50 protein-coding genes, 3 tRNA genes, 1 rRNA gene and 1 pseudogene (1 of these 55 running past the window's edge) are annotated in these 57,671 nt (G+C 54.0%); 35 read left to right on the forward strand and 20 right to left on the reverse strand.

All coding sequences use genetic code 11. The annotated features are described in order from the left end of the window. Window positions 1–3: 3 nt before the first annotated feature. The 3 genes from rrf (at window position 4) to dkgB (ending at window position 1,216) form a co-directional block, all read left to right on the forward strand. A 5S ribosomal RNA gene (gene rrf / locus F3J31_RS17210) occupies window positions 4–119 on the forward strand. Between the two features lie 56 nt (window positions 120–175). Then, window positions 176–252 (forward strand) — tRNA-Asp (locus F3J31_RS17215). A gap of 160 nt (window positions 253–412) precedes the next feature. Further along, window positions 413–1,216 (forward strand): 2,5-didehydrogluconate reductase DkgB, encoded by an 804-nt coding sequence (gene dkgB / locus F3J31_RS17220; RefSeq protein ID WP_024909445.1) that lies wholly within the window; start codon window positions 413–415, stop codon window positions 1,214–1,216. A gap of 29 nt (window positions 1,217–1,245) precedes the next feature. Here the strand turns inward: dkgB and yafC are convergent, their stop codons facing one another. Beyond that, a complete protein-coding gene (gene yafC / locus F3J31_RS17225) occupies window positions 1,246–2,151 on the reverse strand; it encodes a DNA-binding transcriptional regulator YafC (RefSeq protein ID WP_045909864.1) in 906 nt (301 codons plus the stop codon). A gap of 104 nt (window positions 2,152–2,255) precedes the next feature. Here yafC and F3J31_RS17230 point away from each other — a divergent pair, with 104 nt between their 5' ends. The 3 genes from F3J31_RS17230 to F3J31_RS17240 all read left to right on the forward strand — a co-directional run bounded on the left by F3J31_RS17230 (window position 2,256) and on the right by F3J31_RS17240 (window position 5,218). Beyond that, a complete protein-coding gene (locus F3J31_RS17230) occupies window positions 2,256–3,431 on the forward strand; it encodes an MFS transporter (RefSeq protein WP_063620856.1) in 1,176 nt (391 codons plus the stop codon). A gap of 136 nt (window positions 3,432–3,567) precedes the next feature. After that, a complete protein-coding gene (locus F3J31_RS17235; protein WP_025912579.1) occupies window positions 3,568–4,368 on the forward strand; it encodes an endonuclease/exonuclease/phosphatase family protein in 801 nt (266 codons plus the stop codon). Window positions 4,369–4,444: 76 nt separating this feature from the next. Next, the gene (locus tag F3J31_RS17240) at window positions 4,445–5,218 is read left to right on the forward strand and encodes a class I SAM-dependent methyltransferase (RefSeq protein WP_167214358.1); all 774 of its coding nucleotides are present in this window, start codon (window positions 4,445–4,447) and stop codon (window positions 5,216–5,218) included. A gap of 52 nt (window positions 5,219–5,270) precedes the next feature. On the opposite strand, the gene mltD is transcribed toward F3J31_RS17240, so the two are convergent. Beyond that, window positions 5,271–6,635 carry a murein transglycosylase D gene (gene mltD / locus F3J31_RS17245; RefSeq protein ID WP_045909861.1) on the reverse strand — a complete coding sequence of 455 codons (1,365 nt, stop codon included), beginning with the start codon at window positions 6,633–6,635 and terminating at the stop codon, window positions 5,271–5,273. A gap of 68 nt (window positions 6,636–6,703) precedes the next feature. Beyond that, window positions 6,704–7,462, reverse strand: a complete 759-nt coding sequence (gene gloB / locus F3J31_RS17250; RefSeq protein ID WP_167214361.1) for a hydroxyacylglutathione hydrolase — start codon at window positions 7,460–7,462, stop codon at window positions 6,704–6,706. A 32-nt stretch (window positions 7,463–7,494) separates the two neighbouring features. Here gloB and F3J31_RS17255 point away from each other — a divergent pair, with 32 nt between their 5' ends. Continuing rightward, window positions 7,495–8,211, forward strand: coding sequence for a class I SAM-dependent methyltransferase (locus F3J31_RS17255; RefSeq protein WP_045909859.1), 717 nt, complete (start codon window positions 7,495–7,497; stop codon window positions 8,209–8,211). Here the strand turns inward: F3J31_RS17255 and rnhA are convergent, their stop codons facing one another. Continuing rightward, window positions 8,212–8,712 carry a ribonuclease HI gene (rnhA, locus tag F3J31_RS17260; RefSeq protein ID WP_223540539.1) on the reverse strand — a complete coding sequence of 167 codons (501 nt, stop codon included), beginning with the start codon at window positions 8,710–8,712 and terminating at the stop codon, window positions 8,212–8,214. A gap of 31 nt (window positions 8,713–8,743) precedes the next feature. Here rnhA and dnaQ point away from each other — a divergent pair, with 31 nt between their 5' ends. The 9 genes from dnaQ (at window position 8,744) to F3J31_RS17305 (ending at window position 17,838) form a co-directional block, all read left to right on the forward strand. After that, window positions 8,744–9,475: a DNA polymerase III subunit epsilon gene (gene dnaQ / locus F3J31_RS17265; protein WP_048029949.1), complete on the forward strand. Its 732-nt coding sequence runs from the start codon at window positions 8,744–8,746 to the stop codon at window positions 9,473–9,475. Between the two features lie 132 nt (window positions 9,476–9,607). Continuing rightward, window positions 9,608–9,684: transfer RNA gene (locus F3J31_RS17270), tRNA-Asp, on the forward strand. A 379-nt stretch (window positions 9,685–10,063) separates the two neighbouring features. Then, window positions 10,064–10,783, forward strand: a complete 720-nt coding sequence (locus tag F3J31_RS17275; RefSeq protein ID WP_045909857.1) for an FCD domain-containing protein — start codon at window positions 10,064–10,066, stop codon at window positions 10,781–10,783. Next, on the forward strand, window positions 10,780–11,793 hold the full coding sequence (locus tag F3J31_RS17280; protein WP_167214363.1) for an ABC transporter ATP-binding protein: 1,014 nt from the start codon (window positions 10,780–10,782) through the stop codon (window positions 11,791–11,793). The genes F3J31_RS17275 and F3J31_RS17280 overlap by 4 nt, the downstream gene beginning before the upstream one ends. After that, window positions 11,790–12,872 carry an oligopeptide/dipeptide ABC transporter ATP-binding protein gene (locus F3J31_RS17285; RefSeq protein ID WP_167214366.1) on the forward strand — a complete coding sequence of 361 codons (1,083 nt, stop codon included), beginning with the start codon at window positions 11,790–11,792 and terminating at the stop codon, window positions 12,870–12,872. The genes F3J31_RS17280 and F3J31_RS17285 overlap by 4 nt, the downstream gene beginning before the upstream one ends. Window positions 12,873–12,874: 2 nt before the next feature. Then, window positions 12,875–14,389, forward strand: a complete 1,515-nt coding sequence (locus F3J31_RS17290) for an ABC transporter substrate-binding protein (protein WP_205246286.1) — start codon at window positions 12,875–12,877, stop codon at window positions 14,387–14,389. Window positions 14,390–14,407: 18 nt separating this feature from the next. Next, the gene (locus F3J31_RS17295; protein WP_008500268.1) at window positions 14,408–15,349 is read left to right on the forward strand and encodes an ABC transporter permease; all 942 of its coding nucleotides are present in this window, start codon (window positions 14,408–14,410) and stop codon (window positions 15,347–15,349) included. Window positions 15,350–15,351: 2 nt separating this feature from the next. Further along, window positions 15,352–16,227, forward strand: coding sequence for an ABC transporter permease (locus tag F3J31_RS17300; RefSeq protein ID WP_167214369.1), 876 nt, complete (start codon window positions 15,352–15,354; stop codon window positions 16,225–16,227). A gap of 9 nt (window positions 16,228–16,236) precedes the next feature. Then, window positions 16,237–17,838 carry a gamma-glutamyltransferase family protein gene (locus F3J31_RS17305; protein WP_167214612.1) on the forward strand — a complete coding sequence of 534 codons (1,602 nt, stop codon included), beginning with the start codon at window positions 16,237–16,239 and terminating at the stop codon, window positions 17,836–17,838. A gap of 57 nt (window positions 17,839–17,895) precedes the next feature. Here F3J31_RS17305 and F3J31_RS17310 read toward each other — a convergent pair whose 3' ends face one another. Both F3J31_RS17310 and fadE read right to left on the reverse strand, forming a co-directional pair. Next, the gene (locus F3J31_RS17310) at window positions 17,896–18,666 is read right to left on the reverse strand and encodes an amidohydrolase (RefSeq protein WP_045909852.1); all 771 of its coding nucleotides are present in this window, start codon (window positions 18,664–18,666) and stop codon (window positions 17,896–17,898) included. A gap of 108 nt (window positions 18,667–18,774) precedes the next feature. Next, complete coding sequence (fadE, locus tag F3J31_RS17315; RefSeq protein ID WP_167214371.1) at window positions 18,775–21,219, reverse strand: acyl-CoA dehydrogenase FadE; 2,445 nt, start codon at window positions 21,217–21,219, stop codon at window positions 18,775–18,777. Window positions 21,220–21,458: 239 nt separating this feature from the next. Here fadE and lpcA point away from each other — a divergent pair, with 239 nt between their 5' ends. Continuing rightward, complete coding sequence (gene lpcA / locus F3J31_RS17320; RefSeq protein ID WP_010427884.1) at window positions 21,459–22,037, forward strand: D-sedoheptulose 7-phosphate isomerase; 579 nt, start codon at window positions 21,459–21,461, stop codon at window positions 22,035–22,037. Window positions 22,038–22,094: 57 nt separating this feature from the next. Continuing rightward, on the forward strand, window positions 22,095–22,862 hold the full coding sequence (locus F3J31_RS17325) for a class II glutamine amidotransferase (RefSeq protein WP_008500262.1): 768 nt from the start codon (window positions 22,095–22,097) through the stop codon (window positions 22,860–22,862). On the opposite strand, the gene dpaA is transcribed toward F3J31_RS17325, so the two are convergent. Continuing rightward, a complete protein-coding gene (gene dpaA / locus F3J31_RS17330) occupies window positions 22,833–23,573 on the reverse strand; it encodes a peptidoglycan meso-diaminopimelic acid protein amidase (protein WP_167214374.1) in 741 nt (246 codons plus the stop codon). The two genes, F3J31_RS17325 and dpaA, sit on opposite strands and share 30 nt — an antisense overlap. 298 nt (window positions 23,574–23,871) lie before the next feature. Here dpaA and F3J31_RS17335 point away from each other — a divergent pair, with 298 nt between their 5' ends. From F3J31_RS17335 to dinB, 8 genes are all read left to right on the forward strand, one after another. Beyond that, window positions 23,872–25,215 (forward strand): Na(+)-translocating NADH-quinone reductase subunit A, encoded by a 1,344-nt coding sequence (locus F3J31_RS17335; RefSeq protein ID WP_167214377.1) that lies wholly within the window; start codon window positions 23,872–23,874, stop codon window positions 25,213–25,215. 3 nt (window positions 25,216–25,218) lie between these two features. Then, window positions 25,219–26,454 carry an NADH:ubiquinone reductase (Na(+)-transporting) subunit B gene (locus tag F3J31_RS17340; protein ID WP_167214380.1) on the forward strand — a complete coding sequence of 412 codons (1,236 nt, stop codon included), beginning with the start codon at window positions 25,219–25,221 and terminating at the stop codon, window positions 26,452–26,454. Then, window positions 26,447–27,241, forward strand: a complete 795-nt coding sequence (locus F3J31_RS17345; RefSeq protein ID WP_167214382.1) for a Na(+)-translocating NADH-quinone reductase subunit C — start codon at window positions 26,447–26,449, stop codon at window positions 27,239–27,241. Before F3J31_RS17340 ends, F3J31_RS17345 begins: the two co-directional genes overlap by 8 nt. Next, the gene (locus F3J31_RS17350) at window positions 27,234–27,872 is read left to right on the forward strand and encodes an NADH:ubiquinone reductase (Na(+)-transporting) subunit D (RefSeq protein ID WP_045330387.1); all 639 of its coding nucleotides are present in this window, start codon (window positions 27,234–27,236) and stop codon (window positions 27,870–27,872) included. The genes F3J31_RS17345 and F3J31_RS17350 overlap by 8 nt, the downstream gene beginning before the upstream one ends. A 6-nt stretch (window positions 27,873–27,878) precedes the next feature. Next, window positions 27,879–28,475 (forward strand): NADH:ubiquinone reductase (Na(+)-transporting) subunit E, encoded by a 597-nt coding sequence (gene nqrE, locus F3J31_RS17355; protein WP_008500255.1) that lies wholly within the window; start codon window positions 27,879–27,881, stop codon window positions 28,473–28,475. Between the two features lie 10 nt (window positions 28,476–28,485). After that, on the forward strand, window positions 28,486–29,709 hold the full coding sequence (nqrF, locus tag F3J31_RS17360; RefSeq protein WP_032646969.1) for an NADH:ubiquinone reductase (Na(+)-transporting) subunit F: 1,224 nt from the start codon (window positions 28,486–28,488) through the stop codon (window positions 29,707–29,709). Further along, window positions 29,709–29,912, forward strand: coding sequence for a (Na+)-NQR maturation NqrM (gene nqrM / locus F3J31_RS17365; RefSeq protein WP_023615899.1), 204 nt, complete (start codon window positions 29,709–29,711; stop codon window positions 29,910–29,912). Before nqrF ends, nqrM begins: the two co-directional genes overlap by 1 nt. A 108-nt stretch (window positions 29,913–30,020) precedes the next feature. Then, window positions 30,021–31,079 (forward strand): DNA polymerase IV, encoded by a 1,059-nt coding sequence (gene dinB / locus F3J31_RS17370; protein ID WP_167214385.1) that lies wholly within the window; start codon window positions 30,021–30,023, stop codon window positions 31,077–31,079. Between the two features lie 76 nt (window positions 31,080–31,155). Here the strand turns inward: dinB and pepD are convergent, their stop codons facing one another. Beyond that, the gene (pepD, locus tag F3J31_RS17375) at window positions 31,156–32,613 is read right to left on the reverse strand and encodes a cytosol nonspecific dipeptidase (RefSeq protein ID WP_167214388.1); all 1,458 of its coding nucleotides are present in this window, start codon (window positions 32,611–32,613) and stop codon (window positions 31,156–31,158) included. A 260-nt stretch (window positions 32,614–32,873) separates the two neighbouring features. On the opposite strand from pepD, the gene gpt reads away from it, so the two are divergent. The 3 genes from gpt (at window position 32,874) to crl (ending at window position 35,140) form a co-directional block, all read left to right on the forward strand. Then, window positions 32,874–33,332, forward strand: a complete 459-nt coding sequence (gpt, locus tag F3J31_RS17380) for a xanthine phosphoribosyltransferase (protein WP_003863205.1) — start codon at window positions 32,874–32,876, stop codon at window positions 33,330–33,332. Between the two features lie 104 nt (window positions 33,333–33,436). Next, window positions 33,437–34,681, forward strand: a complete 1,245-nt coding sequence (frsA, locus tag F3J31_RS17385; protein WP_167214390.1) for an esterase FrsA — start codon at window positions 33,437–33,439, stop codon at window positions 34,679–34,681. A gap of 57 nt (window positions 34,682–34,738) precedes the next feature. Then, window positions 34,739–35,140, forward strand: coding sequence for a sigma factor-binding protein Crl (gene crl / locus F3J31_RS17390; RefSeq protein WP_023310506.1), 402 nt, complete (start codon window positions 34,739–34,741; stop codon window positions 35,138–35,140). Window positions 35,141–35,276: 136 nt separating this feature from the next. Here the strand turns inward: crl and phoE are convergent, their stop codons facing one another. Then, window positions 35,277–36,329, reverse strand: coding sequence for a phosphoporin PhoE (gene phoE / locus F3J31_RS17395; RefSeq protein ID WP_167214393.1), 1,053 nt, complete (start codon window positions 36,327–36,329; stop codon window positions 35,277–35,279). A gap of 304 nt (window positions 36,330–36,633) precedes the next feature. On the opposite strand from phoE, the gene proB reads away from it, so the two are divergent. From proB to F3J31_RS17410, 3 genes are all read left to right on the forward strand, one after another. Next, window positions 36,634–37,737, forward strand: a complete 1,104-nt coding sequence (gene proB / locus F3J31_RS17400) for a glutamate 5-kinase (RefSeq protein WP_008501877.1) — start codon at window positions 36,634–36,636, stop codon at window positions 37,735–37,737. Between the two features lie 11 nt (window positions 37,738–37,748). Then, window positions 37,749–39,002, forward strand: coding sequence for a glutamate-5-semialdehyde dehydrogenase (gene proA / locus F3J31_RS17405; RefSeq protein WP_032646979.1), 1,254 nt, complete (start codon window positions 37,749–37,751; stop codon window positions 39,000–39,002). A 111-nt stretch (window positions 39,003–39,113) separates the two neighbouring features. Next, window positions 39,114–39,186: transfer RNA gene (locus F3J31_RS17410), tRNA-Thr, on the forward strand. 584 nt (window positions 39,187–39,770) lie between these two features. On the opposite strand, the gene F3J31_RS17415 is transcribed toward F3J31_RS17410, so the two are convergent. The 3 genes from F3J31_RS17415 to rdrA all read right to left on the reverse strand — a co-directional run bounded on the left by F3J31_RS17415 (window position 39,771) and on the right by rdrA (window position 47,622). After that, window positions 39,771–40,685 carry a hypothetical protein gene (locus F3J31_RS17415; protein ID WP_046092646.1) on the reverse strand — a complete coding sequence of 305 codons (915 nt, stop codon included), beginning with the start codon at window positions 40,683–40,685 and terminating at the stop codon, window positions 39,771–39,773. Between the two features lie 1,565 nt (window positions 40,686–42,250). Next, window positions 42,251–44,998, reverse strand: coding sequence for an antiviral RADAR system adenosine deaminase RdrB (gene rdrB, locus F3J31_RS17420; protein WP_046092644.1), 2,748 nt, complete (start codon window positions 44,996–44,998; stop codon window positions 42,251–42,253). Then, window positions 44,998–47,622, reverse strand: a complete 2,625-nt coding sequence (gene rdrA, locus F3J31_RS17425; protein ID WP_046092643.1) for an antiviral RADAR system adenosine triphosphatase RdrA — start codon at window positions 47,620–47,622, stop codon at window positions 44,998–45,000. Before rdrA ends, rdrB begins: the two co-directional genes overlap by 1 nt. A 183-nt stretch (window positions 47,623–47,805) precedes the next feature. Here rdrA and F3J31_RS23455 point away from each other — a divergent pair. Further along, a pseudogene (locus tag F3J31_RS23455) lies at window positions 47,806–48,126 on the forward strand (IS3 family transposase); the annotation flags it as partial. A 56-nt stretch (window positions 48,127–48,182) separates the two neighbouring features. Beyond that, window positions 48,183–48,539, forward strand: coding sequence for a hypothetical protein (locus F3J31_RS17430; protein WP_240152774.1), 357 nt, complete (start codon window positions 48,183–48,185; stop codon window positions 48,537–48,539). Window positions 48,540–48,544: 5 nt separating this feature from the next. Here F3J31_RS17430 and F3J31_RS17435 read toward each other — a convergent pair whose 3' ends face one another. The 8 genes from F3J31_RS17435 to F3J31_RS17470 form a co-directional block, all read right to left on the reverse strand. Beyond that, window positions 48,545–49,315: a DUF4225 domain-containing protein gene (locus F3J31_RS17435; protein ID WP_084832134.1), complete on the reverse strand. Its 771-nt coding sequence runs from the start codon at window positions 49,313–49,315 to the stop codon at window positions 48,545–48,547. A gap of 161 nt (window positions 49,316–49,476) precedes the next feature. Beyond that, window positions 49,477–50,154 carry a type A chloramphenicol O-acetyltransferase gene (gene catA, locus F3J31_RS17440; RefSeq protein WP_167214396.1) on the reverse strand — a complete coding sequence of 226 codons (678 nt, stop codon included), beginning with the start codon at window positions 50,152–50,154 and terminating at the stop codon, window positions 49,477–49,479. A gap of 63 nt (window positions 50,155–50,217) precedes the next feature. Next, window positions 50,218–52,149, reverse strand: a complete 1,932-nt coding sequence (locus F3J31_RS17445; RefSeq protein WP_167214399.1) for a GGDEF domain-containing phosphodiesterase — start codon at window positions 52,147–52,149, stop codon at window positions 50,218–50,220. A 17-nt stretch (window positions 52,150–52,166) separates the two neighbouring features. Further along, complete coding sequence (locus F3J31_RS17450; protein WP_024909477.1) at window positions 52,167–52,661, reverse strand: molybdopterin-dependent oxidoreductase; 495 nt, start codon at window positions 52,659–52,661, stop codon at window positions 52,167–52,169. A 400-nt stretch (window positions 52,662–53,061) separates the two neighbouring features. Beyond that, window positions 53,062–53,649 carry a cytochrome b gene (locus tag F3J31_RS17455; protein ID WP_167214402.1) on the reverse strand — a complete coding sequence of 196 codons (588 nt, stop codon included), beginning with the start codon at window positions 53,647–53,649 and terminating at the stop codon, window positions 53,062–53,064. Further along, window positions 53,646–54,719, reverse strand: coding sequence for a catalase family peroxidase (locus F3J31_RS17460; RefSeq protein ID WP_167214404.1), 1,074 nt, complete (start codon window positions 54,717–54,719; stop codon window positions 53,646–53,648). Before F3J31_RS17460 ends, F3J31_RS17455 begins: the two co-directional genes overlap by 4 nt. 162 nt (window positions 54,720–54,881) lie before the next feature. Continuing rightward, window positions 54,882–55,493 carry a flavin reductase gene (locus tag F3J31_RS17465; RefSeq protein WP_167214407.1) on the reverse strand — a complete coding sequence of 204 codons (612 nt, stop codon included), beginning with the start codon at window positions 55,491–55,493 and terminating at the stop codon, window positions 54,882–54,884. A 217-nt stretch (window positions 55,494–55,710) separates the two neighbouring features. After that, entirely contained in the window at window positions 55,711–56,916 is a 1,206-nt protein-coding gene (locus tag F3J31_RS17470; RefSeq protein WP_167214410.1) for an L-dopachrome tautomerase-related protein, read from the reverse strand. 109 nt (window positions 56,917–57,025) lie between these two features. Between F3J31_RS17470 and F3J31_RS17475 the strand changes: the two genes are divergently transcribed. Next, window positions 57,026–57,671, forward strand: the 5' portion of a protein-coding gene (locus F3J31_RS17475; RefSeq protein ID WP_045909824.1) for a LysR family transcriptional regulator. Its footprint extends 254 nt past the window's final position; the window shows 646 of its 900 coding nt (coding positions 1–646); its start codon is at window positions 57,026–57,028; the stop codon falls past the right edge of the window.

Below are 57,671 nucleotides of genomic sequence, written 5' to 3' on the forward strand. Positions count from 1 at the left end.
TTGCCTGGCGGCTTTAGCGCGGTGGTCCCACCTGACCCCATGCCGAACTCAGAAGTGAAACGCCGTAGCGCCGATGGTAGTGTGGGGTCTCCCCATGTGAGAGTAGGGAACTGCCAGGCATCAAATTAAGTAGTAAGCCGGTGCATTAATCCGGTGGTTACAAGCAGTCTTCGGTGGAGCGGTAGTTCAGTCGGTTAGAATACCTGCCTGTCACGCAGGGGGTCGCGGGTTCGAGTCCCGTCCGTTCCGCCACTTATTAAAAGCCCTGAGTTAACGCTCAGGGCTTTTTTCTTATCTGACGTTTAATTATTGCGAAATCAGCAAAAATCCTCTGCGTTTTACGATCTTTTTCTCTATAACACCGCCAGCGATAATCGTCCTCAGTTTACGAACATAACGATTGAGGAAAATTATGACTCTCCCTGCATTTGGTCTGGGCACTTTCCGCCTGAAAGACGACGTTGTTATCGCATCAGTTAAAACCGCACTCGAACTGGGCTATCGCGCAGTTGATACGGCGCAGATCTATGAAAACGAAGCTGCCGTTGGACAAGCTCTCGAAGAGAGCGGTGTACCGCGTAATGAGCTGTTCATTACCACGAAAATCTGGATTGAGAATCTCAGCAAAGACAAGCTGATCCCAAGCCTGAAAGAAAGCCTGAAAAAACTGCGTACTGACTACGTCGATCTGACGCTGATCCACTGGCCATCACCAAACGATGCCGTCTCCGTGGAAGAATTCATGCAGGCGCTGCTGGAAGCGAAAAAGCAGGGCTTAACCCGCGAAATTGGGATCTCCAACTTCACGATCCCGCTGATGGAAAAAGCCATTGCGGCTGTAGGTGCAGAAAATATTGCGACCAACCAGATTGAACTGTCTCCTTACCTGCAGAACCGCAAAGTCGTGGACTGGGCAAAACAGCACGGGATCCACATCACCTCATACATGACGCTGGCCTATGGTAAGGCGCTGAAAGATGAAGTGATTACGCGTATCGCTGAGAAACATAACGCGACTGCCGCGCAGGTCATTCTGGCATGGGCAATGGGTGAAGGTTATGCCGTGATCCCATCTTCAACTAAACGTGAAAACCTGGCGAGCAACCTGTTAGCAACGGATCTTCACCTGGATGCTGACGATAAAAAAGCGATCGCAGCCCTGGAGTGCAACGATCGCCTGGTCAGCCCGGAAGGCTTAGCTCCTCACTGGGATTAAGTTTGACCCACCCTCTGTAACCTGAACCCTCACACAGCTCCTCCGGGAGCTGTTTTTATATGTTCACTCAGAAAATCAATAAAGGCACGAATGCGCGTACTCACCGCTCTGTCACTGTAATATACCGCGCTAAAAGGCATTTCGACCGGCAGGCGTTTATCGGCCATCAATTCCACCAGTTCACCCCGCGCAATCTCCTTATCGATCATATAGTCTGACAGGCAGGCGATACCATTGCCTTCGAGGCACAGCTGCTTCAGCGTTTCCCCGCTGTTAGACGACAATCCGCTAGTAATTTCATGAAGTTGCCCGTCATGGCAGGCGACAGGCCAGGTGTTCAGCGATACCGGCTCCGTAAAGCCCAGGCACAGATGCTGCTTCAGTTCTTCAACCGTCTCCGGTTTACCATGTTCAGCAATATACTGTGGCGACGCGATAATTTTTCGGTAGCTGGCAAACAGAGGGCGGGCACGCAAGCTTGAATCGGTCAGCGTTCCCGCCCGGATAGCCACATCTACCTTTCGCTCGATGAGGTTGATAAACGTCTCTGAGGAGACCAGAGAGAGCGTCATCTCCGGATAACGTTCGCGGAAAGGTTTAATCAGCGGCATCAGAAAGTGAAGCACAACCGGCGTGGCCGCATCAATGCGCAGTAACCCACGCGGCGTGCTGCGGGTTTCCATAATCTCGGTCTCGGCTGCGGCCATCTCCTGCAGTACCGACTGCACGCGGCGAAAATAACGCTCCCCTTCTTCCGTCAGGCTCAGTTGCCGCGTCGTTCGGTTAAGCAGGCTCACCCCAAGCTTCATCTCCAGCTTTTTAACCGAGCGGCTAATGGCTGAGTTAGCCTGTCCCAGCTGTTCGGCCGCGCGGCTAAAGCTGCCGCTTTCGACGACGGCGACAAAGATTGTCAGCTCTTCTGACGTTGCTTTCATTGTTGCACCACCCGCAAAATTCTATTGATATTTTGACCATTTTTGTTATTTAAGCACTGGCGCATACTGCCTGTCATCTTAATCCTGATGATACGGAGTATTTTATGCCACTGGCGCTTCTTGCCCTGACGATCAGTGCCTTTGCAATTGGCACGACCGAATTTGTTATCGTGGGACTGGTTCCCACCATTGCTAACCAGCTTGCGATCTCATTGCCCTCCGCCGGATTGCTGGTGTCCATCTATGCCCTGGGTGTTGCCGTCGGTGCCCCCGTGCTGACGGCCCTGACCGGACGCTTTCCGCGTAAGCAGCTGTTAGTTGCATTAATGGTGCTGTTCACCGCCGGCAACGTGCTGGCCTGGCAGGCGCCGGACTACACCACGCTGGTCATCGCTCGTCTGTTGACCGGCCTTGCACACGGGGTGTTCTTCTCGATTGGTTCCACTATTGCAACCAGCCTGGTACCAAAAGAGAAAGCGGCCTCCGCCATTGCGATCATGTTCGGTGGGCTGACCGTTGCACTCGTCACAGGCGTACCGTTGGGCACGTTTATCGGACAACACTTCGGCTGGCGTGAAACGTTCCTGGCCGTCTCCTTACTGGGCGTCATTGCCCTGGTGACCAGCCTGCTGCTGGTGCCGTCGAATATTCCTGGCCGGGCCAGCGCCAGCCTGAGCGATCAGCTGAAGGTGCTCACGCATCCGCGTTTGCTGATCATCTACGCGGTTACGGCGCTGGGCTATGGTGGCGTATTCACCGCCTTCACTTTCCTTGCACCGATGATGCAGGACCTGGCGGGTTTCTCCCCCAATGCCGTGAGCTGGATTTTGCTGGGATACGGTATTTCCGTTGCGATTGGCAATATCTGGGGCGGCAAGCTTGCGGATAAGCATGGTGCGGTACCGGCGCTGAAATTCATTTTCGCCGCGTTGGTCGTTCTGTTGATGATTTTCCAGTTCACGGCTTCGATACAGTACGCCGCGCTGGTCACGGTACTGGTCATGGGGATCTTCGCCTTTGGTAATGTGCCCGGGCTTCAGGTCTACGTTGTACAGAAAGCCGAGCTTTATACGCCCAATGCGGTGGATGTGGCGTCCGGCCTGAATATTGCCGCTTTTAATATTGGTATCGCGCTGGGCTCCATCATTGGTGGGCAAACCGTCGAACACGTCGGATTAACCCAGACGCCATGGATTGGCGCGGTGATTGTCCTGGTCGCTTTCCTGTTGATTGGTCTGAGCGGACGTCTTGATAAACCCGCCCGCGTCGCGCTGGGTTAACATCAGTAAGCGCTTGCTTACAAAACTGGAAAGCGGTTTCTCAGAAATTGCGTTGAAAGTGTGACCTAAAGTCCCTATAACATTAGAACCAGTCCGTTTTCCGGACTGGTTCATGTTACAGAGGCTGTTTCCAAAAGTGCGAAAAAATACCTATGCCATGCGTTATGTAGCCGGAATGCCCGCGGAGAGGATCTTGCCTCCGGGGTCATTTGCGAGCATAAGCCAGGCATTACCCGCCGGCACACCGTTAAGCAGCGATGAAAAAATCCGTGTACTGGTGTGGAATATCTTTAAGCAGCAGCGTGCGGAGTGGTTATCGGTTCTCAAGAATTTTGGCAAAGATGCCCATCTGGTCCTGCTCCAGGAGGCGCAAACCACGCCTGAACTCGTTCGGTTTGCTACCACTCACTATCTTGCCGCCGACCAGGTACCCGCCTTTGTTCTGCCTCAGCACCCCTCGGGCGTGATGACGCTTTCAGCGGCACATCCCGTCTATTGTTGTCCACTGCGCGAACGAGAGCCTATTCTGCGCCTGGCGAAATCGGCGCTGGTGACGGTCTATCCGCTGCCGGATACCCGTATGCTGATGGTCGTGAATATCCACGCGGTGAACTTCAGCCTGGGCGTGGATGTGTACAGTAAGCAGTTACTTCCGATTGGCGATCAGATAGCGCATCACAGCGGGCCCATCATTATGGCCGGCGATTTCAATGCCTGGAGCCGTCCGCGCATGAATGCGCTGTACCGCTTTGCGCGCGAAATGTCGCTGCGTGAAGTTCGTTTTAGCGATGACCAGCGCAAAAAAGCCTTTGGTCGTCCTCTCGACTTTGTCTTCTATCGTGGGTTGAGCGTGCACGACGCCTCCGTGCTGGTGACGCGCGCCTCCGATCATAACCCTCTACTCGTCGAATTCAGTCCCGGCAAACCTGATAAATAATGGTGTGTCAGGTCTGCCGTGGGGCAGGCCTGTGCAGGTGCTGCCCTTTTATTTTTAACCCACAAAGGACAGTACGATGACAACAACACACTCCCATCATGACAACGTAGAAAAACAGTTTGGTTCGCAGGCAAATGCGTATCTGAGCAGCGCCGTACACGCTTCAGGTCGCGATCTGGTGCGTCTCGGTGAGCGCCTGTCGGCATTCCCGCAGGCGCACGTGCTGGATTTAGGCTGTGGGGCAGGGCATGCCAGCTTCACGGCTGCGCAGCAGGTGGCGCAGGTTACCGCATATGACTTATCCAGCCAGATGCTGGAGGTGGTTGCTGAAGCGGCGAAAGCGAAGGGGCTGGACAACATTGATACGCGTCAGGGCTATGCCGAATCCTTACCTTTTGATGATGCCGCGTTTGAGGTGGTGATCAGCCGTTATTCCGCGCACCACTGGCATGATGTTGGCCAGGCATTACGCGAAGTCAAACGCGTTCTGAAGCCGGGTGGCATCTTCATTATTATGGATGTGATATCGCCTGGACATCCGGTGCGCAATATCTGGCTGCAAACGGTGGAAGCGCTGCGCGACACCTCGCATGTGCAAAACTACGCCAGCGGAGAGTGGTTATCGCTTATCACGGAAGCGGGACTGATTACACGCTCGTTAATCACAGACCGTTTGCCGCTGGAGTTTAGCTCGTGGATTGCGCGTATGCGCACCCCGGAAGCATTAAGTCAGGCAATCAGGCTGTATCAGGAGAGTGCGTCGGCAGAGGTGAAGGCGTACTTTGAACTGCAGGACGATGGTTCATTTACCAGCGATACCATCATGGCGGAAGCGCAAAAAGCGGGATAAACAAAAAAGGCACCGAGGGGAATCGGTGCCTTTTTATCTTTCGGTCGTGTTATCAGGAGTCTGGCGTCGCGCTGTTCTTCACAAACAGCGTTAGCTGGTCGCCTGGTTTCAGATTGTCAGTATCATTGTTCCAGCGCATCACATCTTTGATGTTCACGCCGTGACGTTTTGCGATACTGGACAGCGAGTCACCCTTACGCACGCGATAGGTAATGCTATCGCTGTTGTTGGCAAGACGCTGTGCACTGCTACCTGCGCCAACCGTCAGATTCTGACCCACTTTCAAGCCCGATCCGCGCAGATTGTTCCACTGCTGGAGATCTTTTGCGCTCACGCCAAGACGTGATGCAATGCCTGAAAGCGTATCACCTGAACGAACCTTATAACTGCGGCTGTTGACGGGTGAGGCATCCGCGATCAGCGTTGACTGAACGGCAGCGATTTCACCCGAAGCTAAAGACTCACGTAACTGCTCAGCATGTTTCTGCGGAACCATTACATACTGCGGACCACTCGCCCCCAGGGTTGAGCCTTTAACGCCAGCATTAAAGGTTTTCAGTTTACTTACCGACATACCCGTCATATCGGCAACCTGTTGAATATCAACCGGATTGCTGAGGCGAACACGCGCCAGTGCACGACTTTCGTCTGGTGTTGGCAGTTGCACACCGTAACGCTTGCTGTTCTTGAGAATATCGCTCAGTGCCAGCATTTTCGGTACGTAAATCTTTGTTTCCTGTGGCAGTGAGAGCGACCAAAAATCGGTGGATTTACCCCGTGCTTTATTCGCTTTCATTGCCTTCAGTACACGACCTTCGCCGCTATTGTACGCTGCGACCGTTAACAGCCAGTCGCCGTCAAACATCTTGTTCAGACGTTGCATCATGTCGAGAGCGGCTGTCGTTGAAGCGACAACATCGCGACGCGCATCATAGTTGCGGGTCTGTTTCAGACCATAGTTTCGCCCGGTGCTCGGAATGATCTGCCAAATGCCTGCGGCATTGGCGCCAGACGTCGCGTGTGGGTCAAAAGCGCTCTCCACTATGGGTAGGAGTACCAGCTCCATAGGCATGTTACGTTTCTTAACTTGCCCGGCTATCCAGTACATATACGGCTCTGCCCGTAACGTTACATCGTGGAGATAGCTCTTATTACTTAAATACTTCTGTTTCTGTTCGCGAATCCGGGTATTTTCCGGAATTCCCATCTTTAGCTCGTCGCCAATAGAGGTCCACAAGTCTTGATCCTGCGCGAAAGATGTTCCATCGTCCATCCAGCGCGCCGAACTTGTAAACTTCCCTGCTTCCCCTTGACCAGCTGCAGAAAGGCTCTGTGCGTGCTGTTGTACGTTGCTGCCGTTCTGCGACTGGCAACCTACAAGCAGGACAGAGGCGAGTAATATCGCTTTTGCCTTCATGTGTGTGTCAATAGTTGCTTAAAAGACGAGCGATGATAACGGCGAAATTTTGAAAAGGCAACCCGCAATTATCTGAAGTTATCTTTCTTTGACCTTAACCATGCAAATCGCTGTTCTGGTTGTTGCAAATTTGTTTCTTGGTTAATTTTATTAATTAAATCAATATCATCTGTTCGTAAAAATAAATTAATTTGGCGCTCATTTTTCAGAATTACGGGGAGTGTTTTTTGGTTTTTTGCACGTAACTCCTTCACTTTGTGATAATAATCCTGAATCGCCCGATCCTCAGGCAACAGGCTGACGGCAAACTTCATATTTCCTAATGTATACTCATGCGCGCAACAAATAACGGTATCATCGGGTAATGCGTTAATCTTCTGTAAAGACTGATACATTTGTGCTGGTGTGCCTTCAAACAGTCTTCCGCAGCCTCCGGAGAACAGCGTGTCGCCGCAAAAAAGATAAGGCTTACTGTAGAAACACAGATGTCCCAAAGTGTGACCCGGTGTAGCAAATACGGAAAACTCCCACTCACGTATGAGGATTTTTTCGCCTTCTTCGACTAATTGCGTGAGTCCCTTATCTTGTGCCTCTGCCGGTCCGTATACCACAACATGCGGAAAGTGGGCGCGCAGTTCAGGCACGCCGCCCGTATGATCGTGATGGTGATGCGTCAACAGAATGGCTTCCGGCTGCCAGCCGTTCTCTTTTATTGCGCGCAGTACGGGGGCGGATTCTCCGGGATCGACAATGACGCATCGACGTTCATCGTCCACCAAAACCCAGATGTAATTGTCCTCAAAAGCGGAAATACTGATAAGATTCATACATTACCTCTAATAGCGTGGCGGGTGTGTTGATGAAACCGGCAAGGATACCTCAGACTGTCGCAGCACCGGAACGTTGGGCGGAATTGCCCTGGGGTGAATACTATCGCGAAGCGTTAGAGCAACAGCTGAAGCCCTGGCTGGCGAAAATGTATGGCTTTCACCTGCTTAAGATTGGCAATCTCAGCGCGGAAATCAATACCGAAAGCTGCGCTATCTCGCATCAGGTCAACGTCTCTCTCGGCGGATCGCCGGTTCAGGTGAAAGCAGACCCGTTACATCTGCCGTTTGCGGAAAAATCCGTTGATGCGTGTTTGCTCGCACATACGTTACCCTGGTGCAGCGATCCGCACCGTCTGCTTCGCGAAGCCGATCGCGTGCTGATTGATGACGGCTGGCTGGTACTGAGCGGATTCAATCCGCTGAGCCTGATGGGCCTGCGTAAGCTGGTACCGGTGCTGCGTCGGACGCCGCCTTACAACAGCCGGATGTTTACCATGATGCGCCAGCTCGACTGGCTGTCACTGCTGAACTTCGAAGTGCTCTGCTACGGCGGTTTTCAGGTGCTGCCCTGGGCGCGGCAGGGGGGCGTCTTGTTGAGCACGCATTTGCCTGCCTTAGGCTGCATGCAGTTTATCGTCGCGCGTAAGCGAACCATTCCCCTTACGCTTAATCCCATGAAGCAGAGCAAATCGAAAACGCCAATCCGTCAGACCGTTGGCGCCACGCGGCAATACAAAAAGCCGTGATCAGGATTCAGGCTGATAGCCCGCGTCCTCATGCGCAGGGTTAGCGGCCGCCGCACGCGCCAGCTCGTCACAGCGTTCGTTTTCCGGATGGCCGGCGTGCCCTTTAACCCATTCCCACTTAATCTGGTGCTGGCCCAGCGCAGCATCAAGACGTTTCCAGAGATCGACGTTCTTGACCGGTTTCTTATCGGCAGTCTTCCAGCCGCGTTTTTTCCAGTTATGGATCCACTGGGTAATTCCCTGGCGGACGTACTGACTGTCGGTACTTAACACCACGTCACAATGTTCTTTTAACGCCTCCAGCGCCACAATGGCCGCCATGAGCTCCATCCGGTTGTTGGTGGTCAGAAAATAGCCTTCGCTAAAAGTTTTTTCGTGCTGGCGATAGCGCATAATCGCGCCGTAGCCGCCGGGACCTGGGTTGCCGAGACAAGAGCCATCGGTGAAAATTTCTACCTGTTTACGCATCTCTGGTAGACTTCCTGTATTTGAAACGTTCAGTTAAACGATAAGTCTGACATAAATGACCGCTATGAGCACTGCAATTACTCGCCAGATCGTCCTCGATACCGAAACCACCGGTATGAACCAGATCGGCGCGCACTACGAAGGGCATAAGATCATCGAGATCGGCGCCGTTGAAGTGGTGAACCGTCGTCTTACGGGGAACAACTTCCACGTCTACCTCAAGCCCGATCGGCTGGTGGATCCCGAAGCGTTCGGCGTTCACGGTATTGCCGATGAGTTCTTGCTGGATAAGCCGACGTTTGCGGATGTGGCTGACGAGTTTCTGGAATACATCAAGGGCGCCGAGCTTGTCATCCATAACGCCTCGTTCGATATCGGCTTTATGGACTATGAATTCAGCAAGCTTAATCGTGATATCCCGAAGACGAACACCTTCTGTAAGGTAACAGACAGTCTGGCGCTGGCGAGGAAGATGTTCCCCGGCAAGCGTAACAGCCTGGATGCACTTTGTTCGCGCTACGAGATAGACAATACCAAACGAACGCTCCACGGGGCGTTGCTCGATGCCCAGATCCTCGCCGATGTCTATCTGACGATGACCGGCGGGCAGACGTCAATGAAGTTCAGTATGGAAAATGAGTCTCAGCAGACGCAGGGCGAAGCGGGTATTCAGCGTGTTGTCCGTCAGGCAAGCCGGCTACGGGTTGTTTTAGCCAGTGATGAAGAGCTGCTTAACCACGAATCCCGTCTTGATCTGGTGCAGAAGAAGGGCGGCAGCTGTCTCTGGCGTGCCTGAAAAAACGCCGGAATGCCTGTAAAATCATCGTTTGGGCGATTTTTGCAGCAAACGATTCAAAACGCGAGAAAAAGCGTTGACGAGATCGGAGGCGCACCGTAATATGCGCCTCGTTCCCCAAACGGGAACAGTGGAGCGGTAGTTCAGTCGGTTAGAATACCTGCCTGTCACGCAGGGGGTCGCGGGTTCGAGTCCCGTCCGTTCCGCCACTATTCAGAAGGCCTGAATCTGAAATGATTCAGGCCTTCGTCGTTTCAGCGTTCTGTAATCCCATTCCCTCACTTATCGTTAACAAAAAGTTAATATCAATGGTGCAATTAATTAACAATTGCACGGTTGCAGTGCGTTATTTGCACTGTTGTTGTGCATTTTGTCACCATGCCTCTCTTCAGACCTCATTCAGAATGTGTCTTTCTGTAAAAATAATTCACGCAGAATCATTTGGTTATCTCCCGCTTGCCAAAAAAATACCGAACCAATTACGTATTGGTTTGGTTATTGCTTAATCATTAGCACGATAAGCTTCATTCCATATCAATAACTTATCGTTAATAAAAATAAAGCAATGATGAAAGTGAGCGAACCAATATGGAAAAACCGTCACGGTTTCTGGCCAATTCCAGCACCGCGCTTGAGCAGTTGCGCGGGCTAATCAACCAGCATGAGTCAACACCAGGCATTCCGCTGCCCACGGAACGTGAGCTGTCGGACACTCTCGGCGTAGGGCGACGTGAAGTCCGTCGTGCGCTGGACGTGCTGGAAGAAGAGGGGCGTATCTGGCGTAAGCAGGGCAAAGGGACCTTTATCGGCCCGTCAGCACCTGTTGAACCGCTGGCCCTTCAGGGACTGGTGCAGCAAACCAACCTTCTGGAAGTGATGGAAGCTCGTCTTCAGCTTGAACCCGGCCTGGCCCGGCTTGCGGCACTGCGTGCCACCAGGGAAAACCTCGCGCTTATGCAGCGCATGCTGGAACGCATCGATAAGGTCAGCCCGGATGACCGCGATCTCAACGAACTGTGGGATAGCGCCTTTCACCGGGCGATTGCCGAGGCGGCGGGCAACCGTCTGATGCTCGGCCTGTTTGATGCCATTGATGCCGTCAGACGTGAACCGGGCTGGCAGCATCTGCGCGAATTAGCCCGCACGCCTGAACGTGTCGATAGCTATAACGACCACCACCACAAGATCATGGCGGCGATTATCCATCGCCAGCCTAATGAAGCTGCGGCCGCCATGCGCGAACACCTGCTCAGCCTGCAAACCGCCCTGATTCAGGCGATCCACCTTGAGGACGACTTCACGCCATGACGACAATCCCCTTTAAGGACGCCACGCCCGTACTGCAAGTCCAAAACCTCAACGTTACGTTCGCGGGCTCGCCGGTTAGCGTGCTTGACGGTATCTCATTGACCGTCAGGGCGGGCGAAACGCTGGCGCTGGTGGGAGAGTCCGGCTGCGGGAAAAGTATCACCTCACTGGCGCTGATGGGGTTACTGCCCGCCAGCGCACGGATCGTCAGCGGGGAGATGCAGTTTCGCCGCCACGATCTGCGCAAGCTCTCGCCGCGGGAATATGCCGATCTGCGCGGCAGCGAGCTGGCGATGATTTTCCAGGAGCCGATGACCTCGCTCAATCCGGCGTTTACGCTGGGCGATCAGCTGAGTGAAGCGGTCATGCGACACCAGGACGTCTCGCGCGCAGAGGCGATGAAGGTCGCGCTGCAGATCCTCGAGAAAGTGCAGATCCCGGCGGCAGAGATGCGTCTCAAGGCTTATCCTCATCAGCTTTCCGGCGGCATGCGCCAGCGCGTGATGATTGCCATGGCGCTGATTAACCATCCCAAATTGCTGATTGCCGACGAACCGACCACCGCGCTCGACGTCACCATCCAGGCGCAAATCCTCGCCTTGCTCAACGCCCTCAAAGAAGAGACCGGCACGGCGGTGCTGATGATCACCCACGATTTAGGCGTGGTGGCCGAAGTGGCGCAGCTGGTGGCGGTGATGTATGCCGGACAGGTGGTAGAGCAGGGAAGCGTTGAGGCGATATTTGCCGATCCGCAGCACCCGTACACCATCGGCCTGATGGGGTCGATTCCCTCCCTTGGCGCACGTAAAGGCCCGCTTTCCACCATTCCCGGTTCGGTACCTCTGCCGGAATCCATGCCGAAGGGCTGTCGTTTTGCCACCCGCTGTCCGTTTGCGCAGGCGCGCTGCCATGATGAAAAACCGCAGCTCGCCACGCTCGGCGCGGGTCATCAGGTTGCCTGCTTCCGCGTGCCGCTCGAACACCACATCGCCCTGGGAGAGACCGCATGACCACGCCCATTCTTGAAGCTCGGGACCTCAGCAAGCTGTTCCCCGGTCCGAAAAAACTCTTTACCCCGGCCCGGTTTGTAAGGGCGGTCGATCGCGTGTCGCTTGCCGTGATGCCGGGCGAAACGCTGGCGATTGTCGGCGAGTCCGGTTCCGGAAAATCCACGCTTGGCCGCCTTTTGCTGCGCCTGCTGGCCGCCAGCGAAGGGCGCGTGTTTTATCAGGGGGAAGAAATCACCCACGCCTCGGGCGCGCGGCTCAATCAGCTCCGCCGCGAGCTGCAGATCATCTTCCAGGATCCCTTCGCCTCCCTGAACCCGCGCATGACGGTGGAGCAGATCGTCGGCGAGCCGCTGTGGCTGCACCAGAACATAAAGAAAGCGGACCGCCAGTACCGCGTTGCCGAGTTACTTAAAACCGTAGGCCTGCCCGCCGCCTGGGCAGGGCGCTACCCACACGAGTTTTCCGGCGGGCAGCGCCAGCGTATTGGCATTGCGCGCGCGCTGGCCTCGGGACCGAAGCTGCTGCTGGGCGATGAGCCGGTATCCGCGCTGGATGTCTCCGTTCAGGCGCAGGTGGTCAATTTGCTGGAAAGCCTGAAGCAGCAGCTGGGGCTGACGATGGTGATTGTCGCCCATGGTCTGGCGGTGATCCGCCACATGAGCGACCGCGTGGCGGTCATGTACCTCGGGCAAATCGTCGAGCTCGCCACCGTGGATGAGATCTTTGACGCGCCGCTGCATCCTTATACGCAGGCGCTGATTGCCTCGGCGCCGCAGATGCAGCCGGGCGCTGAACGCGACGCGCCGCTGCTGCAGGGGGACTTACCGAACCCTGCCAGCCCGCCGTCCGGCTGTCGTTTCCACACCCGTTGCCCGTACGTCACCGACGAATGCCGCCAGGTCGAGCCGATTAATCAGGTGCTCGATGGCGGGCGTCAGGTTGCCTGCCACCGCTGGCAGGAGATCAACCGCGATCGCAGCGTTATCCAGATCGCACCGCCATCCGCCGCTTTTCTGCGCCGCCGCGCGCTGTTTGAACACGCGGCCACCCACTCATCCCTTCCTTCAAGGAACTCATGATAATGACAATGCGTAATTCTCTTTTGACCGTACTGGGAAGTGTTATGTTGCTTGGCGCGGCGCTGCCCGCCCATTCTGAAAGCGTGCTGCGTATTGGCCTGGGGGCAGATCCGGACATGCTCGACCCGCACCTGGCGCGCACTTACTATGGCCGCTTCGTCTTTGCCTCCCTGTGCGACAGGCTGGTGGACGTGGATGAAAACCTGAAGGTCGTCCCCGGTCTGGCCAAAGACTGGGCGTGGAGTGACGACGGTAAAACCCTGACGCTCAATCTGCGCGAAGGCGTCACCTTCCACGACGGTGAGAAATTCGATGCCGCTGCGGCAAAATACAACCTCGACCGCGCCCTGACCCTGAAAGGCTCCCTGCGTAAAAGCGAGATCTCCTCCGTTGAATCGGTCGAGGTCACCGGCCCGATGCAGATTGCGCTGCACCTGAAGACCCCCGATGCCGCGCTGTTGATGCAGCTCACCGACCGCGCGGGCGCGATGATGGCCCCTGAAGCGGCGAAAAAGCCTGATTTTGCCGCCCATCCCGTCTGTTCCGGCCCGTATAAATTCGACAGCCGCGTATCCCAGGACCGCATCGTGCTGACCCGCTTCGACAACTACTGGAACAAAGACGCCTACCACTTCGACAAAATTATTTATCTGCCGATCCCGGATGCCTCCGTGCGCCTTGTGAACCTGCGCGCGGGCGATCTCGATCTGACCGAAGGGATTGCTGCCAGCGACGTGAAAACCGTCGAGGCCGACAGCAAGCTGGCGCTGGCGAAGGTAACGGGCCTGGGCTACCAGGGCATCACCTTCAACATCAACAACGGCAAGGTGCCAGCCAACGACCCGTTCAAAGATGCCCGCGTGCGCGAGGCTTTCTCGCAGGCCATCGACCGCGATGCGCTAAACCAGGTGGTCTTTGAAGGACTGTATACGCCAGCCAACCAGGCGTTTTCGACGGTCAGCCCGTATCACGTCAACCTGCCGGTCCCGCCGCGTGACGTCGACAAGGCCAAAGCGCTGCTCAAAGCGGCAGGCGTCAGCGCGCCGCTGACCGTCAACCTGCTGGTGCCGAACAACCCCACCTCACAGCAGGTGGGGCAGGTGCTGCAGGCGATGGTCGCCGAGGCGGGCTTTAACCTGAACCTGCAGATGACCGAATTCGCCACGCTGCTGGACCGCCAGCAGAGCGGGGACTATCAGCTGAGCTTCTCCGGCTGGTCGGGGCGCCCGGATCCGGACGGCAGCATCTACGGCTTTATCAACAGCAAAGGCACCCTGAACGACGGCCGCTACAGCAATGCGCAGGTCGATGAGTGGCTGACCCAGGCGCGCCAGAGCACCGACCAGGCTGCGCGCCAGCCGCTGTACGACAAGGTTGTGAAGCAGCTGCAAACGGATATGCCGATTGCCTACCTGTACTTCGAGCCGCGTATTTTTGGCCTGAACAAAAGCGTGCAGGGCTTTAAGCCGTACCCGGACGGCATCGTGCGTCTGGCTGGCTTAACGCTGGCGAAATAACCGTCCTGAGGAGAGCCCATGCTGGAACTGATTTGCAAACGTCTGCTGCTGGCCGTCCCGACGCTACTGCTGGTGAGCATGATGGTGTTTGGGCTGCAAAAGCTGCTGCCTGGCGACCCGCTGATCGCCATGGCCGGCGAGGAGCGCGACCCGGCAGTTATCGCTCAGCTGCGCGCGGAGCTGAACCTCGATGCGCCGATCCCCGTGCAGTATTTCCACTGGCTGACGCGGGCGCTGCAGGGCGATCTGGGCGTCTCCTTACGCACGCATGAGCCGGTGACGCAGCTGATTGCCAGCAAGCTGCCGGTTACGCTGGAGCTGTCGCTGCTGGCGATGATCATCGCGCTGGTGTTTGGCATCAGCATGGGCATCCTCGCGGCGGTGAACAAAAACAGCTGGGTCGATCACGGGGCGAACTTCGTGGCGATTTCGGGGATCTCGATCCCGCACTTCTGGCTGGGGATCCTGCTGATTCTGGTCTTCTCGGTGAACCTGCAATGGCTCCCCGCGTCCGGCTATGTGCCGTTCAGCGAAGATCCGCTCCAGAACCTGCGCACGCTGCTGCTGCCCGCGTCCGTGCTCGGAACGGGCCTCGCGGCAACGCTGATGCGCCATACCCGCGCCTCGATGATTGCCGTGCTGAAAGCGGATTACATCCGCACCGCGCGGGCGAAAGGGCTGCTGCCGAAAGCGGTGATCCTGAAGCACGCGTTTCGCAACGCGCTGGTGCCGGTAATCACCCTCACCACGCTGCTGTTTGGCGAGCTGCTGGGCGGCGCGGTGCTGACCGAGCAGGTTTTCACCATTCCTGGCTTTGGCAAGATGATCGTCGACTCGGTTTTCAACCGTGACTATGCGGTGGTGCAGGGTGTGGTGCTGATCGTGGCGATTGGTTTCCTGATGCTGAACCTTCTGGCCGACGTGCTCTACGTCCTCATCAACCCGAAAATGCGAGGTTAACCATGGCAGAACTGACGACGCAAACCGTTGTGCCTGCGCTGCCGGGGGCGCAAAACCGGGTGCTGAAGAAATTCCTCGGCAATAAAAGCGCGGTCATTGGCGCGGCGGTGGTGGGCTTCTTTGTGCTGGTGGCGCTGCTGGCGCCGTGGATCGCCCCGTTCGATCCGGTCAAGGCCAACTTCCTGGCGGTGCGCAAAGCGCCGTCGGCGATGTACTGGTTCGGCACCGACGAGCTGGGGCGCGACATCTTATCCCGCATTATCTGGGGGGCGCGCACCTCGCTGATGGCGGGCTGCTTGTCTGTGGTAATTGCCGTGGTTATCGGCGTACCGCTGGGGCTGGTGGCGGGCTACTTCCAGAAGATGTGGGACGGCGTCATCTCGCGCGTGATCGAGGCGCTGCTGGCCTGCCCGTTCCTGATCATGGCGATCGCGCTGGGGGCATTTTTAGGCCCGAGCCTGACCAACGCGATGATCGCCATCGGTCTTTCGGCGATGCCGATCTTCGCCCGCCTGACGCGCGGGCAGGTGATCGCCATTCGCAACGAAGAGTATATCGACGGCGCGCGGGCGATTGGCCTGCCGGATCGCTGGATCATCATCAAGTACGTCCTGCCCAACGTGATGTCGCCGATCCTGGTGCAGGCCACGCTGGCCATTGCCTCGGCGATTATCGCTGAAGCCAGCCTGTCGTTCTTGGGGCTGGGACAGCAGCCGCCCAATCCGTCCTGGGGCTCTATGCTCAACACCGCCAAAGGTTTTCTTGAGCAGGCCCCGTGGATGTCCATTTTCCCCGGTGTGGCGATTTTCCTTGCCGTGCAGGGCTTTAATTTACTCGGCGACGGGCTGCGCGATGCGCTCGATCCGCGCCATGACTAAGGAGTCATGATGACCAAAGCGCTTGATTTTACGTCCGGTTACGATTCACGACGCCCGCCGATGCTGGGCCATAACGCCGTTGCAACGTCTCAGCCGCTGGCGGCGCAGGCGGGAATGAAGATGCTGCAGCTAGGCGGGAATGCCGTGGATGCGGCCATTGCCACCGCGATGGCGCTGACGGTGGTTGAGCCGACCGGCAACGGGATCGGCAGCGATGCCTTTGCCATCGTCTGGGACGGTGAAAAGCTGCACGGCCTTAACGCCTCCGGTCGTTCGCCTGCGAGCTGGCATGCGGATCTGTTTGCCGGAAAAACCGCAGTGCCGGAAATCGGCTGGGACGCGGTGACCGTGCCGGGCGCGGTATCCGGCTGGGTCGCGCTGGCGGAACGCTTCGGCACGCTGCCGCTGACCACCCTGGCGCAGCCCGCCATTGACTATGCGCGTAACGGTTTTCCGGTCTCCCCGCTGATTGGGCATCTCTGGCAGCGCGGCTATAGCAAGCTGAAAGATCAGCCGGGCTTCAGCGCCTGCTTCGCGCCGGAAGGCCGCGCCCCGCGCGTGGGGGAGATCTTCCGTAACCCGGCGCAGGCGAACTCGCTGGAGCTGATCGCCCGTACCAACGGCGACGCCTTTTACCGCGGCGAGCTGGCGCAGAAAATTGCCGCCTTCGCCAAAGAACATGGCGCGCACCTGACGGCTGAGGATCTGGCCAACCATCGCGTGGACTGGGTAGAGCTGCTGTCGCGCGACTTCGCGGGCGGTTCGGTGCAGGAGCTCCCGCCTAACGGTCAGGGGATCGCCACGCTGATTGCGCTCGGCATCCTTGAGCAGTGCGGCATTGAGAAGCATCATCCGGATTCCGTGCAGTCTCTTCATCTGTCCATCGAGGCGATGAAGCTGGCGCTGGCGGATCTCGACCGCTACGTGGCGGACGAAGAACACATGGCGTTCGCGGCAAAAGAGCTGCTGAGCGACCATTATCTGAAGTCACGTGCGGCGCTGATCAACCACGACAGCGCGTCTGATTTTGTCTACGGTTCCCCGACGCAGAGCGGCACGGTCTACATCAGCACCGCCGACGCCAGCGGGATGATGGTCTCGTTTATTCAGTCCAACTATATGGGCTTCGGTTCAGGCATTGTGGTGCCGGATACCGGGATCAGCCTGCAAAACCGGGGCTGCGGATTTGTGCTGGATCCTGAGCACCCGAACGCGCTGGCGGGCAGCAAGCGCCCGTTCCACACCATCATTCCGGGCTTTGCGATGGACGGCAACGGCCAGCCGCTGATGTCCTTTGGCGTGATGGGCGGCCCGATGCAGGCGCAGGGGCACATGCAGATGGCACTGCGCATCATGCTGCACGGGCAAAACCCGCAGGCGGCAATCGACGCCCCGCGCTGGCGCGTGGTGCAGGGCAGGGAGGTGATCGTTGAATCGACGTTCGATCGCAACACGATTGCCGCTCTGCGCGAGCGCGGGCATCAGATCGTGGTAGAAGATCCGCTTCAGGATTACAACTTCGGTGGCGCGCAGGTGATTTACCGCCTGCCGGAAGGACACTACGTGGCCGCGACGGAAAGCCGCAAGGACGGGCAGGCGCTGGTGAGTTAAAAGAAGCGAGCAACATTGGTAGGCCGGGTAAGGCGTAGCCGCCACCCGGCTTTTTTTTCACTCAATGCTAAAAGGATCCGCATCCTGCCACGCCGGAAACTTCTCCCGGTACTCCTTCAGCGCCGTTAACGATAATTCGGCATCAATACGCGTCGCCTGATGCGGCTCGGCGGTGGCGATGATCTCGCCCTGCGGATTCACCACCCGGCTGTCGCCGCGATAGTGATGCCCGTTGCCGTCCGTCCCCACGCGGTTGCAGCCCACCACGTACGCCTGGTTCTCAATCGCGCGCGCCACCAGCAGCGATTGCCAGTGCAGGGAGCGCGGTGCAGGCCAGTTGGCAACATACAGCGCCAGGTCATAATCGTTGCGGTTACGCGACCACACCGGGAAACGCAGGTCGTAGCAGACCAGCGGCAGAATACGCCAGCCGCGCCATTCGAACACCACGCGCTCGTTACCGGCTTCATAGTGATGATGTTCATCCGCCATGCGGAACAGGTGGCGTTTATCGTAAAAATGCACGTTCCCTTCCGGCTCCACCAGCAGGAAGCGGTTCACCGGCCCGCGTTCGGTCTGCAGGGCGGCGCTGCCGGCGATCAGCGCATTAGTCTGCTGCGCTTTGGCGTGCATCCAGGCAACCACCTCATCCTGAGGCATTGACTGTTTTGCCGCTTCCATGGCGAAGCCGGTGGTGAACATTTCCGGCAGGACAATCACATCACGCCCGGTAATGTCTTCCAGTTGGCGATCAAAGTGGCGCAGGTTGGCGGGGCCATCCATCCACACTAAAGGTTGTTGCAAAATAGAAATCTTCAGACCAGGCACAATTCAGACTCCTCAAACGACCACTTTTTGACACTGTAGCACGACATAACGAGAAAATGTGGCAATAAAAAACCCCGCGCGAGGCGGGGTTTGTATAAGCGAAACGCGTTATGCCGCTTCAGGTTTGCGGTGCTTCTCCGGCAGCTTTACCGGCTGCGTCGCCAGCTCGTCCGGTTCGAAATCATCCACGTTAATGCTGCGCAGACGGCTCTCTTCGGCTTTCACCAGCAGAGCGGCTTCATCTTTATTGATAATGCCCCCGGCCAGCGCCTGTTTTGCCAGTTCGTCCAGACGGGTAAATGGCAGGTTTTTGCCCAGCTGTTTACAGATCTTCTGGTGAATCGGATCGGCGGCCATCACGTCCAGCAGCGCTTCTTCCAGCAGACCCACCGGGTTATGCGGCGTCGGCGCCAGATACTGACCGCGACCGATGCGGGAGCGGGTTGCACTCGGAACCTGCAGGATCTTCGCCACTTTGTGGTCCAGCTTGTCGGACGGCGCCAGATGGTGACGACCGGTCGGGAAGATCACTGCGCGCAGGGCGCCTGCCACGAAGCGGTTCGGGAAGTTTGCCAGCAGATCGTCAATCGCCTGTTCAGCCTGATACAACGCATCCTGCACGCCCCAGTGCACCAGCGGCAGATCCGCTTCCTGACGGCCTTCATCGTCGTAACGTTTCAGGACCGCAGAGGCCAGGAAGATCTGGCTCAGCACATCGCCCAGACGGGCAGAGATACGTTCGCGACGCTTCAGGCTGCCGCCCAGCACCGCCATGGAAACGTCAGACAGCAGGGCCAGGTTGGCGCTCAGACGGTTCAGATGCTGATAATAACGTTTAGTTGCATCGCCGGTCGGCGTGGCGCTGGTAAGGCCACGCGTCAGGCCCAGCCAGAAGCTGCGCACCTTGTTGCTGCCCACGTGACCGATATGTTTGAACAGCAGCTTATCGAAGGCATCCACGTCGTTGTTCTGCGCAGCGGCCATCTCTTCCAGCACGTAAGGATGGCAGCGAATTGCGCCCTGACCGAAGATCATCATGCTGCGGGTCAGGATGTTTGCCCCTTCCACGGTGATGGCAATCGGTGCGCCCTGATAGCCGCGCGCCAGGAAGTTGCCTTCGCCGAGCATAATGCCTTTACCGCCTGCAATATCCATCGCGTCAATGATTGACTGCTGCGCGCGGTGGGTACAGTGGTACTTCACAATGGCGGACAGTACGGCCGGTTTTTCGCCCTGCATAATGCCGTAGGTAATCAGCGTGGCGGCGGCGTCCATCACGTAGGCGTTGCCCGCGATACGCGCCAGCGGCTCTTCGATACCTTCCATCTTGCCGATGGAGATTTTGAACTGACGGCGGATGTGCGCGTAGGCACCAATCCCCATCGCCACTGACTTCAGACCGCCGGTTGAGTTCGACGGCAGGGTAATGCCGCGGCCCACCGACAGACATTCCACCAGCATACGCCAGCCCTGACCGGCCATTTTCGGACCGCCGATGATGTAGTCAATCGGCACAAAGATATCCTGGCCGCGGGTTGGGCCGTTCTGGAACGGCACGTTCAGCGGGAAGTGACGACGACCAATCTCGACGCCTGGGGTAGAGGTTGGGATCAGCGCACAGGTAATGCCCAGATCTTCTTCACCACCCAGCAGTTTTTCCGGGTCAGAGAGCTTAAAGGCCAGACCCAGCACGGTGGCGATAGGGGCCAGCGTGATATAACGCTTGTTCCAGGTCAGGCGCATGCCCAGCACCTGCTCGCCCTGCCACTCGCCCATGCAGACCACGCCGGTATCCGGAATCGCGCCCGCATCGGAGCCTGCTTCCGGGCTGGTCAGCGCGAAGCAAGGGATTTCCTGACCGCGTGCCAGACGCGGCAGGTAGTGATCTTTTTGCTCTTCCGTACCGTAATGCTGCAGCAGTTCGCCCGGGCCTAAGGAGTTAGGCACGCCAACGGTAATCGCCAGGATCCCGGAAACGCCTGCCAGCTTTTGCAGCACGCGAGCCTGAGCGTAAGCGGAGAACTCCAGACCGCCGTACTCTTTCTTAATGATCATCGCGAAGAAGCGATGCTCTTTCAGGTACGCCCACAGTTCTGGCGGCAGATCGGCCATTTCATGGGTGATAGCAAAGTCGTTCGCCATACGGCAGGCTTCTTCTACCGGGCCGTCAATAAACGCCTGTTCTTCCGCGGTCAGACGCGGCTGCGGGTAGTTATGCAGCTTTTTCCAGTCCGGATTGCCCTGGAACAGATCGCCTTCCCACCAGGTAGTGCCCGCATCAATCGCCTCTTTTTCAGTGCGCGACATTGGCGGCATCACTTTGCGGAAGCCTTTGAACACCGGTGCAGAGATCATTGATTTACGCATCGGGGCAAAGTTAAACGGCAGAAGGATGATGGCAAGAGGGACTAAAAGCCAGATATTCCAGAGACCTGCGACGCCAAGCGCAGCCGTCCAGGCCAGAAGAATCAGGCTGCTCAGGAATAAACTTACGCGGTGATAGAACAACACACCGAGCAGAACAACGGTTGCGAGAATGCTCAAAATCATCATAAAGAAAAGCTCCCTTGCTTGTAGGAGGTCTGACCACTTGTGATGATATGGTTGTAGTTGATGTTATTTCCTTTAGCAATGTGTTTACAAAATAATTACAACCTGGTTCACATTGTTCGCGTTTTACCCGGCACGAAAAAGCAAAACGCCGGACGTTTCGCATGGCTTTAGCTTCTCGCTTTTCCCGCTATCCGGTACACTCCACTGTGTTATTTCATCAATACTGAAGGATTATCCTCATGTACCAGGATCTTATTCGTAACGAACTGAACGAAGCGGCGGAAACGCTGGCTAACTTTCTGAAAGATGATGCCAATATTCACGCTATTCAGCGCGCAGCGGTCCTGCTGGCCGACAGCTTCAAAGCGGGTGGCAAAGTGCTCTCCTGCGGTAACGGTGGCTCTCACTGTGACGCGATGCACTTCGCAGAAGAGCTGACCGGTCGCTATCGCGAAAACCGCCCGGGCTACCCGGCGATTGCGATTTCCGACGTGAGCCACATCTCCTGCGTAGGCAACGACTTCGGTTACGACCACATCTTCTCTCGCTACGTTGAAGCGGTAGGCCGTGAAGGCGACGTGCTGCTGGGGATTTCTACCTCCGGCAACTCCGGTAACGTGATCAAAGCGATCGCCGCCGCGCGTGAAAAAGGGATGAAAGTCATCACCCTGACGGGTAAAGATGGCGGTAAGATGGACGGTACGGCGGATGTTGAAATTCGCGTTCCGCACTTCGGTTATGCTGACCGCATTCAGGAAATTCACATCAAAGTGATCCACATCCTGATCCAGCTGATCGAAAAAGAGATGGTTAAGTAAGACTTCGCGGGGGGCATATCCATTGGGGCGCTGCCCCCGCTGTTGTGGAGGTGATGTATGTGCGAACTGCTCGGGATGAGCGCGAATGTGCCAACCGATATCTGCTTTAGTTTCACCGGGCTGGTGCAGCGCGGTGGAGGAACCGGGCCGCATAAAGACGGCTGGGGCATCACCTTCTACGAAGGTAAAGGGTGTCGCACGTTCAAGGATCCACAGCCCAGCTTTAACTCACCGATTGCCAAACTGGTGCAGGACTATCCCATCAAGTCCCGCTCGGTGATCGCCCACATTCGCCAGGCTAACCGCGGCGAAGTGGCGCTGGAAAATACCCATCCGTTTACCCGCGAGCTGTGGGGCCGTAACTGGACCTACGCGCACAACGGGCAACTCACGGGCTATAAGTCGCTGGAGACGGGCAATTTCCGCCCGGTTGGCGAAACCGACAGCGAAAAAGCCTTCTGCTGGCTGCTGCACAAGCTGACGGAGCGCTATCCCCGTACGCCAGGCAACATGGCTGCCGTGTTTAAATACATCGCGACGCTGGCGACCGAGCTACGTGAAAAAGGCGTGTTCAACATGCTGCTCTCTGACGGCCGCTATGTGATGGCGTTCTGCTCGACGAATCTGTTCTGGATCACCCGCCGTGCGCCGTTTGGCGTGGCGACGCTGCTGGATCAGGATGTGGAGATAGACTTTCAGAAGGAGACCACACCGAACGATGTGGTCACTGTTATTGCAACGCAGCCGCTGACGGGCAACGAAACCTGGCAAAAGATTATGCCAGGCGAGTGGGTGCTATTTTGTCTCGGGGACCGTGTAATTTGACGCCAGCTGTGGATGGACGACTTCGTGGCTCAGCGGTTTGCTGACCACGTAACGGCCATCTACGATAGAGACCACCGGTGGCTTGTGGGTCTGCTCAAAGTAGTCATAACCCGGCTTCAGCTGTTGCCAGAAATCCGCGTAGTATGAGTACTTGTGACGTGCCATGTTGGCGTCCGTCATGCGGAACGGATAGATGCTGACCTGTACGCTAGGCTGCCCAAAGACCAGCGCGCCGGTCACGAACTGGAAGATCTCATCAATGCCGGAATCGGTCATCGCATAACAGCCGATAGACACGCAGGCACCGTGGATCATCAGGTATTTACCTTCATAACCGTGCGCACGGTCATAGGCATTCGGGAAGCCGATGTTAATGGCTTTATAGAAGCGGCTGTCAGGCTTGAGCTGGCTGCGCTGAACGTTGTAAAACCCTTCCGGACTTTTGAAGTCGCCCTGACGTTGTTTTGGCCCCAGTCCGCCGGAGTAGTTACAAATTTTGTAACTATCAAGCAGCTGATATGTCTCGCCCATTTTCACAAACAGATCGAGAGTGCGTTCTTCCTTGAAGATTTGAATATAAACCGGCGATCCCATTAACTGCTGTTTATATTCCTTGCTGACCGGCGTCGTTGAGCTATTACTGCTGAGCAGTCCGGCAAACGACATGCACGGAATCAGAAGCATCGCAATGAACAATGCGATTTTACGCATACTACTAGTTCCTTGATAAAACCATGACCAACTTGCCAGGACGGCAAAAGAGACCCGAAATCAGATTATTCTGTTAGGAGCGCTCACATTAGCACCGCTATAGATTTTCGCAAGAGCCGGGCGGTGAGTTTACAAATTAGTTTTACTTTATAAACCATCAAAATCGCGATGGCTCCAGGAACTTTGCGCATTAGCTCGCAATTTGGCGCGCGCGACGGCGGTTTCCCTGCCCGCGAGAAGGGGAAAATGTTACACTTCGCGGCCACTGGATTGTTGTTCATGGAAACCTGCTAACCACATGTTTAAAATAAAAAAAGGACTTGAACTGCCCATTGCAGGCGTGCCCGCGCAGCACGTTTCGACAGGCGCACGTGTCCGTCATGTCGCCATTGTGGGCGACGACTACCTGGGAATGCGACCTTCTATGCTGGTACAGGAAGGCGATCGCGTGATCACAGGCCAGGCGCTCTTTGAGGACAAAAAAAATCCCGGCGTGATGTTCACGGCCCCCGCAAGTGGCACCGTTGTGGCGATTAACCGTGGCGAACGACGCGTTCTGCAGTCGGTGGTTATCCGCATTGAAGGCAACGAACAGCGTGAATTCGCCCATTACGATGCCGCAGACCTCGCCTCGCTGAGCCGTGACGCTGTTCAGGCTCAGCTTCTGGCGTCCGGTTTATGGACCGCGCTTCGTACCCGTCCCTTCAGCAAATCCCCTGTGCCAGGCACGGAACCGGCCGCGATTTTCGTCACGGCAATGGACACCAACCCGCTCAGCGTGGACCCGCAGCCGGTTATCCTGGCGCAGCGCAAAGCCTTTGATGCCGGGCTGACCGTGTTAACCCGCCTGACGTCGGGGAAAGTCCACGTATGCCAGGCCGGCGGCGGCAAGCTCGGCGGACATCCGCAGGGGCAGGTCACGTTTAATGCGTTTGCGGGCCCGCATCCGGCGGGTCTGGTTGGAACGCACATCCACTTTCTTGAGCCGGTAAGCCTGGCGAAACAGGTCTGGCACCTTAATTATCAGGACGTCATCGCCATCGGGAAGCTCTTCACCACCGGTAAGCTGTGCGCGGAACGCGTCATCGCCATCGGCGGGCCGCAGGCGGTAAACCCGCGTCTGGTGAAAACGCTGATTGGCGCGGATATCAATGAACTGCTGACCGACGAAATCAAAGCGGGCGAAAACCGGCTGATTTCCGGTTCGGTCCTCAGTGGCCGCCATGCCATGCAGGCGCACGCCTATCTGGGACGTTTTCATTTGCAGGTCAGCATTGTGCAGGAAGGGCGCGACAAAGAGCTGTTCGGCTGGGTGCTGCCCGGTGCGGAAAAATACTCCGTCACCCGGACCACGCTGGGCCACTTCCTGCGTAACAGGCTGTTTAATTTCTCGACCACTACGCACGGTGGCGAGCGCGCCATGGTCCCGATTGGCAACTACGAGCGCGTCATGCCGCTGGATATTCTGCCGACCATGCTGTTGCGCGATCTGCTCGCCGGTGACACCGACAGCGCGCAGGCGCTGGGCTGCCTGGAACTGGACGAAGAAGATCTGGCGCTCTGTACCTATGTCTGTCCGGGAAAATACGAATATGGACCGGTATTGCGCGAGGTGTTAACCCGCATTGAGCAGGAAGGATAACCGATGGGCTTAAAACACCTCTTTGAAAAAATGGAGCCGCACTTTACCGAAGGGAAGCTCAAAAAGTACTACCCGTTGTACGAAGCAACGGCGACCATTTTCTATACGCCGGGTCTGGTGACGAAGGGGGCGGCGCACGTTCGTGACGCCATCGACCTTAAACGGATGATGATTCTGGTCTGGTTTGCAGTCTTCCCGGCGATGTTCTGGGGGATGTACAACGTCGGTTTGCAGACCCTTCCGGCGCTGCACCACATGTACGATGCGCAGCAGCTGGCGCAGGTGCTTCAGTCTGACTGGCACTACCGCCTGGCCCAGTCGTTAGGGGTGAACTTCGCGCCAGACGCGGGCTGGATCAGCATGATGACGCTGGGCGCGGTGTTCTTCCTGCCGATTTACCTCACGGTATTTATCGTGGGTGGCTTCTGGGAAGTGCTGTTTGCCATCATCCGTAAACATGAGATCAACGAAGGTTTCTTCGTGACCTCGATTCTGTTTGCCCTGATTGTCCCGCCAACCTTACCGCTCTGGCAGGCGGCGCTGGGCATCAGTTTTGGCGTGGTCATTGCTAAAGAAATTTTCGGCGGCACCGGGCGAAACTTCCTCAACCCGGCGCTGGCGGGACGAGCGTTCCTCTTCTTTGCCTATCCGGCGCAAATCTCAGGCGATCTGGTCTGGACGGCGGCAGACGGTTTTTCCGGCGCGACGCCGCTTTCTCAGTGGGCGGCACACGGCGGCGAAACGCTGGTGAACAACGCGACGGGTCAGCCCGTGACCTGGTTTGATGCCTTTATTGGCAACATTCCCGGCTCTATCGGTGAAGTCTCGACGCTGATGATTTTGCTTGGCGGGGCGATCATTCTGTTTGGGCGCGTGGCCTCCTGGCGGATTGTTGCAGGCGTGATGATCGGCATGGTGCTGACCGCCACGATGTTCAACCTTATCGGTTCGTCCACTAACCCGATGTTTTCCATGCCCTGGTACTGGCATCTGGTGCTGGGGGGCTTCGCGTTCGGCATGATGTTCATGGCGACGGACCCCGTCTCGGCCTCGTTTACCGATAAAGGTAAATGGAGCTATGGCGTGCTCATTGGCGCGATGTGTGTCCTGATCCGCGTGGTCAACCCGGCGTATCCGGAAGGGATGATGCTGGCGATTCTGTTTGCCAATCTGTTTGCGCCACTCTTCGATTACCTGGTGGTGCGGGCCAACATCAAGCGGAGGAAGGCGCGTGGCTGAAGTCAAAAATAACGACAGCATCAGCAAAACGCTGCTGGTGGTGCTGGTGCTCTGTCTGGTCTGCTCCATTGTCGTGGCCGGTTCTGCCGTTGGGTTAAAACCCCTGCAGCAGGAGCAACGTGCCCTGGATAAACAGCGCAACATTCTGGCCGTGGCCGGACTGATGCAGGAGGGGATGAGCGCAGATGAGGTTTCGGCCGTCTTTGCCGAACGAATTTCCGCGCGTCTGGTGGATTTAAAAACCGGCCAGCTGCTGGATAAAGACCCGGCAACCTTCAACCAGGCTCTGGCGCTAAAAGATCCGCAGATGAGCCTGACGCTCGAGGCATCGCAAGACCCCGCCGGGATTAAGCGCCGCAGTAATCTCGCCGAAATTTACCTGGTGCGTGACCACCAAAAACGCATTCAGGAAGTGGTGCTTCCTGTCTACGGCAACGGTCTGTGGTCAATGATGTATGCCTTTGTGGCCCTTGATACGGATGGCCGCACCGTTAAAGGCATTACGTATTATGACCAGGGCGAAACGCCGGGACTGGGCGGCGAAGTGGAAAACCCGAACTGGCGGGCACAGTTTGTCGGCAAGAAAGTGCTCGACGATAACGGTCTGCCTGCGCTGAAGGTGATGAAAGGAGCGGCACGTCCGGGTGACGACTACGCGGTCGACGGGCTTTCCGGCGCCACGCTCACCTCAAACGGCGTGCAGCACAGTTTTGATTTCTGGATGGGTGAGCTGGGCTTTGGTCCTTTCCTGAAAAACGTACGTGAAGGAGCGCTGAACAATGGCTGATACCGGTGAACTGAAAGAAGTGAAAAAGGTGCTCATTGGCCCACTGCTCGCCAATAACCCGATCACGCTGCAGGTGCTGGGCGTCTGTTCAGCCCTGGCGGTGACGACCAAGCTGGAAACGGCGGTGGTAATGACGCTGGCCGTCACGCTGGTTACGGCGTTTTCGAGCATGTTTATCTCGATGATCCGCCACCACATTCCCAACAGCGTGAGGATCATCGTGCAGATGGCGATCATCGCCTCGCTGGTGATCGTGGTCGATCAGCTGCTGCGCGCCTTCGCCTATGAAACCTCCAAACAGCTCTCGGTGTTTGTCGGGCTGATTATCACCAACTGTATCGTCATGGGGCGTGCGGAAGCCTACGCCATGAAAATGCCGCCTCTGGCGAGCTTTATGGACGGTATCGGCAACGGTCTGGGCTACGGCGCGATCCTGCTGACCGTGGGGTTCCTGCGCGAGCTGATTGGCAGCGGCAAGCTGTTTGGCATTACGGTGCTGGACACGGTGCAAAACGGCGGCTGGTATCTGCCAAACGGCCTGTTCCTGCTGGCCCCTAGCGCATTTTTCATTATCGGTTTGCTGATCTGGCTGATTCGTACGTTGAGACCAGAGCAGCAGGAAAAGGAGTAACCGACAATGGCTCATTACCTGAGTTTGTTTGTGCGCGCGGTGTTTGTTGAAAACATGGCGCTCGCGTTTTTCCTCGGCATGTGCACGTTCCTTGCGGTTTCCAAAAAGGTGTCGACGGCATTTGGTCTCGGTATCGCGGTCACCGTGGTGTTGGGGCTTTCGGTTCCGATTAACAATCTGGTGTACAACTTCGTGCTGCGGGATGGCGCGCTGGTGGAAGGGGTTGATCTCAGCTTCCTGAACTTCATCACCTTTATCGGGGTGATCGCGGCGCTGGTGCAAATCCTGGAGATGATCCTCGATAAGTACTTCCCGTCGCTGTACAACGCGCTGGGGATCTTCCTCCCGCTGATCGCGGTGAACTGCGCCATCTTTGGCGGCGTCTCGTTTATGGTTCAGCGTGATTACAACTTCAGTGAATCCGTGGTGTACGGTTTCGGCTCCGGTATCGGCTGGATGCTGGCGATTGTCACCATGGCGGGGATCCGCGAGAAAATGAAATATGCCAACGTGCCTGCGGGTCTGCGTGGCTTAGGGATCACCTTTATCACCACCGGTCTGATGGCGCTGGGCTTTATGTCCTTCTCCGGTGTGCAGCTATAAGGGCTAACAGATGGAAATTATTCTTGGCGTGGTGATGTTCACGCTGATCGTACTGGTGCTGTCAGGACTCATTCTGGCGGCGCGGGCGAAGCTGGTGAATTCCGGCGACGTGGTGATTGATATTAATGACGATCCGCAGAATCAGATCCGCACGCCGGCGGGAGATAAACTGCTCAATACGCTCTCCGGTAACGGTATTTTTGTCTCCTCAGCCTGCGGCGGCGGCGGCTCCTGCGGGCAGTGCCGCGTGACGGTAAAAGAGGGCGGTGGCGATATTCTGCCCACCGAGCTGGCGCATATCACTAAGCGTGAGGCAAAAGAGGGCTGCCGTCTGGCCTGCCAGGTCGCGGTGCGTCAGAACATGAAGATTGAACTGCCGGAAGAAATTTTCGGCGTCAAAAAATGGGAATGTGAAGTTATCTCTAATGATAACAAAGCCACCTTTATCAAAGAGCTGAAGCTGCGCGTACCGGAAGGGGAAGATGTCCCGTTCCGCGCCGGCGGATACATTCAGATTGAGTGTCCTGAGCATACCGTAGCATATGCGGACTTCGACGTTCCGCAGGCGTACCGCGCCGACTGGGACAAATTCAATCTCTTCCGCTTTGTATCAGAGGTAAAAGAGCCGACGCTGCGCGCCTACTCAATGGCCAACTACCCGGAGGAGAAGGGCATTATCATGCTCAACGTGCGTATCGCCACGCCGCCACCGAATGTGCCGGATGCGCCGCCGGGCGTGATGTCATCATACATCTGGTCCCTGAAGCCGGGCGATAAGGTGACCATCTCCGGTCCGTTCGGGGAATTCTTCGCGAAAGATACCGACGCGGAGATGGTCTTTATCGGCGGCGGTGCCGGTATGGCCCCGATGCGCTCGCACATTTTTGACCAGCTCAAGCGGCTCGGCAGCAAGCGTAAAATCAGCTTCTGGTACGGGGCGCGCTCGCTGCGCGAAATGTTCTACGACGACGAGTTTGAACAGCTGGCGCGTGAAAACCCGAACTTTACCTTCCACGTGGCGCTTTCCGATCCGCAGCCGGAAGATAACTGGACGGGCTATACGGGGTTCATTCACAACGTGCTGTATGAAAACTACCTCAAACAGCACCCGGCGCCCGAGGACTGCGAGTTCTATATGTGTGGTCCGCCGATGATGAACGCCGCCGTGATTAAGATGCTGAAAGATCTCGGCGTCGAAGATGAGAACATCATGCTTGATGACTTTGGAGGCTGATGATGCTGACGTTTCTGGCAACCTTTGTGGTTTTTGTGCTTGTCATCTTCGGCATGTCGTTAGGCTGGATCGTTAAGCGGAAAAGCATTCAGGGCAGCTGCGGCGGTATTTCCTCCATTGGTATGGAGAAGGTCTGCGACTGCCCGGAACCGTGCGACGCCCGCAAAAAACGCATGGCGCGCGAGCAGCAGCGCATTATTTAAGTTTTTGTAGGCCGGGTAAGGCAACGCCGCCACCCGGCATTCTTACATCTGCTTCTCAATCCTCATTTGTTTACTGTATACTTATCCAGTGATGAGTGAGGGCTTACTATGCGCAAAATAATCCATGTTGATATGGACTGCTTTTTTGCCGCAGTGGAGATGCGAGACAACCCGGCGCTGCGGGATATTCCCATCGCCATTGGCGGCAGCCGCGTTCAGCGTGGTGTCATCAGCACCGCCAACTATCCTGCGCGCAAATTTGGCGTGCGAAGCGCAATGCCGACGGCGATGGCCTTAAAGCTTTGCCCTCATCTCACGCTTCTGCCCGGGCGGTTTGACGCCTATAAAGAGGCTTCCCTTCATATTCGGGAAATTTTCTCCCGCTATACCTCTCTGATAGAGCCGCTGTCGCTGGACGAAGCCTATCTGGATGTGACCGACAGCGTGCACTGCCACGGCTCCGCCACGCTGATGGCGCAGGAGATCCGCCAGACGATTTTCAACGAGCTGAATCTGACGGCATCGGCGGGTGTGGCGCCCGTTAAATTCCTTGCCAAAATCGCCTCGGATTTAAATAAGCCCAACGGCCAGTACGTCATTACGCCGGAAGAGGTGCCTGCATTTTTAAAAACGCTGCCGCTTGGCAAAATCCCCGGCGTCGGTAAAGTCTCCGCCGCAAAGCTGGAAAGCATGGGGTTACGCACCTGCGAAGACGTGCAGCGAAGCGATCTCGCGATGCTGCTTAAGCGCTTCGGGAAGTTTGGCCGCGTGCTGTGGGAGCGCAGCCAGGGGATTGACGATCGCGATGTGAACAGCGAACGGCTACGGAAATCCGTCGGCGTTGAGCGTACCCTCATTGAAGATATTCATGACTGGTCCGAGTGCGAATCTATTATCACGGAACAGCTCTACCCGGAGCTGGAACGACGCTTAAGCAAGGTGAAGCCGGACCTGCTCATCGCCCGTCAGGGCATCAAGCTCAAATTCAACGATTTCCAGCTGACCACGCAGGAACACGTTTGGCCGCGTCTGAATAAAGACGATCTTATCGCGACGGCAAAAAAGGCATGGGAAGAACGCCGGGGTGGGCGAGGGGTGAGGCTGGTGGGATTGCACGTCACGCTGCTGGATCCGCAGTTAGAGCGACAACTGGTATTGGGATTGTAAAAAAGCCCGGAGCGCTACGCTTACCGGGCCTGGGTTTTTCACCCTCTTCCACAGGAAGAGGGTTGGGATGAAGATGTTACTTCGCAGGGATCGCTTTCAGCAGTTCAGTCAGCAGCGTCCAGTAGTGACCGACGCTTTCGATATGAACCTGCTCATCCGGCGAGTGCGGACCGGTAATGGTTGGCCCGATAGATACCATGTCCATGTCCGGGTACGGTTTCTTGAACAGACCGCATTCCAGACCCGCGTGGATCACCTGAATGTTCGGCGTGCTGTTGAACAGACGCTGATAGGTTTCACGCACCAGCGCCATCACCGGAGAGCTTGCATCCGGCTGCCAGCCCGGGTAGCTGCCTTTGGCTGAGGTTTTTGCTCCCGCCAGCGTGCCCAGAGATTCCAGCATGCTCACCACATACTCTTTACCGCTGTCGATAAGGGAACGGATCAGGCAGATGATCTCCGCGCTGTCTTCGCTCATGGTTACCACGCCCACGTTCAGTGAGGTCTCCACCACGCCTTTCGCCACGTCAGAGTTGCGGATCACGCCGTTTGGCGTCGCGTTCAGCAGCTGAACGAAGGTGTCACGAGACTTCGCGGTCAGCGCGGCTTTATCCGTGGAGACGGATTCCAGCACCACGGTCAGGTTCTTCTCTTTCGCCGACAGTTCGTTTTTCAGGATATCCAGGTATACGGTGGAGAGTTTTTTCAGCTCGTCCGCTTTTGCCGCTGGCACTGCCACGGTGGCGAAGGCTTCGCGTGGGATCGCGTTGCGCAGGGTACCGCCGTTGAAGTCTACCAGACGCAGATCCAACTCGGCCGCATGGCCTGCCAGGAAGCGGGCCAGCAGCTTGTTGGCGTTGCCCAGACCCAGATGAATATCACCGCCGGAGTGGCCGCCTTTCAGACCTTTCAGCGTCAGCTTGAAGGTCTGGAAACCGGCAGGGATCGCTTCGCGTGACAGCGGCAGGGTAGAGATGAAATCAATCCCGCCCGCGCAGCCCATGTAGATCTCGCCTTCTTCTTCGGAGTCGGTGTTGATCAGGATATCCGCCTGCAGCCAGTTCGCCTGCAGACCGAACGCCCCGTCCATGCCCGCTTCTTCGGTCATGGTCAGCAGCACTTCCAGTGGACCATGCTCAACGCTGTCGTCAGCCAGCACGGCCAGCGCAGAGGCCATACCGATGCCGTTATCCGCGCCCAGGGTGGTGCCGCGCGCTTTCACCCAGTCACCGTCGATGTACGGCTGGATCGGGTCTTTGGTGAAGTCGTGAACGGTGTCGTTGTTCTTCTGTGGCACCATGTCCAGGTGCGCCTGCAGCACAACCGGTTTACGGTTTTCCATGCCTGCGGTGGCGGGTTTGCGGATCAGAATGTTGCCAACCTGGTCACGTTCCGCATGCAGACCTTTTTCCTTCGCCCAGCCCATAATATGTTCGGCAAGCTGTTCTTCATGGTAGGAAGGGTGTGGAATGGAGCAGATTTTGGCAAAAATATCCCACAGCGGCTGCGGAGATAGTTGAGACAGTTCAGACACGATAAGTCTCCTTGTCGAGGCGCTGCAAACAGGGTTGCAGGTCACAGGGTTAGCAGGTTAATAGTTACCACAAGTCAGGCTTGCGAGATGAAACTGAGAATACCACTTTCTCTGCTGGCTGGTAGCATAAAGCATGTAAAAACTCAGGCTGAGGGCGCTAAACACTGGTTTTTAGTGCGTCAGATCTCTATAATCTCGCGCAACCTATTTCCCCCTCGAACACTTTTTAAGCCGTATAAAAACAGGCTGGGACACTTCACATGAGCGAAAAATACGTCGTCACCTGGGACATGTTGCAGATTCACGCACGCAAACTGGCTGCGCGTCTGATGCCTTCCGAACAGTGGAAAGGCATTATTGCCGTCAGCCGTGGCGGTCTGGTACCGGGGGCGCTGCTGGCACGTGAGCTGGGTATTCGTCATGTCGATACCGTCTGCATCTCCAGCTATGACCATGATAACCAGCGTGAGCTGAAAGTGCTGAAACGCGCGGAAGGCGACGGTGAAGGCTTCATCGTTATTGATGACCTGGTGGATACCGGCGGTACCGCGGTGGCTATCCGTGAAATGTATCCGAAAGCCCATTTCGTCACTATCTTCGCGAAACCTGCTGGTCGCCCGCTGGTTGACGATTACGTGATTGATATCCCTCAGGATACCTGGATTGAACAGCCATGGGATATGGGCGTGGTCTTCGTGCCGCCGATTTCAGGCCGTTAATACCAGTACGTAACTTTACACGCCCGGCTATGCCGGGCGTTGTTCTTTTTGGCCTGCCACGCGTTACAATAGTCTTCATATGACGTATTCATGGAGGCAACGCAATGACGCAGGCGAATCTCACCGAGACACTTTTCAAACCCCGTTTCAAACACCCTGAAACGTCGACGCTGGTGCGTCGCTTTAATCCGGGGACCCAGCCTGCCGTCCAGTCCGCGTTAGACGGTAAAAACGTGCCCCACTGGTATCGTATGATTAACCGCCTGATGTGGGTCTGGCGCGGTATCGATCCTCGTGAAATCCTTGATGTGCAGGCGCGTATCGTGATGAGTGAAGCCGAGCGCACCGACAGCGAACTCTATGATACGGTGGTGGGTTATCGGGGGGGAAACTGGATCTACGAGTGGTCTAAACAGGCGATGCTCTGGCAGCAAAAAGCCACCCAGGAAGAGGATGCCACGCGCAGCGGCAAGCACTGGCTGCATGCGGCCAATCTCTACGCCATTGCCGCGTATCCACATCTGAAAGGTGATGAGCTGGCTGAGCAGGCACAGGCGCTGGCGAATCGCGCTTACGAAGAGGCGGCTCAACGCCTGCCGGGCCAGATGCGCGAACTCGAGTTTACCATTCCGGGCGGGTCATCCATTACCGGGTTCCTGCATATGCCTGAAGGTGAAGGTCCGTTCCCGACCGTCCTCATGTGCGGGGGGCTGGATTCGTTGCAGATCGATTATTACAGCCTGTATGAGCGTTACTTCGCACCAAAAGGGATCGCGATGCTGACGCTGGATATGCCCTCAATTGGCTTCTCATCCAAATGGAAACTGACTCAGGATTCCAGCCTGCTGCATCAGCATGCGCTAAAAGCACTGGAAAACATTCCGTGGGTTGACCACAACCGCGTGGCGGCATTTGGCTTCCGCTTTGGCGCAAACGTCGCGGTGCGTCTGGCTTACCTTGAGTCCTCCCGCCTGAAAGCCGTCGCTTGTCTTGGTCCGGTCGTTCACGCCCTGCTCAGCGATCCCGCACGCCAGGGGAGCGTGCCTGAAATGTACCTTGATGTGCTGGCCAGCCGTCTTGGCATGCATGATGCATCAGACGAAGCGCTGCGCGTGGAGCTCAATCGCTACTCGTTAAAAACGCAAGGGCTGCTGGGACGCCGCTGCCCAACGCCGATGCTGTCGGGTTTCTGGAAAAACGATCCGTTCAGTCCGGAAGAAGAGTCGCGCTTAATCACGTCGTCATCTGCGGATGGCAAACTGCTTGAGGTGCCGTTCAGCCCGGTCTATCAGAATTTCGATAAAGCACTGAAAGAGATTACGCGCTGGATCGCTCAGAGATTGTGTTAATAGATTGCTAAATTTCGCTGGTTTGGTAAAACAGTGGCTTCACAAAAGGAGATCGCAATGACGTTACCGAGTGGACACCCGAAAAGTAGATTGATTAAGAAGTTCATGGCTCTTGGCCCGTATATTCGAGAAGAGCAGTGTGAAGAGAATCGCTTTTTTTTCGACTGCCTGGCTGTATGCGTCAACGTGAAGCCTGCACCCGAAAAACGTGAATTCTGGGGCTGGTGGATGGAAATGGAAGCAGAGGAAAAACGCTTTACGTATAGCTACCAGTTTGGTCTGTTTAATAAAGACGGCAACTGGCAGGCGACCACCATTAAAGATCAGGAAGTGATTGACCGCCTGGAATACACCCTGAAAGAGTTCCACGATAAGGCACGCGCACTGCTGGCGACTTTAGATCTCAAGTTCGAGCCAGCGGATGACTTTTCCAGCGAAGCGGTGAAGCTGACTGCCTGATAGCGTCACAGCGCCGGGTGGCGGCTTCGCCTTACCCGGCCTACAGAATGCACTATCCCGTAGGCCCGGTAAGCGCAGCGCCACCGGGCAAAAAAAATCCCGGCTTGTCTGCCGGGATTTTCTTATTCGGATAATCTTAGAACTGGTAGGTCATACCCAGAGCAACAATGTCATCGCTGCTCACGCCCAGTTTATTTTTGTCGTCAATCTGGTTGATTTTATAATCAACAAACGCGGACATATTTTTGTTGAAGTAATAGGTCGCGCCAACGTCAATATATTTCACCAGATCTTCGTCACCAATACCTTCGATATCTTTGCCTTTAGACTGGACATAACCCAGGGAAGGACGCAGACCGAAATCGAACTGATATTGTGCGACGACTTCAAAGTTCTGCGCTTTATTGGCAAACCCGCCAGAAATTGGCGTCATATTACGGGTTTCTGAATACATCGCTGCCAGATAAATATCGTTCGCGTCATATTTCAGACCGGTAGCCCAGGCTTCGGCTTTCTGACCCTGGCCACGCGCCAGCAGGTTCTGCGCATTGGTGCGGTCAGAGCTGGTGTAAGCGCCGCTGACGGCGAAATCGCTGCCGCCAAAGTCATAGCTCAGAGAGGTACCAAAACCGTCACCGTTCTGTTTCTTGGCGTCACGGTTTTCGTTTTTGCCCTGGTACTGCAGGGTCATGTCCAGGCCGTCAACCGCGCCGAAGAAGTCGGTGTTACGGTAGGTAGCAAGACCGGTCGCACGCTTGGTCATGAAGTTATCGGTCTGCGCGGAAGAGTCGCCGCCGAACTCAGGGAACATGTCGGTCCATGCTTCGACGTCATACAGGGCACCCAGGTTACGACCGTAATCCAGAGAACCAAAGTTTTTCAGCTTCAGGCCCGCGAACGCCAGACGGGTTTTCTGAGAGGAGTCGCTCTCGGCTTTGTTACCCGCAAATTCAGATTCCCAACGACCATAGCCCGTCAGCTGATCGTTAATCTGGGTTTCGCCTTTAAAACCGAAACGAACGTAAGTCTGATCGCCATCTTTGGTGGCATCATCGCTGATGTAGTGCATGGCTTTCACTTTGCCGTACACGTCCAGCTTATTACCATCTTTATTATAAACTTCAGCTGCGTGAACGGATGCAGAAGCCACTACGCCCATAACCATTAATGCCAGAGTGCTCTTTTTCATTTTCGATCCTGTCTTATAAACGCGCTAAAAAATTCGCTGGACGATAAGCTCATGCTTAAGTCCCGTGAAAAAACAGGAAGGGTTTTATCGTTCTGGAATGAAACTTTTATGACAAACTAAGAATAATTTTAAAAAACTGTGATTTATTATTTCGGTAATAAAAGTGTCAAATTCTCCCGCTACGCTTCCTGATCCCGCGCAACAAAGTGTTTCGCGATGTGCTAAGGCAGTTGGCAACGGGGCTGACTCCTGCTAAAACGTTCGTTCGACATTACTTTCCCTTATCGTTGAACGGCAGAGAATCATGAGTGACAGCCAGACGCTGGTGGTAAAACTCGGTACCAGTGTTTTAACAGGCGGATCGCGCCGCCTAAATCGCGCCCACATTGTTGAGCTTGTACGTCAGTGCGCTCAGTTACATGCCGCAGGGCATCGTATTGTGATTGTGACCTCCGGGGCGATTGCCGCCGGGCGTGAACACCTGGGTTACCCCGAACTCCCCGCGACGATCGCCTCCAAACAGCTGCTGGCCGCCGTGGGACAAAGCCGACTCATTCAACTCTGGGAACAGCTGTTCTCTATCTATGGCATCCACGTCGGACAGATGCTGCTGACGCGTGCGGATATGGAAGACCGAGAGCGCTTCCTGAACGCCCGCGATACCCTGCGCGCGCTGCTGGACAACAATATCGTTCCGGTCATTAATGAGAACGATGCCGTTGCTACCGCTGAAATCAAAGTGGGTGATAACGATAACCTCTCTGCGCTGGCCGCCATTCTGGCCGGCGCCGATAAATTACTGCTTCTGACCGATCAGCAGGGGTTGTTCACTGCCGATCCGCGCTCCAACCCGGAAGCCGAGCTGATTACCGACGTTCACGGTATCGACGATGCGCTGCGCGCCATCGCCGGTGACAGCGTGTCCGGCCTCGGAACGGGCGGCATGGGGACCAAGCTGCAGGCCGCCGACGTGGCGTGCCGCGCCGGTATCGACACCATCATTGCCGCGGGCAGCCGTCCTGGCGTGATTGGCGACGTGATGGAAGGCATCTCCGTTGGCACCCGCTTCCACGCTCAGGAATCTCCTCTGGAAAACCGTAAGCGCTGGATATTTGGCGCGCCGCCTGCGGGTGAACTCGTCGTCGATGAAGGGGCAACCGCCGCGATTCTGGAACGAGGAAGTTCATTACTTCCTAAAGGAATTAAAAGCGTGACAGGCAACTTCTCCCGTGGTGAAGTGATCCGTATCCGTAACCTCGAAGGCCGCGACATCGCCCACGGCGTAAGCCGCTATAACAGCGATGCCCTGCGCCGCATCGCGGGTCACCATTCGCAGCAGATCGACGCCATTCTGGGCTATGAATATGGCCCGGTTGCCGTGCATCGCGATGACATGATTATTCGTTAAGGAGCCAGAACATGCTGGAACAAATGGGCGCCGCCGCGAAGGCCGCCTCTTATAAACTGGCGCTCCTTTCCAGCCGCGAGAAAAACCGCGTGCTGGAAAAAATCGCTGATTATCTGGAATCTCAGTCCCAGGAAATTTTGCTCGCCAACGAGCAGGATTTACTGGAAGCGCGCCGCAACGGTCTGAGCGAAGCCATGCTCGACCGCCTGGCGTTGACCCCGGCCCGTCTGAAAGGCATCGCCGACGATGTTCGTCAGGTCTGCAATCTGGCCGATCCGGTAGGGCAGGTGATTGACGGTGGGCTGCTGGACAGCGGTTTACGCCTGGAGCGCCGTCGCGTGCCGCTCGGCGTTATCGGCGTTATTTATGAAGCCCGTCCAAACGTGACGGTGGATGTCGCCTCCCTGTGCCTGAAAACCGGCAACGCCGCTATTCTGCGCGGTGGGAAAGAGACCTGGCGCACCAACGCCGCGACGGTGAAAGTCATTCAGCAGGCGCTGGAAGAGTGTGGCTTACCGGCGGGTGCCGTGCAGGCAATTGAGAGCCCGGACCGCGCGCTGGTCAACGAAATGCTGCGCATGGACAAATACATCGACATGCTGATCCCACGCGGTGGCGCGGGCCTGCACAAGCTGTGCCGCGAGCAGTCGACGATTCCGGTGATCACCGGCGGTATTGGCGTGTGTCATATCGTGGTAGACGACAGCGCTGAGATTGCTCCTGCGCTGAAGATTATCGTTAACGCGAAGACCCAGCGTCCTAGCACCTGTAACACCGTTGAAACGCTGCTGGTGCATCAGGACATAGCGAACACCTTCCTGCCGGCCCTGAGCAAACAGATGGCAGAGAGCGGCGTGACGCTGCATGCTGACGCCAGTGCGCTCGCACTGCTGCAGGATGGCCCGGCTAACGTCGTTCCCGTCAACGCGGAGCAGTACGACGACGAGTTCCTGTCACTGGATCTGAACGTGAAAATCGTGAGCGATCTCGACGACGCCATTGCGCACATCCGTGAGCATGGCACGCAGCATTCTGACGCCATCCTGACGCGTACGCTGCGCAATGCGGATCGCTTCGTGAACGAAGTGGATTCCTCTGCGGTGTATGTGAATGCCTCCACCCGCTTCACCGACGGCGGCCAGTTCGGTCTTGGCGCTGAGGTGGCGGTCAGTACGCAGAAACTGCACGCGCGCGGTCCGATGGGACTGGAAGCGCTGACCACGTACAAGTGGATCGGCTTCGGCGACGATACGATTCGTGCGTAAATAATCACGGGTGATGCAAAAATAGCCGTTTGATTCAAAAGGGCATTGACGCATCACCCGGATAGATCTAACCTTTTGCCCCGTGGTTACATTCGTAACCGGCCTCTCAGGGCCGATATAGCTCAGTTGGTAGAGCAGCGCATTCGTAATGCGAAGGTCGTAGGTTCGACTCCTATTATCGGCACTCACACAACAAAATCCTTTAAAAATAATGACTTGAGACGATTATCGATCTCAAGGTACAGTCTTTTTTTAAGGGATTCTATGACCAACAGTTGCCGCTATGGTTAACAGTGGCTATTCAGGGATGTTAGCACGTAGCGGCCTGTAGTTGTAAAGCTCGAACAGGTACAAGGCGTGAACAGTCTATACGAACCGCTATCAACTCGAAGCTGATGACGCTGCCAACGTCTCTAAATCCTCCCGAAACAGATTGATCACACGCATTTAAGCCCGATGTGCGGTCTTGTGGCTGCGTAAACAGGTGAATAGTGGTAATGCCCCGGTAGCTACAGATCCGGCTCTGCCAGCGCTTCGCTCACGCTCCGAAAGGTACACGAGCACCCTGATAAGGTGTGATCCCTCTGACAATCTGATTTGGTCACTGGTGACTTTCGCAAAGCGAAACCAACTAGGTTGGCCTGATGAAGTCGTTACGCTCCGCTTGTTGCTTGTACCACTAACGGGGCTTTATGGCTTCTATTGTCTGAAGTTAAATGTATATCATTAGGAAAAGTGCGGGAGACATAGCTCCCGCACTCATGGCTGTTAAGGTAAGTATCTGAGGATTTCAGCAGCCCAGTTTCTTCGATGAATTACTCTGGCGCGGTGCAAATTTCCATCTAATATCTCAGCTTTAGTTAGCTGGGATAATTGTTGCCAATCGTTGTTAAAAATATAGGTTGCGTTGTTACATTGCGAGCTTTCCAATACGTAGGTATTGTGATTGGGAAACCCAAAAATTACATATCCCTGGAAGCCAGCTCTTCCGACAGCAACAAAATCAGGTTCCTTACTGTTAATGAGTTCAAGTCTACCCTCTACAACAGCAGCATTTCCTTTTCCTCTCGGTTTGATAGCTGACATAATTTGCGAACCAATGGTGGTCCAAGGATATTGTCCTTGAGGGAGGAGACTCCAGTTTAGTTTTATAGATTGAGTAGTAACGATAGTGTTGAGATCTTCGTCAACAACTTCGCAAAGACCAAATAACTCTAAAAACAAGTTAACGCAATGTGTTACAAGGTCTTTGTTTTCTTCTGTCAAAGTCAACTTAGGTGAAATCACTAGCTTTTGACCATTCAAGTTTTCAACAATTTTCAACTCGATACTTGGTGGTGGAGTGAAAATCCTCTGGTAACGTTGATACTCCATTTCTCGAGTCTCAGTGACCTCTTCAGTCTCGCCTCTACCAACCCATTTTTTCCATGTCCATGATACCTGCCGATAAGCTGTTTCTTTAGGCAACGTTTTGTCTGGCACTGATTTCCCGTTGGCGTTGAAGCGAGTTATTGCACCAACGATGTGAGGAAGAACTTCCTCTCCAAGAGATTGGTTAGCAGTGAACCCAATTGATTGCCCCTTTTGTTGGCTTGGCAGTGCATGAGCGATAAATACATCTCTGCCATCAAAAACAGTGATGTAGTTGTTGATGTTTCTAATTCGCTTCTTCTGAATAAGCATGGTAATTCCTTTTGCGTAAAAACTTATGGTTTACACAACCAACCAAGCCTGGCACAATCAAGCCGTCAGAAATGATGGCGAGGCTAACTATCGTTATGAGTCTGCAAACTCACGGTGGTCATGCTTCAAGGACCGGGTTCATAAATTGAATCCGGTTTTTTTATGCCTACGTATTACATACGGGCACTACATATAGGGGTTTTGAATCAGTTATCCCCTATATGGTGAGTATTCTAGTATCGAAACTTTTCAGCACAAGGGTTGATTTTGACGTTAAATTGAGGTTGTGAAAGGGTAAAAATGCAAAACCCTACACAGCATAAGGCTTGGAAGACATGTCAATAATTAAGAAAAAAAATTCAAAATTTGATCGAGTGCTGATTTCTTCAACGGGAGGGCAGAATTGCGCAACATGATGTCGTGCAATCTCTATAAGAATTTCTGATTACGTTAGTCGTTTTGGTGGTTGGATATAACATATAGTTAAAATCTAAGTGTGCGAAAGGATGTGACTAAGAATGACCTTTACAGCCCATGCTCATGTAAAGACCTATAGCGGCTTCAATCCTTTTTAAATCCTAATAACTTGCTAATGATGTGGCTGCTGAGAAAAAAAACCAGTATCCCCACAATGATGGAAACTAATGTCTGTGCAGTCCTGTCCCCGTCTATCGAACTAAAGCGACGATCCACGAAAATAATAGTGCTCCAAGTTGTAATCAAAGGGATCACAATCATTAAGACCATCCTTAATGCGAGTAAGGGTTTTTTGATCGCTTGGAAGATTAAGCCAACTGTAACGTACAAAATGACTATCGAAAGCATGCCGTACGCAAAATCGCTGATTGGATACATTTACTTACCTGTCTAGTCGAGTCCTGTTCTTCAGTTTACATCCCTCTATCGAAAATGTACCCGTAACAGTTGGTGATCTGTTAGACCGTCAGCCCAGGCCCTCGGTGAAAAGCGCTTTTCTTCGCCAAATATCGCTACGTGATGCCTTCAGCGACACGCCTCACTGCAACAAGCAGTGCAGTTACACAATGCTGCTTTGGGCTGACGCAAGGGAGATAACTTGATGTTTTGAAGTGCCTGTGTTCACTAATTGTACAGCCATTTAACATATTGTATCTTGTGAGTACTTGACTGGAATAGTCAGGTATTGCTTTTCGGAGAGTTGTCGCGAAGCGGGGTACACGACAGTGATTTCATCAACAGAAGGAAAGCATTCGGGAGGATTTGAGGCGAGTTCTCTTGTTCAAGGATTTTGGATGAGTTTGTCTGGTCACCCCACAGCTTCAGGTTTCAGGCCTTTGATTTTGCCATGGCATCAAACGCCATAAAAGCACATTTTTCTATTCACCAGCAGACACAAAGCCACTTCAGCGACGTTACCACAACGGGTTAAAGGTCTGCCATCACTTGGCGAAAGTCATCGGCCTTGGCATGCTCTTCCGTCAGCACAGCCAGCTTTTGTGACAACAGCCACTGGGAAGTCATAAAGAAAAAAGCGAGGCGGCTCATTATTTCGCAAGATGTGCATTTTTTCCGACACTTATTCTCTTTTAAACTGGCTCGAACACCGGAAAATGATTGCGATGAAATTGCTCGATGCCGTATTGGCGCAAGGTCTCCAACCAGCGTTCGGCCACTGTGCGGCCTACCTGAAGCTCAAGCGCAGCCTCGCGCAACAGCAAGAACTCGGTGCGTAATGTGGTCGGCATAATGCCGGGGTCATCGGTGTTCACTAGCACACGCACCGGTCCTCGGCGCAATCCGTAAAGGTTGGCCGAAGCGCCGCTCTCCAGCACCGATTCGTCAGGTGGATACCAGCGGAAAATCGGGTGTTCGGCGTGTGATTTCAGTCGTGCAATATAGACATTGGACGTCGGGTTCGCCTCGATGATCAGCCCCAGCTTATCGTATTCAGTCAGTAGCCAGTCTTGCAGCGCGTGCATGAAGTCCAGCTCGGCCGGGGTGTCGATATCTTTCAAAATGTCTGTATCAATCTTGCGACCAAACTTGGAATGAAATCCGCCATGCGCAGCCGCTTCATCTCCCATGCACACAATTACTAAAGGCACATCTGTAACTTTCTCCAGCCATTTATGCCGCTCCTTATATAGCTGGCTCGCCAGCGTAGTGCTCTCGCTCAATTCTTGATGATCTGGCAAAGCGCACAGCTCTTGCGAAGTGATTTGCCAGCTATCACCAACCTCATTTAGGCGAAAGTGACAATTACGACGTAGCCACCATGCCTGATGCAGATCATCCGGTGTCGCATGACGCAAAGGCGCATCATCGCAACTGGCAGCAGAATTCAGACCTGCCTGCTGACTAGCAGCATCCAAGTCCATCAAATCCGGTACCTGCCACCAGCGCGACAAGCGCCAGAAACGTGCAATGCGACGCTCGAACAGAGGCAATACCTGCTGCGCCAGCGGGAGTACGGCACTCAGCACATTTGCGTGATGCCAAAGCCACACCAGATTATCCAGATGCTCGTCCAGTGGCAGTATCATCTCGCCCTGCCGTGCAACCCACTTTTTCGGGACTATGCCCAGCGCTAAGGCGTGGCCCAGCCGGTCGCCTTCGCGCATCTCACAAAAACGTACTGTCTCATCTATATGGCGCATGCCCGATGCCGGATGGGCGTAATCCTCGCCGGCATGAATACTCAGATGAAAGCCGGTGCTGGCACGCTCGCCATCCGACAGTGGTTTGAAGCCGCTACGCAGCCAACGCAGTACTGGCGCAAACCATTCAATTTTTAATGCGTTTTCATCACCTGCCACATCTAACCCACGAAACCATCTAGCCGGTTGGAAATGGAAATTTTGATTCTGTTTGCCGCCTAAAAACTCGGGTGCGTTCCAGCCGGAAGCACTTTGCAGATTGCGTATCAGCTTTTCAGCCTCTTTCCACAACTTCTTACCATTCGGCCTGGGGCGCTGATTTTGCTTGTGAGTTTGTGAACGAAAAAAGTGGCCACAGAATTGCCAGCGTTCCAGCGCCTGCATGGCGGCCAAAGCTTGCATATCCAGCAGGATATCAGATTCACCAAAAATGTAGGGGGGGCTTGGTAAGGACAAACTGGCATTAGCGAGCAGGCCGCAAGCGATCTTGCCGACAAACGCCGGCTTAAATGCCAGCGGCCCTGACTTGATCTCTGCCACATCAGTATAACCTGCCCACAATCGGCGCATATTCCCTTGATAGTCGCCGCCCCTACCGAGCGCTGATTGATAATAGCGCTCGGCAAAGCGTGTCAGCCCCTGCCCGTCCATTATCAGATTACTACGCAACTGGTTCACTGTCTGCCAGAAACACAAGATGGCCGTGCGTTGCAGTGGATGGGTATCAGGTTGGCAATAGCGGCGACAAAGATAGATATACAGCCACAACCAGCGATTGGCATCGCCACGCTTCATTGCCAATGCAAACTCGCTCAGCAGCCAATCCGCACTACCAACGTTGGTAGCATGTAGGCTAGCGGCAAGCAAATCCCAGTCTGGCTTGAGGGTAGGGGAGTGCATGGCAAGATTGAGCCGCGCCAGATGCTGCGGCCAACCTTCCGGACGACATGGCAGATTGTCCTTAGTATTTTGGGGCCGCTTGGTCTGCTCGTCGGGTTCCAGCAACAACACCAGCAGTTGCCGCGCGCGCTGCAACAGAGGCTCCAAGTTGTCGTGCTGTTCTCTCTGCCACGGAATCGCATTGTCGTCGAGTCTTAACTCGTCACCCGCCAGCAGATAATCGTCGAGAATCGCGCTATCGGTTGTGATCCCCCAGAAATGCACATGTCCCTCGGCAAACGGTAGTGATGAGTTTCCAGATGGGGCGAAAAATGCAGTCTGCGCGGACACCACGCGGCGGATGTCGTGTATCAGTGGCAGAGGCATGTCATTCAGCCACTGTGCTAAATGCCAGCCGGCCAACAACGTAGGGTCCAGCCCCGCTGCAAGGCGCACATACGCCTGCACCTCACTCTCAAGGTAGCACAACAAGTCGCCATTGCGCTGCAATAGCCTCTGTTGTAGCTCGTCCAGCCACGGCAGTTTTGGCGTCAGCAACAAATCACCATCAAGCATGCGCCCCATCAACTGGCGCACATCGGTCAGCCGGTGCTCGCGAGGATGGTGTGCCTCCACGCCCTCTACCAGCAAATGATAGAAATCATCCTGCAGTCGATGCCAATGGTCAGACTCCAGACCGTCAGCTGAATTTAGCAAGTGCTGCCACAGTCGTGCGGCTAATCTTTTATCGCCAAAAAAACACTCGGCGGCGTGTTCAGTCAAGGTGCGCTGGAGCATTACTCTGGTTCCTTGTCCTGACCTTGTCCTGTCGGCTGTACATTAGGTTGCGGCTGATTTGACGAATTTGGCGCTGGATCTTTAGACAATTCATCAAAAACCTCTTTTAGGAGTTTTGTGTACTTGCTATCACTTCCGAAATTAGCTGCCATATGATCATATATCGAACCTAATTTTTCTATTTGTTTTCTGGCTTGTGTTTTTATTGTCGTTTTATTTATATTCCTAGCGGTGATGCCAAGCTCTTCTCTCAAATATTTTTCAGCTCTAGCCTCAAGATTTTCCTCAGACTTAGGCCAATCCAAGTTGATTACCTCATCAATCCACTTCTTCAACGGGTGCTCTGCAAGCACAATGCTGACTGCCCTCAAAGAATTATTTTTATCAAAAGCTTCCAGTATTGGTTTGACGTTGACATTAAACTGATCATTGCTTGTGTAATTTTTTAGATTTTCAGGATTAATGTTGGTCGTTGCTATCACATTAGGCAAGCCAAACAGCTCACCCTTTTCAAAACTACCAAAGGCAAACCAAGTTGCGTAGAAACTGTGAGCTACCATATTTAGTGCCGTTCTGATACGTTTCATGCCATTTGGCACATACTCATCACTCGCCACCTGGCTATAGACTTTATTGAACACCTTGTAAACCAACCATGGCGCAAGATCAATTTGATTAACATGACAGGTCTCTCGCCACATTTCTATTTCTTGATGTAGTTTCTCTGCTATCAAATTTATATCGTACCCTGCGTTTTGAGGTTCTTCCGACCCTTCATCACCACTACCATTGGACTTATTTTCTTTTTCGTTAAAAGTGATTGTTTTAGTAGGTGCCAGTGCTGCCGTAGAAAAGAAAGGAGCCCGCCCCATTATTGCATGAATTCCTTCGACCGATAGCGGACCGACAATGCTGGAAATTAACAACTCAAACACCCGGCCTATATTCAGCAGCATGGTTTTCTTGGCGTTGGTGTAAAAATTATTCTGTGCCAGCAAGGAAATCAAAAAGCTTGCCTTTTTCCTTTGATCGACTTGCAAACCTTGTATTGAAAGGCTCTGAATCTCCTTGATGTAATCCCACCCTTTGCTTGAATTTACCCCAACTTCTGCCACTGGATACGGCAGAATAGTTTTCTGCAATTTAATACCGGCCAGCCACTCTTCAGGCAACCGTCCATTCAATAAAATCGGCCAAGCAGAAAGGTCATCCGCCTTGTCGAAAAGCTCAAAGTTGGCAGTAGCATGTGTAAGGGGCTGGAACAAGGGGGTGTCAAGAAGGCTGCGATGTTGTGAGGATGATGATTCGAACCACTCTTGCCAATGCAGTTTGGCAAGCAATATCAGATAGGCTGCACCGGCTTTAGGTTCAAAGCAGAAGTAATTCACCAGATTATGTGCAAACTCATTTCTTTTCTGCTTCGCTGCCTTATCAGCTTCATCCTGAAGCTTCGTTGTTTTATCAGCTTCATCCTGAAGCTTAGGAGGCATTTGCCAACTAATCCGCACCTTCAGCTCATCCTTAGCAGTACGAATTTCAGCTGGCAATTCCAGAATAAGATCATGACAATGCCTGATTAACTGCGACAAGGCACGGATAGAAGGTATTGGCAATGAGGGACGACTACTTTCAAATCCATTCACCGGGCCAGTCAAAAAGATCTCCAGCCAAGAAATGAAGTTAGCCAAAGGCATTGCATCATTTGCATTGCCGAGAGTAACTCTAGTGTCAGCCGCCTCTTCTCCAACTGGCCCCCACTGCCAATAACTGCTGACTTCCGGCATGGTCAAACGGCGAGGGAAAGGCAGGATCTTGCGTTGATACTCTGCTGCCAATTCTACGGCCCTTTCATAGGCTACTCTGCGACGGTAGCTGGAATCCTTGGTCAAGCGGCCATGAAAATCGCGCCAGGTTACCTCATCGTAAAGCGATCGATCGCCACAGACGATGGGCAACACATGAGGTGTGGCTAGATAACGGCGTACGATTTCGAGGTTTTCAAATGCACGATTCAACGAGGTATCGACATCGTCGATCGGCAGGATCAACAGCTGTTTGTCCAGCAAGCTCAACACTTCGCGGAAAAAATCTTGCACGCAGTCGGCTAGCTGCTTGTTGCTGTACATGGCACGTACCTTGTCCATGCCGTGACGTTCTTGTTGTGTCTCGACCGATTCCAGCGACTGGGCGAGTTTCTCCAGCGTCTGGTTCAGGCTACGGGCCTTATTCGGTGTAATCCGCTGCTGTTCTTTGACATCATTATCGTGAAGCACGGCGGCGACGATTATGTGTAGGAATAACGAGTCGCCATTTTCCAGCAGAGTTGGGTCTACCGGGTCAAGGATGTGGACATTTTTCAAGACGTCCCGATCTTTTAAATAGCTTTTCAGATTGACCAATACAGCAGTTTTACCTGTCCCGCGTGCGCCATCTATCGAGATGGCATTATGTTCGCGTAGCTCATTTAGCGACCTGCCTGTGGCGGCTTTTGCTTTTTGCACTGCTTCAATAATCATCCGTGCCAGCGGTTCATACACCTCACCACGAGGTAGAAGGGTGTTAGCGTCGGGCAAGACGGCGGATTCGCCAGTATTGAGGGGGATGTATCGCTTGTTCTGGCTCATGATCGGCACCTGGCTAGCGGATTTCTATAGGGCAAAATTAGAACCCTATTCTATCACGACAAATGCAAAAGACATTTACTGAACCCTACCGGTAAACCTTAAAACTACACTTTTTGAGGGGGGGTAACCAGGAAGATAAAACATAACTGATTTCTCCCTGAAGTTCGTCAACACGCCGTACGAATAGTTCTGGAGGACCAGAACATCTATAACTCACAATGGGCCGCTATCTGCACCATAGCACCAAAGATTGGCTGTACTCCCGACACATTACGTATCTGGCTCCTCCAGCAAGAATGCACGGATAATGGACAGGATATTGTGTTGGCTAACAGTGTACGCCAGCGGCAGAAAGAACTGGAGCGGTAAGTCCGGGAGCTGCGCCGCAGCAATGATATTCTGGGCCAGGCTTCGGTGTATTTTGCCCAATCAGAGCTTGACCGCCACTGCAAAAAAATGTCGCTTCTGGAAAATCTGTGCAGTGAGTACGGGGTTAGGCCAGTGGATATTAGGCGCAGCTATTTAGTGTTTAAAAAAACTCATCTTAAAGGTATCCTTGCATGAAAATACCAATCATGAAGATAGGCGAGCAAGTGGGCAGTGAACTGACGGAAAAAGATCTACTAGATAATGGTTTTTCACGTAAGCAATTATCTCGTCTGAAAGAGGTATTAAGCAGGAGTGAAAATGCTGGCGAAACGCTTTCAACTCTAGTGGATGATCTAAGTAAGCGTTTTTATGGTGGAGTGATTTGTCTGATCCTTATCCTGACACCGCTGATTTTCCTTCCCGTCTTTTATACTCTCTCTATGCTGGTATATTACCTACCTGTTGCATTTTTTGGCGTGATTGCAGTCTGGTATCTGATACCGCTAGGCCTTTCATGGAAAGCGCATAAGATTATGAAAGGCCGGTAGCGGGCTCACTGCGTTCTTTCGTTACTCTGCAACTGGTAAAGAGTGTGCCCAATTTTGGCGCCTTTCAACGTTGCTCCGGCGCCCTTAATCGCCAGAGCCGTCCGACTCATGGTGTTTACCTGTCTCATGAAGTCCGGGGCGAGATAACGGTACAGACGCCAGGCATCGGGCTTCAGAGTGAGTTTGAACATGCCATAATAGGACGTACTTAGATCTACCATCTGATAAGCAAGTAAACCCACTTTGCGGTCAAAGCCCAGAAATTCTGCCGAACCTTCAAAGCCATCACGCATAAAATTGATGGGTGACGCCTTTCCCGCCAACTTCTGGACACTCTCTGCTGCTGAAGATACGCCATTAAGTACCAGCGTTGCGCCAGCTATGATCCCAAGCATATTTCCGACCGGAACGGATGAGGCAATAACTCCAATACCGCCTGCAACCTGCAAACCGGAAATGACTACACCGATAAAATCGATGGCATAACCAAAGTATTTACCATTCTCTTCATAGATCCTGACTGATGCCGTGAGAACAGACTCACCTGTTCTGAGCATTCTGTCCTGAATCTTCAGATTATTATTTTCCTCGCGAATATTCTGGATACACAGCTGACATTCCTGTTCCGTCGCGCCATTCCTGATGGTTGCCAGTTGATATTTTCCAAAGTCACGCACATTGTCCTGAAAACGCATGCGTGTCAGAGCATCTTTAATATGAAATCCCGATACAGCGAGCGCTGTATTCATTAGTTGATTCACTTCTAATGAGGCCATTGTCAGGAAATAGCCAGAAAAGCGATTACCACCTGTATAGATATCCAATTCTTTCCCTCGAATCGTAATAAAACTGAGAACATATGGTAGCACATGCATTTCGGACAGCCGTTTTAACAGTATCCCTTGCTGCCAGCTACCTATCAAAGTATTTTAGTGCATTAGCCATTCCTCTCCTCCGACAGCCCCGACAAACCATCACACATCTCCTGCAACTCATTAAACATCCTTGCCACATGGAAGCCATCGCACACCGAATGATGCACCTGCACCGCGAGCGGCAACAGCACTTTTCCATCCTGTTCGTAGTATTTTCCAAACGTGAACATAGGCGAAAAGAAGTTCTTCATATGCGCAATGTTCATCGTAAAGTTCGTAAACGTTACCCACGGAATAGACGAGACGAAAAAGATATTTTCCCGGGACTCTTCCTTCGGCCAGTAAGAAAGGCTATTTCCATAGCGGGCCGTATCTTCTGCATACGTGTTCTGGAAGTGATGAATGTTGCCATCATAATGGCTCCACAGTGACGAAAACGTCTCCGTTTCAGGGTGGAAAATGGTGTAGCTGGGATGAACTTCATTCCATATGACAAGCTCATTGTCCTTCATGGCCATACGGAACTCAGGATGCCGGTTCATGATTTTAGACAGGAGAAAAATGATCGTCGGGTAAAACTTCCAGCCCACCGCTTTGATATGTTTTCGCAGCGCGGTAATGTCGATCAGAACGGTTTGGTTAATTGTGCATTCAGCGAATGACTGGAAGACTTCAAAATGCTCCTTCCTTGGCCAACGAGATAAATCAACAGGCGTATAGGCCGGGGCTGTTTTTTTCATTGTTTAACCTTTGATTATCAACCATCTACGTGATTTTGGGCCAGAAAAAACCGCACAACCATTTCAACCGTATCTAATCTTCCTGTCAATCTCAGCCTGTGGTTTTCCGAACAGGTATCCCTGCACGAGATCGCAGCCAAGCGCCTGAAGACGTTCAAGCTGTGCTTCGGTTTCAACACCCTCTGCAATGACCCGCATATTGAGGCTCTTCGCCATGCCGGTAATCAATTTAACGATATTAAGGGCATCATCCTGCGTGGATATCGGATTCACAAAGGATTTATCTATCTTAATTTTATCAAAATTAAGTTCACTCAGTCGTGAGAGCGAGGAATATCCCGTTCCGAAATCATCGATGGAAATTTTGACACCCAGTGCCCGGAGCTTTTTGAGAATAGTGATCGGCATGTTGCTGTCACTGAAGAGCGAAGACTCTGTTACCTCTAACTCGAGTCGGTTGGCCGGTAGCCCCGTCTCTTTCAGGATGGACTGCACCATCGTGGTAAACGATTTCGTGCCTAGCTGAACGGGTGAGACGTTCACCGAGATCCTGGCCGGCACCGCCCAGGACACCGCTTCCCGGCAGGCCATCTCAAGCACCGACTTGCCGATCTCATTGATCATTCCCGTTTTTTCAGCGACGGAAATAAAATAATCTGGCGCGAGTATCCCTTTCACCGGGTGTATCCAGCGAATAAGCGCTTCATAGCCGTAAATTTCATTGCTGAATGAATCGACAATAGGCTGGTAATACACGACGAATTCATTGTGATCGATCGCCAGAGCCATATCATGTTCAAGGGTCCTGCTTTCCTGCAGTCTTTGCAGCATCCACTGCCGGAAGACTTTGATCTGCTGCGAACCTTCTTTTTTCGCCTCGTAGAGCGCCAGATCGGCAAATTTATAAAGATAATCAGAGCGTCGTTCATTATCAGATAAAACAATGCCCACGCAGGTGGCAATTTTTATCAGCTGGTTATTAATCGTATAGGGTTGGCTGATGTGATCGCTGATTTCTTTGGCGCGCGAAACGGCGGCGGTTTCCGTGAGTCCGCTGGAGAGAAGGGCGAATTCATCGCCGCCCAAACGGTAAAACGTATCCGTTGCGCTGCTCATTGAGGTCAGCCGTCGGGATACCTGATTCAGCAGCAAATCTCCCGTATCATGGCCATAGGTATCGTTGACCTCTTTGAAGCGGTCTAAATCAAATAACATCACGGTGACGGGGACGTGGTTTTTATCTGCCTGAAGATTAATTTTGTTGAGACCGTCCCAGAAGAAAAGGCGGTTTTTCATGCCGGTGAGGGAGTCATGATAAACATCATACTCCAGCTTTGAGTTCTGAATTTGCAGTTTTTCTTTTGATATTTGAAGTTCATCAGCCAGGCTTTTAACCTGCATGTGTGCTTTCAGGATGTTTTTATTCTGGTAGATCATTAAGAAGCCAAGAATAAAGCTTAAAATCACCAGAAGCAAAGAAAGTGCGGAATAAATATAATACAGGATTTGTATTTTGTTGTTGGATTCATTAACCGTATTAATATCTTTCGTTAATGCCGTTGCAGACAGCTGGCTGAGCGGTGCGTCGAGCTCATGCATATTTGTCAGGTACGCCTGTAACTCCGGATGGCTCATTTTTTCAAGATGACTATCCAGATAGGCCAGTATTTTTTCTAAGCGTAAAGCGAGCTCCTGATGCGTTTTATCGCTATCAATGTAGCGACCTAAATCGCCCCCCTTCATTAAATCGCCCTGACTGAGCATAATTTCGAGGCGCATGCGGACCTGGTCTATCGTAACGTCATCAGTATCGGTTGCGTATAGACCAAGCCATGATTCAAAACGGTAATACTCTGATACCAGTTGTGCCACGGACCAGGACTCAGTGTATTGAGTCAGTTTTTGCAATTCCTGCTGTCGATCATAAACAAGGTATGCAATATATCCTGTCGTGATAAAAAGAGAAAAAATGATACCAACCAGTATCCTGTTCATTATGTTCTCCTGAACGGCTACTCAATCTTCATTTTGCTTACCTGCCATGCTGATCGTGAGTAATAAATCTGATTATTCAACTCAGGAAGACTGTCATAGGGGTATACAATGAACGATGGGCCTTTATCGCGAATGCGCATATATTCGCCATTCACCTTTAAGGCAAGGATGGCGTTGTATTTTTTAAAGTCGCTGAGAGGGATGACGGTTGAGTAATCATTGAGCGCAATAACATTCACGTTCGTACCTTTTGCACCCACATAATCCATGAGCTTGCTCATGGGGACACCCTCAAACTTCGTACGACCGTTATACCAGGGGGAGGTCGTCTCGAAACTCACTACTCCGAGTTTTTCAAGGCTGGCGAGATCAAACACTGCTTTTCCATTTTCGTTGGTATTTTCTATATTACCGTAAATCGTTAAAATGGGTTTACCAACTGGTTTTGGCAGGTCGCCAGCCCAGGTTACACTTTGTACCAGACAGCATAACAGCAGTAGGGTTAATCGCATTTTGACCTCCACCTTTTTAACAGAAGTATAAGAATTATAATTTAGATATCACACGAGTTGATATATTTTGTTGGGGAGTAGGGGGTTTTATCGTTTTTATTGATGTAAAGTCATTTTAATCAATGAGTTATGTGTTGCGGGTGTCAGGATGTTTGATACGCGAGCGACGCTTAACTTTTTGATAAAAGCTAAAATTGCGGGCATAAATGCTCTTCTGTTTAAAAAATAATCGTTTTAATTGAGAGATATTATCTTCCACGATAATTGTGGGGTGTCCGTGGCTTTTTGGCGCGCGAATTTAGCGGCTAAATACGCGCCCCGGTTGTGTGCGCTGTTTCAGGATGGCGATGATAAGCGAGGACACGAACATTCTGATTGTGCGTGTCCCCTGGCGCTTGCCTTACTTCAGATCATCCCGGATGGCTGACACCGGCTTACCCCCTTTCGCCATGCTGGCAAACACTGCGTCTCGGTAGATCCACGCATGAACGAGTGCGGCAGAGAGATGGACCAGCACCACGGCAAAAAGCAACTTTGCCAGAAGGCTATGGGCGTCGTGACACCAGGCAAAGAGTGCCGGACTGGTCGGGACAATTGCCGGCAGGTTGACACCATCAAACATGACAATTGGCAGGCCCGCTGCCGACAGTTGCGCCCAGCCCAGCAGCGGCATTGCCAGCATTAACCCATACAGCATCCAGTGTGATGCCTTTGCGGCAAGCACCTGCCAGACGGGCAAATCGGCAGGAAGTGGGGGCGTCCGGCTCAGAAGTCGGTTGACCAGACGAACCAGTGCCAGCAGTAAAATGGCGATCCCCAGCGGCCGGTGGAGGTCGATTAGCCAAATCCGGTGATGTAACGACGTCATCATCGCGGCACCGATGAAAAGCATGGTCAGGATCATCACCGCCATCAGCCAGTGCAGGCTTCGCGCCAGGGTATTGAAATGCTGCGGCGCGTGCTCTCGCCTGTCTTTATTTGAGCTCATTTTACCTCCTGCTTTTGCACGGCTTCGGTGGCCTTGCCGTAGCCGATTTCCCGTTCACGGCGGCTGAAAGAGTGGGAGTAGGCCGCGGAGCGGGCGTTTAAAATGGGATCACCAGACACCGCAACGCCTGCAGGAACGACAGAAGGGTCAAAGTTAACATCGCGGCACGCGCCTGTGGATTGTGCTTCGACGCGCGTCACTTCCAGCTTACCGGCCACCATCTTTTTGCGATCGTCCGGCCATGGCTGGGAAGGGTCATCCACCGGATCGCCCGGCTGTGCGAGCTGCAAAACGTAATCCCAGTAGAGTGGCTTCTGCGCCAGGCGCTGACGCAGGTTTTCGAACAGGAAGTTGTCATCGGCTTTCTGCCGTTGCTCATCGCTTATCGACAGGAAAGGCTCGTGCGGACGCATCATCCAGCGAACGGCTTGACGTTCCCCCTGCGCGTTCACAAGGTAAAAGGCGTTAATGCTGTAAAACGTCGCGCCTGCGAAGCTGCCGGGTGCGGGTTTTTGTGCCGCCCATTTAAGGTATTTCTCCGCCTCCGGGTACGCTTTTAAAAAGTCTTTGAGACGCTGCGGATCCGGTTTGCCGGTGGCTGCATCAACAGCAGTGGCTTTTCGCAAGGCCAGAAAACCTTCCGGGCTGTGCGTGGCGAAGAAAGGCTCGTTGTTCATCGCCATCCGCCATTGTTGCTTGTCATCTGTTTTTAGCAGTAGCGCCATGCTCAGGGTTTTGGTCGTACTATCCGGGGCATGCGGATCGCCGGTACCAATAGAGAATCTACCCACTACGGGCACTTCCTGCTGTGAGAAGAGGCGGGAGGTTGAAAGGGAATCCGCCGAGCCGTTTGGCGTAAAGGTGCCGGCAAAGCAGATGCCTTTTCCATGCGCGCGGCGAAAACCCGGTGGGAAGGGTTTCGGTGTTTCACCCACCAGTGCCTGGCTGACCGTGCGTGACCCAAGCCAGCCCGCCGTCCATGCAAAAGCAGATGCCAGCGTACCGGCGACAACGGCGATCGCTGCCAGCGCGCCCCAGGTTTTTTTTGACCTCAAATCCAGTTTCGACATAGACGTTTTTCCAGAACAAAATATCTTCACCTGTCATGCGCTATGTATTGCGCGTGACAGGTGTTAATACAGTGGCGAATATGGCTCGAGTATAGGAACTAAGGGGCGTAAAGAAAGAATATCACGAAAAGTTTAAACCTTTCCGCTGCAAAAAAGACCGGGTTACTCATCGTGGCGGAAGTTGTGACCGAGTCGGTGACCCAGCGAGAAATAGTGGCGAAATAGATAATAGAGGGGGTTCCATTTCTCCACATTAAATTTTACTCCTCTCTGAGTATGAATTAATAATGCCTGAGATATGTGGACGCAGGTTATCGTGGCATCAACGGACACCAGGTTCCCCTGCGAACCGGTCAGGGGCGCTATCCCGCCAACCTTAGCCTCTATTTGTACAGGACACTCTTTAATTCTCAACGAGTTAATCGTCACCGCCTTTTCCTTATGGAAATTCCCGCAGCTAAATTTGTCCTGTTCAAAAACATATCCCCTCTTTTTCTTCCATTCCGGTGGCGATGCTTTTCCCGTTTTATTTGCGATAGCTTCAATATTCTGCCAGAGCCTGCTGTCCGGGATGTTCAGAACAATATCAGGGTTACCTGTGATATTTTCATAACATTTTCCAGCGGTGCCTAGCCCGAACACGATATTCCGGTCAAGGATCCACCACGACGAGACCGGGCTTAGGTTGGTTGAACCGTCATGATTTTGGCTGGAGATAATGGCGACCGGTGTACCAAAATATAAAGAAGCAAAATCGACCTGCTGGGTTTTCATTTTATCATCCTCTGATTAACGAAGGCCCAGTCTACGTTGTGCAAACGTGCGTTACTTCGGTGAAGCGCGAAGTAAAACGCGCCTCACGGAATTTCCAGGAGCGCAATGTTAACCACTTCTTTCTGAGCAGGGGGAAGACATCACGTTCAGCCTTTAAGGAAATAAGAACGTGTGAAATTATGAGCCCATATATGCAGGTCTCCTGGTTTACTTGCCCTTATTTTTGTAAAGCATCGAGACGCAAGCGCCACAAATCATAGCGTTCTTCTCCGGGTTTAACGGCTCCCGCGAAGTGGTCATTGAGGCGACTCGAGGTAAATACCAGGTCTCCGTTCGGACGGATTGCCGGCGTGTCTGGCCAGCGCACCTCTTCGCTTGCCGCAATCAGCGACATGGAATGGGTTTCAGGATCGTATCTGACGATACCATTGCGTGTGACATCGGTAATGTAGAGGTTACCTTTTACATCTGTCACCATTCCGTCGGTGTTGCCCCCCACGCGACCCAGATCGCGGATCTGCCCGGCAATTTGCGCATTGGTTGACGCAGGCTGCCTCAGTATCGCAGTTGGTACCGCATAGGCGTGCGTGCCGGTTGTCACCGTCCAGTACAGCGTGCCCGCATCGGGTGAAAGCGCAATACCATTGATACCAATCAGTAATGGTTTACCAGGCCAGACTTCAACCCCGTGCGAGACGACGTTTACGCCTGGCTCAATCTGCAGCGCAGGATGACGATCGAGCACGCGCCGGGCTGTACCGGTAGCGAAATCGACGATAATTAGTCCCACCTGGTTTTCAGGCGCACTCCGCGAGCCGCTGTCGGAGATATAGGCGACACGGCGGTTCTCATCGACCACCACATCATTAAGAAAGCTGGCCTTGCGGTCCGCTACGTCGTCCAGGGCGATACGTTTGATGGTGCGGCCAGAGCGGAGATCCAGTACGACCAGTTTCTGCGCCCCCGTGGGGGACTCTGTTTCGCCTGCAACAAACCCCATGTCCAGTGCCCATAGCCAGCCGTTTTTACGGTCAATATAAAAACCGAGCACGTTCCGCAGGCTCTGAGCGGGATCGGTGTTCACCGCATTCCCCTCGCGGGAGGGAAACGCCGTCAGGCGGGCAGGGCCAGACTGCGCCGTCGTATCCAGAATGCTTAACGTGGCGGGTGCTGCGGCGGAAACCAGCCGGGGCGTGCTGACAAAGGCCCGGTCCATTGCATCAAAGTGGATACCTGCAATAGGTGCATTGACCGAACCGGAAAACGTCGCAGGAATCTTCCCGTCTTGAGCGGTATCCCAGCTCACACCGGCATAGCTTCGCCAGCGCTCCAGAGGCGGGTGGTTCGCCGCGTTGACAACACTCGGGAAAGCGAACAACGCCGCCATTGCGATGGCGGGCAGAATAAGGGGGCGGTTGAACATTGACAGGCTCCAGTAGCGCGTTCAGGTGATGAATGCTGGCCACTTTACTCATCGCCCAACGGGAGATAAATTAGCCAAATTGAAAAACATTTGTTCCTGAGAGAGCAAAATGAGCCGGAAATTCGATTACCTCGGCGACGTAGAAGTCTTCATTGCTGTGGTTGAGCACGGCTCGTTTACTGCCGCAGCGGTTGCCCTTTCAACCACCCCTTCGGTACTGAGCCGCGCGGTCACCCGTCTGGAAGCGCGTCTTGGACGGCAACTGTTACAGCGCACGACCCGCCGGGTGGGGCTGACTGAAGCCGGACGCGTCTATCTTGAGCAGGCGCGTTCTGCGTTTTCTCTGCTCGATGACGCCGAACGCGTTGGCCGGGGTCAGGAGGGCGATCTGACCGGTCGCGTGAGAATGAGTGTCCCAACCACCTATGCCCACTACCGCCTGCCGCCGCTGCTGGCGCATTATAATCAACGCTACCCACGCGTACAGGTGGAGCTGAACATTACCAATCGCAACGTTGACCTGATCGCAGAGGGGTTCGATCTGGCGATCCGTCTGGGACAGTTGCCTGACAGTGGACTTGTGGCGCGTAAGCTGGAAGACGCGTCATTGCTCCTGGTCGCCTCCCCGGACTACCTGCATCGGAGAGGAAAGCCTCAGACGCTGGAAGAGCTGCAGCGCCATCAGTGCCTGCCGTTTATCATGCCGCGCACCGGGCGTATCGCCCCCTGGGTATTTCATGATGAAGGGCGCGATA

It is taken from the genome of Enterobacter sp. Acro-832 (genome assembly GCF_011752745.1).
Taxonomy (GTDB): Bacteria; Pseudomonadota; Gammaproteobacteria; order Enterobacterales; family Enterobacteriaceae; genus Enterobacter; species Enterobacter quasiroggenkampii.

Excerpts from the sequence above, each read along its gene's own strand:
- F3J31_RS17255 (WP_045909859.1), top strand. The coding sequence starts at position 7,495 with ATGAAACCGGCAAGGATACCTCAGACTGTCGCAGCACCGGAACGTTGG.
- F3J31_RS17325 (WP_008500262.1), top strand. The coding sequence starts at position 22,095 with ATGTGCGAACTGCTCGGGATGAGCGCGAATGTGCCAACCGATATCTGC.
- F3J31_RS17305 (WP_167214612.1), top strand. The coding sequence starts at position 16,237 with ATGACCAAAGCGCTTGATTTTACGTCCGGTTACGATTCACGACGCCCG.
- F3J31_RS17335 (WP_167214377.1), top strand. The coding sequence starts at position 23,872 with ATGTTTAAAATAAAAAAAGGACTTGAACTGCCCATTGCAGGCGTGCCC.
- catA (WP_167214396.1), bottom strand. The coding sequence starts at position 50,154 with ATGAAAAAAACAGCCCCGGCCTATACGCCTGTTGATTTATCTCGTTGG.
- nqrM (WP_023615899.1), top strand. The coding sequence starts at position 29,709 with ATGATGCTGACGTTTCTGGCAACCTTTGTGGTTTTTGTGCTTGTCATC.
- F3J31_RS17230 (WP_063620856.1), top strand. The coding sequence starts at position 2,256 with ATGCCACTGGCGCTTCTTGCCCTGACGATCAGTGCCTTTGCAATTGGC.
- F3J31_RS17340 (WP_167214380.1), top strand. The coding sequence starts at position 25,219 with ATGGGCTTAAAACACCTCTTTGAAAAAATGGAGCCGCACTTTACCGAA.
- frsA (WP_167214390.1), top strand. The coding sequence starts at position 33,437 with ATGACGCAGGCGAATCTCACCGAGACACTTTTCAAACCCCGTTTCAAA.
- F3J31_RS17275 (WP_045909857.1), top strand. The coding sequence starts at position 10,064 with ATGGAAAAACCGTCACGGTTTCTGGCCAATTCCAGCACCGCGCTTGAG.
- gpt (WP_003863205.1), top strand. The coding sequence starts at position 32,874 with ATGAGCGAAAAATACGTCGTCACCTGGGACATGTTGCAGATTCACGCA.
- fadE (WP_167214371.1), bottom strand. The coding sequence starts at position 21,219 with ATGATGATTTTGAGCATTCTCGCAACCGTTGTTCTGCTCGGTGTGTTG.
- dinB (WP_167214385.1), top strand. The coding sequence starts at position 30,021 with ATGCGCAAAATAATCCATGTTGATATGGACTGCTTTTTTGCCGCAGTG.
- F3J31_RS17465 (WP_167214407.1), bottom strand. The coding sequence starts at position 55,493 with ATGAAAACCCAGCAGGTCGATTTTGCTTCTTTATATTTTGGTACACCG.
- yafC (WP_045909864.1), bottom strand. The coding sequence starts at position 2,151 with ATGAAAGCAACGTCAGAAGAGCTGACAATCTTTGTCGCCGTCGTCGAA.
- F3J31_RS17435 (WP_084832134.1), bottom strand. The coding sequence starts at position 49,315 with ATGGCCTCATTAGAAGTGAATCAACTAATGAATACAGCGCTCGCTGTA.
- rdrA (WP_046092643.1), bottom strand. The coding sequence starts at position 47,622 with ATGAGCCAGAACAAGCGATACATCCCCCTCAATACTGGCGAATCCGCC.
- F3J31_RS17470 (WP_167214410.1), bottom strand. The coding sequence starts at position 56,916 with ATGTTCAACCGCCCCCTTATTCTGCCCGCCATCGCAATGGCGGCGTTG.
- phoE (WP_167214393.1), bottom strand. The coding sequence starts at position 36,329 with ATGAAAAAGAGCACTCTGGCATTAATGGTTATGGGCGTAGTGGCTTCT.
- gloB (WP_167214361.1), bottom strand. The coding sequence starts at position 7,462 with ATGAATCTTATCAGTATTTCCGCTTTTGAGGACAATTACATCTGGGTT.
- F3J31_RS17290 (WP_205246286.1), top strand. The coding sequence starts at position 12,875 with ATGACAATGCGTAATTCTCTTTTGACCGTACTGGGAAGTGTTATGTTG.
- dpaA (WP_167214374.1), bottom strand. The coding sequence starts at position 23,573 with ATGCGTAAAATCGCATTGTTCATTGCGATGCTTCTGATTCCGTGCATG.
- proA (WP_032646979.1), top strand. The coding sequence starts at position 37,749 with ATGCTGGAACAAATGGGCGCCGCCGCGAAGGCCGCCTCTTATAAACTG.
- F3J31_RS17460 (WP_167214404.1), bottom strand. The coding sequence starts at position 54,719 with ATGTCGAAACTGGATTTGAGGTCAAAAAAAACCTGGGGCGCGCTGGCA.
- F3J31_RS17240 (WP_167214358.1), top strand. The coding sequence starts at position 4,445 with ATGACAACAACACACTCCCATCATGACAACGTAGAAAAACAGTTTGGT.
- crl (WP_023310506.1), top strand. The coding sequence starts at position 34,739 with ATGACGTTACCGAGTGGACACCCGAAAAGTAGATTGATTAAGAAGTTC.
- F3J31_RS17285 (WP_167214366.1), top strand. The coding sequence starts at position 11,790 with ATGACCACGCCCATTCTTGAAGCTCGGGACCTCAGCAAGCTGTTCCCC.
- dkgB (WP_024909445.1), top strand. The coding sequence starts at position 413 with ATGACTCTCCCTGCATTTGGTCTGGGCACTTTCCGCCTGAAAGACGAC.
- F3J31_RS17430 (WP_240152774.1), top strand. The coding sequence starts at position 48,183 with ATGAAAATACCAATCATGAAGATAGGCGAGCAAGTGGGCAGTGAACTG.
- lpcA (WP_010427884.1), top strand. The coding sequence starts at position 21,459 with ATGTACCAGGATCTTATTCGTAACGAACTGAACGAAGCGGCGGAAACG.
- proB (WP_008501877.1), top strand. The coding sequence starts at position 36,634 with ATGAGTGACAGCCAGACGCTGGTGGTAAAACTCGGTACCAGTGTTTTA.
- rdrB (WP_046092644.1), bottom strand. The coding sequence starts at position 44,998 with ATGCTCCAGCGCACCTTGACTGAACACGCCGCCGAGTGTTTTTTTGGC.
- mltD (WP_045909861.1), bottom strand. The coding sequence starts at position 6,635 with ATGAAGGCAAAAGCGATATTACTCGCCTCTGTCCTGCTTGTAGGTTGC.
- F3J31_RS17455 (WP_167214402.1), bottom strand. The coding sequence starts at position 53,649 with ATGAGCTCAAATAAAGACAGGCGAGAGCACGCGCCGCAGCATTTCAAT.
- F3J31_RS17300 (WP_167214369.1), top strand. The coding sequence starts at position 15,352 with ATGGCAGAACTGACGACGCAAACCGTTGTGCCTGCGCTGCCGGGGGCG.
- nqrF (WP_032646969.1), top strand. The coding sequence starts at position 28,486 with ATGGAAATTATTCTTGGCGTGGTGATGTTCACGCTGATCGTACTGGTG.
- F3J31_RS17450 (WP_024909477.1), bottom strand. The coding sequence starts at position 52,661 with ATGCGATTAACCCTACTGCTGTTATGCTGTCTGGTACAAAGTGTAACC.
- F3J31_RS17415 (WP_046092646.1), bottom strand. The coding sequence starts at position 40,685 with ATGCTTATTCAGAAGAAGCGAATTAGAAACATCAACAACTACATCACT.
- F3J31_RS17445 (WP_167214399.1), bottom strand. The coding sequence starts at position 52,149 with ATGAACAGGATACTGGTTGGTATCATTTTTTCTCTTTTTATCACGACA.
- dnaQ (WP_048029949.1), top strand. The coding sequence starts at position 8,744 with ATGAGCACTGCAATTACTCGCCAGATCGTCCTCGATACCGAAACCACC.
- nqrE (WP_008500255.1), top strand. The coding sequence starts at position 27,879 with ATGGCTCATTACCTGAGTTTGTTTGTGCGCGCGGTGTTTGTTGAAAAC.
- F3J31_RS17350 (WP_045330387.1), top strand. The coding sequence starts at position 27,234 with ATGGCTGATACCGGTGAACTGAAAGAAGTGAAAAAGGTGCTCATTGGC.
- F3J31_RS17280 (WP_167214363.1), top strand. The coding sequence starts at position 10,780 with ATGACGACAATCCCCTTTAAGGACGCCACGCCCGTACTGCAAGTCCAA.
- F3J31_RS17295 (WP_008500268.1), top strand. The coding sequence starts at position 14,408 with ATGCTGGAACTGATTTGCAAACGTCTGCTGCTGGCCGTCCCGACGCTA.